The following is a 56,008-nucleotide window of genomic DNA, read 5'->3' on the forward strand; positions in this document are numbered from 1 at the left end:
ATATTTTGCTCCAATAATATCAAGAGCACATGTTTCGGAACAGAAAATTGGTTTACCATCAAGTTCGCCCATCACGAGAGGTCTAATCCCTGTTGGGTCGCGTGCGGCAATAAGCTTTGTACGAGTGAGTGCCAACATGGCATATCCACCTTCTACTTGCCGAATAGCATCAACAAAACGATCAGAGGACGATTCATAACGTGATCGCGCAATAAGATGGAGAAAAACTTCTGAATCTGATGTCGATTGACAAATAGCACCAGAAGTAATGAGTTCGCGGCGTAATGTCAGACCATTGGTGAGATTACCATTATGGGCAATAGCAATCCCTCCAGCTTTTAATTCCGCAAAAAGAGGTTGAACATTACGTAATGCTATTTCTCCAGTTGTAGAATAACGAGTATGTCCGATAGCAAGATTTCCTGGTAAACGTGCAAGTGTTGCGGGATTTGTATAGTGATCACCGACAAGACCGAGATACTTTTCTTGATGAAACATTTTATTATGGTAAGAGACAATACCAGCTGCCTCTTGCCCACGATGCTGAAGTGCATGAAGCCCGAGAGCTGTTAATGTTGCAGCATCTTCATGACCAAGAATACCAAAAACCCCACATTCTTCATGAAGGGTATCGCCATCCAATGCATAATCCTGACAGGAAACATCGCTTTTTTTCATCATATTCTTTCAGTTGTCATAGGAGGGATGATTATTTCATACTCCACATGTTATTGAGAATTTTTTACCCATGATAAATTATTTTCTATTTTGCTGAATTATTTTTTTCATGAGGGCGTTTATTCTGTATATTATCATCGTCTTTTTTAAAAAAATTTCCTGCTTTTTCAAGAACAGTGTCGAGGTTTTGAGGAAGGACATCCCAAATTTTTTGTCCCAATGAATCTAAGATGGGTTTTGTTGTCGCATTTTTTAACCAGTGAGCTTGGTTCTCGGGTTTAATGAGGGCATTAATAAGAAGCATACCAATAACCATGATCAATAAACCGCGAAATGCCCCAAAAACAAAACCGATAGTGCGGTCAAGGATACCAATGCGACTATCAATAATAAAATCGGAGATTTTCATGGTAATAATTGAAGTAATAATAAGAACAATAATAAAAATTGTAACCAATGTTGTGATCAATGCAATCATTTTGTTAGAAAGATATTGTTCAAAGAAGGGCAAGAAAGGTTTAAATAAAAACAGTGTAGTAATAGCTGCGATTGCCCAAGAAATTAACGATAACACCTCGCGTGAAAATCCTCGGAGCATAGCGAGAAAGGCGGACAACAGGATGACAACTAAGACAATTCCATCAAGGACTGTTATGATCATTTGTTTGTTCCTTATACATAAAGTTGTGTTCTTTTAAGTTAGTATAAAAATGCATTTCTAGTTATGCTATTTTTTTTCTTATAACAGGGATGTTTTATATTTTGTAGATTTTTTTCTTTCTTATCATATGTGTGGCGCAGATCATTTTTTACCTGCAGTAATAGCGGCAACCAGCACAGGAAGATCAGAGAATGTTTTTTGTTGAAATTTGAACGCTTTCATTGTTTCATTTGTTGTAATAGGTTGAACAGCTCCCTGAAAACCAAGTTTTTTTGCTTCATTGATACGTTGTGCAGAATGTGCAACCGCGCGGATAGCTCCTGAAAGACTGATTTCACCAAAATAGACATGATCAGTTGGAAGAGGAATATTTGCGAGCGAAGAGACCAAAGCCGCTGCAACAGCTAAATCAGCTGCTGGTTCGGATATGCGATATCCTCCTGCCACATTAAGATAGACATCATGTTGTCCAAAGCGAACACCACAATAAGCCTCTAAAACAGCAAGAATCATTGAAAGGCGATTGCCATCCCATCCTACAACAGCACGCCGTGGTGTTCCAAGTGAAGAGGGAGCCACAAGCGCTTGAATTTCTACGAGTATGGGACGCGTTCCCTCCATTCCTGCAAAAACAGCTGCACCTGGTGCTTTTTCATTTCGTTCACCTAAAAAAAGTTCGGATGGATTTATGACTTCCCGTAATCCTTTATCAGACATTTCAAAAACACCAATTTCATCGGTTGGTCCAAAGCGATTTTTGACAGTTCTAAGGATTCGATAATGATGTCCGCCTTCACCTTCAAAATAGAGAACAGCATCAACCATATGTTCTACAACACGGGGCCCTGCAATTTGTCCATCTTTTGTAACATGTCCAACAAGAACAACAGCTGCTCCTGTTTTTTTTGCAAAGCGGATCATTGCTTGAGCACCAATACGAACTTGTGTGACCGTACCAGGAGCTGAATCTGCAGCATCTGACCATAAAGTTTGAATGGAATCGATAATAACCATATCGAGGTTTTTATGTTCCCTTAAGGTTGCAAGAATATCTTCAACATTTGTTTCAGCAGCAAGTTTTACCTCTGTATTCGCAGCTCCAAGTCTTTGAGCACGAAGGCATATTTGTGCAAGTGCTTCTTCCCCTGAAACATAGATGACATTATGTCCCTTGCGTGATAAAGCAGCCGCTGTTTGTGTCAGCAATGTTGATTTTCCAATACCTGGGTCTCCACCAACAAGCAATGCCGATCCACGAACAAATCCCCCACCCGTAACACGATCAAGCTCATCGATGCCAGAATGGATACGAGGAGCATCTTGAAGATCTCCAGAAAGAGAAGTAAGGGCAACTATACGTCCCTTACGGATATTTTGCATTGGGCCGCTACCAATACCACTATTTTCATTTTCTTCGATAAGAGAATTCCATTCACCACAGGAATTACATTTCCCAGACCAGCGTGAATGAACAGTTCCACAATTTTGGCAAATAAATTGAAGACGGTTACGTGCCATGATGATTTAACCAATTTGTTCTGGAAGATAATTACTATCTGCCAGATCACTGAAGCGTGTGTAATCAGACTGAAAGGCAAGATGAACGGTCCCTGTTGGTCCATGGCGTTGTTTTGCAACAATAACGTCAGCTTTTCCAAAAGCTTTGTCCATTGTATTTTGCCATCTTTCATATTCAAGAGTGCCTATCTTTGGCTCTTCATTTTTGAGATAATATTCTTCACGGTAAACAAAAAGAACGATGTCAGCGTCTTGCTCAATAGAACCAGATTCACGCAAATCAGAGAGTTGTGGGCGTTTATCTGTTCGATTTTCAACTTGGCGCGAAAGCTGTGAAAGAGCAATGATGGGAATATTCAATTCTTTCGCCAATGCTTTTAATCCTGTGGTAATTTCTGTAATTTCCTGAACACGGTTTTCAGATGAACGTTTTGAATTGCTTGTCATTAACTGAATATAGTCAATAATCAAAACGTCTAAACCGTGTTGCCGCTTGAGACGGCGTGCGCGTGCTGCCAATTGTGTGATTGATATACCACCCGTTTGATCGATATAAAGCGGTGCTTTTTGTAAACGATTCATAGCACGGATAATTTTTGCAAATTGCTCTTCTGAAATATTCCCACGGCGGATATCAGAAGAAGAAACTTCGGTTTGTTCAGAAATAATACGGGTTGCCAGCTGTTCTGATGACATTTCCAGCGAGAAAAATCCAACAATGCCGCCTTCATTCTCTTGTGTTTTTCCATCACGATTGCAAGCATTGGCAATATTAAAAGCAATATTGGTTGCAAGTGAAGTTTTTCCCATTCCAGGGCGCCCGGCGAGGATAATAAGATCAGATTTTTGTAATCCTCCCATTTTTTCATCAAGTGTTTTAATGTGAGTCGCTATTCCTGATAAGTGTGAGGAACGCTTTTTAGCCGCACTTGCCATTTCAAGTGCTTTTTTGATAGCCTCATTGAAGTTCTCAAATCCCCCTCCATATTTTCCCTTTTCTGCTAATTCAAATAAATGTTGTTCAACGGTTTCAATTTGTCTAGAGGGTGTGAGTTCTACAGGAGCATCAAAGGCTGTATTGACAACTTGAGTTCCAATATTAATCAAGGAGCGTCGGAGAAAAAGATCATAGATGATCCGTCCATAATCTTGAGTATTAATGATTGTTACGGCTTCTTTTGTTAAACGAACAACGTAATTATATACAGTAATATCGGCAATTTTTTCTTCCGCTGGAATAAAAGGTTTTATGGTAACTGGATCGGCAATTTTTCCTTTTTCGATAAGATGAGATAAAACAGCGTAGATTTTTTGATGGAGTGGTTCAAAAAAATGTTCGGGCTTCAAAAAATCTGCAACACGATCATGAGCATCATTGTTGATAAGAAGTGCTCCAAGCAAGGCTTGTTCAGCTTCAATATTATGTGGGAGTTGTTGGAAAGAAGAGGGGTCTTCTTTTTGTGAAGAGCTAAAATTAATGACGCTGGTTTCTTCCATAACAGTTTTTCTCATCAAAATTTCACGTTTAGGCAATCAATCGAGCTCTTTATATGAAAAGAAGCAGGAGACAGAATCTTGATTTTAAGTTCAAATCTTCCTTTCAATTCTTTTTAGTTCTCTCCAATTTCTGATTCACCATTTGTGTATTACTGGAGCTTATTCCTTTACATTTTATTTTCATAATATAGAAATTTTAGAAAATATGTAAATTTTCTAGATTGCACTTTGGGTTCTCTCAAAAACACAATGCTGTGTTTCTGGTGTTTTGAGGTTATAGGATGCTAGGGTTTTAATGGTGCTATAAGTAAAATTGCTTTTCTTTATAATGACAATTATTTTAAATGAGAGAAGAGGTTACAACCAATATACCACTTTAGGGGAAGAGCATTTTTTTTAAAGCAGAGAGTTAGAAATTTTCTTTCTCTTTGAAGAAAAAAGCATAGGCGCATTTTTGCTTACTATATTTTCTGGTGTGTCATTTTCTATACAATACTGAGGGGTGTTGTTGCCATAAAAATTCAACTTCCACGATAATACAACAGAACATGTAGCCTTTTAGGATAAATGTTCTGTTATACATCAATGCTATTAAGCGATAGAAAAACAGAAAATGCAAGATAGGTAATAAAAATAACAACTAAGCTTCTTTATCAATGCCCACTACATCATTATCGCCCATTTCTTCTACTGATAGCTCTTCCTCTGTTTCTGCTACGGATTCTTTTTGGGTATCATAGATCGCTTCAGCAGAAGTTAGAGTTTCACCTTCTGCTTGGCGTTGTGCCTCATTGGCTGAACGTGCAACATTAATGACTAAAGAAATTTGAACTTCAGGGTGAAGACTAAGAGTGATGGTATGAAGGCCAATAGTTTTTATTGGATGATTCAGCTCAATCTGATTGCGTCCAATAGAAAAGCCCTCATTTGTTATAATTTCGGAAATATCGCGTGTTGATACAGATCCATAAAGTTGTCCTGTTTCACCCGCTGAACGAACGGCAACAAATGATTTGCCGTCAAGTTTTTCAGCGATTTTTTGTGCTTCACTTTTGCGTTCAAGATTACGCGCTTCAAGTTGTGCACGTTGCATTTCAAAATGTCTTTTATTAACTTCATTAGCGCGTAAAGCTTTGCCTTGAGGTAAGAGAAAGTTACGTGCATAACCGTCCTTAACAGAGACAACATCACCCATTTGACCAAGACGAGGAATGCGTTCAAGTAGAATAATATCCATAGTTTTTCCTTTCGAACAAATAAATCTAGTGAAGTTTTTTGCGTGATTGAAGGTTATATTGAATGGTTGCCCAAATTCCCATTAAGAGCATCATGAAAGAAATAGGTGGAGCAAAAACGACAGTTAAGATGGCAATATAAACAAGAGAGAGGATAATAATCCGGCCATTGATTCCTTGTGTAATATTATGGAGATATGCTAAACCACTGATTGAGATAATAACAGTATACGCAATGCTAAAGACACGTATGCTCAAATTAAGAGGAGCACTCAATTCAGCCATTGATACGAGGCAAACAACAATAAAAATAATAATTCCAGAAATTGGAAAACGGAGAGTCTTACTCCAATCATCTCGAGGTCTTTTCAACCACTTCATATGTTGAGCTGTAATTATTGAAAAATAAAGATTACCAATGAGAAAAAGTAAACTATAAATTGTGAGAGCAATAGCTGTTAAAGTTGCTGTATTTGCCATGACAAAGTCGCTAAAAGCGCGGATATCAGTTTCCTTGAGTGATGGCGATTGTTGCAGAGCTTGTACTATGTTTGCTGTAACTTTTTTTATAATAATGGGTGTGGATGAATGGGTTTGAATATAAACTCCGATAAAGGCTGCTATAAGAGCAATAAAGTTCGTTAAATGAAAAATAATCGATGATAATGGATACCATATCAGAGTGTTTTTCTTATGGTCTGGTCGTGCAAGTCCAAGGAGCCAAGAAGCATAGACAGCAGGAAGAAAAAATAATAGCATAAAGCTAAGAGCAATATAGGTATTCGTGGTTATGATAAGAACAATCGTCGCACTTATGAGAGCAACGATGCTGGCTAATGTCCCTTGACCGAACGCAACAATAAAAATTGGCAATGAAAGAAAACAACCAAGAAGAAGAGAAAAATAGGGTACGACATTTGCAACGCTGATAAGCGCCATCCCTATTACAACAGCAAAAAGCCCCGCCAAAATACCGGTCATTATCTTATAAACATGAAAATCGCTCATTTATCGCTGTCCTGCCGTTTGCAGTTAGGGGCATTACAATACCTCAACTTTTGGTATCTTTATACTCTTCGTATAATCCACAACCAGTTTTTATTAAATCATATAAGAAAAGCAACTGGGGTGTTCCCCCAGTTGCATAATATATTAACAGCCTACTTTATAACGTATGGGAGTAATCCTAGAAAACGAGCACGTTTAATAGCATTCGCTAACTCACGCTGTTTTCTCTGACTGACGGCTGTAATACGCGAAGGAACGATTTTTCCTCGCTCTGAAATATAACGTTGCAACAATTTGACATCTTTATAATCAATTTTTGGAGCATTCGCACCTAAAAACGGACATGTTTTACGACGACGATGAAAAGGACGACGTGCTGCAGTTTGATTCATATCGGTCATTATTCTACTCCTTCTATAACATCTTCACGTTGGCGACGCGGGGAGCGATACCGCTCTTCATCGTGACCAATGTGATCATTACGATCAATACGTGAAAATATAGGAGATTTTTCTTTTTCGTGTTTTTCTACGCGAATGGTCATATAACGCAAAATATCTTCATTAATACGCATTTGACGTTCAACTTCAGCAATTGCTGTTGCTGGTGCATCGATATTAACCAGCACATAATAAGCTTTACGATTTTTGCGAATACGATAAGCGAGAGGGCGAAGACCCCAATTTTCTGTACGCCCAACTTTCCCACCGTGCGCTTCAATGACCCCTTTATAGGTACTTAACAGTTCATCAATTTGCTGCGGTGCAATGTCTTGCCGAGCAAGGAATATATGTTCATAAAGAGCCATTGCTTTGCCTTTCTTCAATTAAACTTTACCGGTTTTAGCGCAAAGCCTCTGCGACTTGTCTTTTTTGGAAATCCAAAGAAGAAAGGACGCGCGTACAATTTGAGACATCCGAGAGCGGAGACACAGGAGGTCGGAAACATTGCGTTTCCTACTGATAACTCTTCAGTCCTCCGTTCAACCTCCAGCTAAAATGCCGGTAACAAACGTTTGACGTTTACAACTTATCTTTTAGAATAGCAAGCTTATGTGCATAAAAAAATCGATTTATTAAATCTTGAGATATTTTTTATACAGTTCACTCTTTTTACAAAAAGATGATGCTGTAAAGCTATGAACATGAAGGGAAGAAGAATGAATTGTTTAAACCAGATTGATGTTGCACTCTTTGAAATGCTTGCTGGCAATCATCAATCTTGGCCGGTTTTAATTTTGTTTAGTATTTTTTGTGCGAAGTTTTTAATTTACATTATTCCATTACATCTCTGTGTGTTGTGGTTTTGTGGTCAAGAGAAGGAACGACGCGTAGCACTAAGCATTGTTATGAGTATTTGTGTGTCTCTTTTTATAGGTTATCTCATTTCTCTTATTTATTTTCATCCACGTCCATTTGTTGCGGGATTGTCAATACCATTGATTAAACATAAAGCAACAGCCTCTTTTCCTAGTAATCATGCCTTGACTATTGCATCTTATACAGCAAGTCTTTGTTTTTATAGATATAAAGTCGCATCTCAGTTTGCAACGGTATTTTTATGTTTGATTTGTTGGGGACGTATCTTTGTTGGTGTACATTATCCTTTTGATGTTTTGGCTGGTATAATTTTAGGCAGCCTTATAAGCTGGGGCGTTATTCAGTTTATAGTGCCATATTTTCCTAAGTTTCTCTATCAAATTCCGCTATCGATTAAGAAAAGACATAAAAATCAATAAGCCACATGAAAGGCAAGGAATTTGATGTTTAGTGATGCTATGATATTTTTTGCTTGAGCTTATTTTGCGGTTGGCATTCTTTGTATAGAGAGACACCATTTTATCGTCTGTCCATCCAAAGATTGCTTTAAGCTGTGAGACTGTTAAATCTGAATTAGCAGCCATGTATTGCTGCTAATTTTGGCAAAATAGGTAGAAAAATATTTGTTTAGAATTTACTTTTCTGTTTTTAAGTGAATAATATTATCTTTGACGCCTTTTCACTAATACGAACGGCATCACCACAACGGCAAGCCCGTCTATAGGAGAAGATCAATCTAGACGCGTTCGTGTGTTCCTAAAGTCCATGTTTATAATATTTCTCAACATCTTCTTCTGTTTAAACAGCAAATTTATTTTTATTATTGTAAGTTATTTTTTTACTTCTGCTTTTGGATTGTTTTCTAAAAGACTTTATTCAATTACCAAATTAAAAAGACCATTAAGGGTTTTTAGAGAATTTTGAACTATTGCAGCTATCTCTTTGAGGCGTTCAATACCAGCTATAAACTGTTTCTTCTCGACGGTTTGGTATGAATATTCCCTATTGAAGTACACTTTCATAAGAGTGTGTTCTCTTTGTCTTTTCGTACTTTTAATTATGCTATATCAAGAAATGCTATTACACTGTTTGAGAAGCCATGCAAAAAAATTTTCAACAAGTTTCTCTCGCTTGGATTTGGGAGATATCAGTCCTTGTAATTGAGCAAGTGCGTTTTTGTAATTATAAACGAACTCTTGTGTTCAAGAGATTCCTCGTATTCTCATACGTTACCCATGACCAATACGCACATACCATAAAATTTTTACTATGGCGTGTAATTTTCCTATCCAAGCTAACAGTCATGAGCATAATCGTCATCATAAACCTTAATATAGCCAAAAACCTTAACAATGTGAAGGTTTCAACCAGAACAAAATTTATTTCTATTCTATCTTTATTGGAATTGATTTGGTAAAAAAGGCTGCGAGATTTTTTTATGCCATAAAAAAATGGTTATCACCAGCTTGCCCTTCAAATACTTCGCTTTTTAAATTCTCTTGAAAGGCGCAATCTCTTTTTTCTTTTTTAGCGCACGCGTTGATATTGGCTTGCGTACCGTTTTAAAAATCCTCTTTCAACCAAGGTGCGTCTTAAACGTGCAAAATCTACAGTAAAGAGGCTGCATATCTTTGAGATTTCAGTTTCGCTATAGATTTTTTCCATTTGAAATGCCTCACTCATTTTTGTAAGCATATCTTCAGTTTCTAGGGAACGGTCACCTAAATTTTCCATATTTCGTACGTTTTTATCTTCTAGTGCTTGCCATAATGTATCTACGATTTGAAATCCCTCTTTTGTGTTTTGAATAAGACCAAGATTCAAAAGGCGATTAATGGATTTATGAATGCTTTTAACATCTGAATCGACATGTTTGAGAATATCAGAAAGATTTTTAGCGCCAAGTATAATTGTTGCATAAACGGCGCGTAAGGTAGGAGAGGTCATTGCAGAAATCAAAGAATTGCGTATATTGCGTTTATGAAGTGCTTCTTTTCCCATGGGTAAAAGATCATTGCGAATAGGCAGTTCATTGATCTCTCTCAATTCTGATTGTAATGATTGTGAGCGCACAATTTGTTCAATACTAGTGCGTTTACGGATGATACCGAGACCACTTTGGCGATATTTGTGGTTTTCGGGCAGTGTTAAAGCTTCATAGGAGCGATCGAGTCGATAGAGGATTTCTTCCCATAGAGGGGTTCTTATGCGTCGAACACGTTGTTCGCCATTAAGGGTGACGGCTGTCGTCATTATTGGTTCGTGAAGACAGAGATAACCACCAGGAGTGATATGTTCCCAAAGTGTTATAATAAATCGCACATCATCTGCTGGAGTTCCAGCATCAATCCAAGCAAAATCTATTGGCCCCCAAGATTTGAGTGTATTTTCATCGAGGGAGAAAAAATTATTCATTAATAAATGTTACAGTGTTTTTTTCAATATTGGCATTGAGAAGTTTTTGCCATGCTTCTTCTGCTGATTGACCTTCTGCTGTAAAATCATCAATTGTGATAAGTCGTGGTTCATAAGTGTCTGGAATTCCTGAGGGGTCGAGCAGAGCTGTGCGCTCCTCCCAGTGAGAGGATTCGAGAAGTCTTTTATCTTGTTGCCATGATAATTTAGCTTTTTGAAGGGATTGAGCAATAAAGCATGTGCTATCGCCGGCACCGATTTCAATAACTGTGCGTGGTCTTGCCATTTGAATAAGTGTATAAATAAGTTCAGCACTCTTTTCTGTTCCCATTCCAGGTCTTATCAGTGGCATCTTTTTATCCTTATAAGAGAAGAAATCGCAACATTCCTGCTTTAACAAAAAGCTTTATTGAATTGTCTACAGGGTGTTGAATAGGTATCGGTGTTGCAGCTCTTTTTAAGAAATGCTTGGTTTTTTCATTAAGCCGAATTGTGCGCCCATTAAGCTGGTTGATGGCAAGGTAGCCGATGGGAGAGTGAGTGATAAAGCATGTTGGTTCTCGTAAAAGAGCTGTTGCATTATCCTCTGAAAGGGCTTTTTGATCTGTTTCAATGATTCCATGCCGCACCAATGATATCAAAAGAATTCCAGCAGAGAAAAGAGAACCATTAAGTTGTATTTTTTTCAATGATTGTATAACACATCCTTCACGAAGTGCTTCAGATGTTTGAAAATCAAATCCACCGAATGCTGCTCCTGTTGGAAAAACAGCAGTGATAGGTTGAATTTGGCGTTTTCCAATTAAGGCGGGTTTCTCCTTCTGTATCTGTACATCCTTTGCCCATTGAACACGTGCCAAAGGATTTAATTCACGTGGATAAACAGCTAAAGAATTTATGGCTATCGGCGGAGTAGGTTTTTGCAATTCAAGGGAATGGATGTACTCATGACAATCATGTTGCATATAGTCTGCAAGTTGCCATACATAACCGCCTGTTCCATTGTAAAAATTTAAACCTATCGGGTCTTGTTGCATAATGTTAAATCGACTTATTGGACTCTTTCGAGATTACAAGCTTTTGAAAAATTTGTTCCTATATATTTTAGGACATGAAATCAGATTGACTCATAAGAGGTTTATATTATTTCAAAATCAACAATTCTATCGAGTAGTTGTAGCACCTTTTAGCTTGTTGCATTGTTTACTTTAGAAAAAAACGAAGGTTTCTACGAACTATCATCAACTTCCCTTTTTTGTACAGTGCTATTTAACACAAAACCTAAAGTGCCTACGACCATTGTGGCGATGCCGATTGCAAGGAGAGTATTTTGGGTATCATGTACACGAATAAAGCCTGCTCCGATAAAACCAATACACACAGATGTTTGTAGAATGAAGACATAGGCTGGCATTTGATTGTTTCTATGTTCTTTCGCAATGGCTTTCATCATAAAGCTTGCCATGAGGGCGTTTTGTACGCCATTGGCTGCTCCAAGGATAAAAAATGAAACCATCATCAACCAAACAAAATCTGTTAAGGAAAAACAGAAAACTCCAAAGCCAATGATTGTTGCGGCCAAAGATGCTCCAGCGGCATTGCCAAAGCGATGAAAGAGGCTAGAGAAGCAGAGTGGACCAACCACTAATCCTAGACTTACCATGCTTGCGATCATTCCATATGTTTGCGCGCTTAAATGAAGATTGGTACGGATACGGACAATAGATAAAACGTTGAGAGCAGAGGTGAGTATGATGGTGATAATGAGTGGCGTAAGAGCATAGAGAACATTTTTTTTACGCAATAATCCTCTTACATCTAGTCCTTTTTTGGTTTGCTCGGATGTGTTGATCTTTTCTGAATGTATTTTTAATATTTCAACACAGAATGTGGTGATAAAGGTTGCACAAAGAACGATGACTGAAAGCACAAACAACCCTTTTTGTCCGTTTGATAAACTATATAACAGACCCCCTAAGAGGGGGCCTCCAATATAACCAAGGTTGCGAACTGTTTGGATGATACGATTGATGAAGTCTAACTGGTGATCATTCTTGACAAATTCAGGGACAGAAACGAGGATTGCAGACCAAAAGAGTGATCCAGCACATCCTAGTGCAAAAGAAATGGAAATGTATGCCCAAAATTGGTTTACGATTGCAGCTATGGCTATAAATATTGCTTGAAACAATAAAACAGCAGGCACTGTATAGGTGGAGCTGAGAAGATATAAGAGCCGTGGTGCAACTGGTCCAGCACAAATTGCACCGATAAGTCCGGCGAGCAAGAGCATTGAAAGAGAAGATGTGCTTTTTGCTAAGTGGAGAGCAAATGTAACTTGCGCTGTTTCATCGGTAAAGCTGCTTAAAGCTAAAACAAGAAAAAAGCAAATTTGGGCAAGAATAATGGATTTTTTCTTTATCAAAGCGTTCCCCAAGATGCTAAAGCTTTTACGGTTTTTAAGACTTCTTCCCACATGACAGGTGTGTATGATTTATCATTGAGTTTTGCTAAGTCGATTTTCTTTCCTGCTGAAAGTTGAGACAGGAAGCTCTCTAGATGAGCGCTATATTTAAAACTGGCACAATGCCCATTTGCGGCAATAAGCAGTTCTTTTGTTTCAGGTAAGAAAACCCATTGGAGGGTAGCAGAGGGGCGAAGCATAATTTCACTCTCAATTTCAGATACATCAACAAGAGGGCGGCCGACGCATAAACGCGAACTTGTGTCGCAAATTAATTGGGTAATAAGCATACGGCGTTTTAGGGAACTATTCGCAATTTCCGAGCTTAGAGTGGATAGCTGAAAAGTGTTCTCAGGGTTTAAACTTGCTCTACCCGATGTTCGAATATCATGTCGTGACCGCTCATCAATATGGAGGAGATGAGAAATATACTCTTTATATTTGTGCGCATCACTTGCTGTTTCCCAAAAGGCAATATTGACATTTACGGCAATATTTTTTCCAGTTTCGGCAACATGGAAAGCATCATGAGGAAAGTATGCAACACGATCAGTACGATTTTGTAGTGCGATCGCTGTTGATTTATACGCTTCATATTTGGGATATCTTAGCCCTTGGAGGTCATCTCGTGTACTGGGCCATGTGAACATTGTTTTCCCATCCCGTAGAGTGAAGCCGAAATTATGGGCATGATCCACGTGGACACCAACATGGGTAGAAGAATATCGACCGATGAAACAATCAATATCTACTCGTCCGCCTGGTCGAAAGCCCAAAGAGTGTGCTAACCGATCTGCAAATCTTTTTGCCACATCCCACATAATTGGGGTGGCCGCGTATAGCCCATAATACATGACTCCCCATTCTTTTCCCTCAGCACAGTGATCAACGCGGGTTATATATTCATCTATAGTTTGATCAGTGTCCAAAACAAGAAAGTTTGGAAGAGGATTTGGAGTGCGCACTCCATCAACAACCGTTACTACTTCAGATTGAGAGTTAAGCGCTAAAAGTTTATTTGGATTTTCTGCGTATTGCTTTAAAGCACACAAAACATCCCCTTCATGAAAAGGGATGTTTGTAATTGACAATTCAGCTGCTTGCTTAGCCCAAACTTCTTGAGAAAAGCCCTCAGAAAACAATTTAAACATGACGATAAAATATGCTAAGCTTTCTTACACTGAATACGCTAAATGCATACAGGTTTGCACCCATAATACATTATTGAACTTCATGTAACACATTCACATCGCAGTCTTCTTTGAAAACTTGAGAATCGATACGTTGAGCGTATTTAGTGCTGCTCAAAGGTGGCGCAACATCATCGGCAGCCAATTCAGAGATATTTTCTAATTCATGAAGTGAGATATTCATATTTCCCCCCTTAGATAGTTGATAAAAAATTGATGATAACCACAATAAGTTACCATCACGGCTAAAGTTAGCAGAGATTTTATTTTTTGCCAAATAGTATGTTCATTGAAAATATCGCTTGTTTTTATAGAGGCTAAATGTTTTTTGCAAACACAAGCTTTTGATCATCAAGATATTGATTTTATGAAAATAATAGCTCTTTCCATTTTTCGTATTTTGTTAAAAAAATGAGAATGACAAGATATTTTGTATTGATATTGTTTCATGAATGCTTTTACAGAGAATAGTGAATAAGGTGCTTGTTCTATGTTCATTATACGAGAAGGATGCCTATAAGGGTATTTACTGATTCAGTAAGAGAAGGCTTTTTACAATATTTTCTTTAATATGAGAATGCGTGTAGGCTATTCGCTTATGATGGAGATTCTTTTCAAATAGGAGAGAGTAAAAAAGCAATCAAGAGTAGTTTGTAATAAAAAGCTGTACATACCGTACAGCTTTTTTTTCGTTATGTTTTGCTATAAGTTTCAAAGCATGTGTATGTCTTTACGGCTTTTGTAACCATAATAACCACAAACACTTGAAAGCATGGCACCAATCAAGCTTCCTAAAAAGCCCCACCATCCCATGTGGGAGGCTGTTGTAGCAGCTTTGTCCGATGTGTGACGTGCTTCTTTCATCGTTTTGTTGAGCTTTTGCGAAAGTGTATGGGCTTGCGCTTCAAGGTCTTTAAGTGCTTGTTCGGTTTTTTCCTCTGCTGTTTGATAAAGATTAAGTGCATTGTCGGCTGTTTTTTGTGCATCCGCACGCGTCATGCCATTGTTCATTAGAGCTTTGACGATATCATTTTGATTGATGTCTTCTGTGATATCTTCGATACGATCAGAAAGATGATCATGGAGGTCCTTGAGAGTGGTGCGGTAGTGAGAAGGATCTTCCTTAAAATCCGTTATCGCAGAATTGATCTCTTTAAGAGCGGCTTGATAGGATTGCTTTAAACGATCAGGATTGAGAGCAGGGATATCGCTTTTCTTGAGAAGTGTGCGTAATTCACTGCGCAATTTATCAAAATCAACGCCATTGTCCTTTATTTCACGAAAAAAGTTTGCAAAATTGTCATTGTTTGCTTGTGAAAAGAAGGAAACAAGATTTGTTTTGAGATTTTCTCCAGTTTGTTGGAGTGCTGAAGTGCTTTCTCCAACAGCGTGTGCGCCTATTGTTGCTGTACTTGAAACCACGTGGACGGCTTGGAGGGTCATGATAAGGGTTAACAGAGCCCAAGTGAGAAAGCCATGAAGTGTGCCGGACGATTCAGCAAAGCGTCCAGCGACAAAGCCTCCTAAAGCAAGGCTGATGAGCATAACGATAAGAGAGCCAATCCCAAAGGAGAGAAAGGATCCTGCAAAAGGTGTCGAAGAGGTGAAGTCCATTTGGTTGAAACCTAACGCTGCAACCAGAAAAGATAAGCAGATTGAAGTGGCAAGGGCTGTGATCAGTCCAGCAAAGATTGCTGACCATGAAAGTGGGGGTTGGAAAAAAGGATAATCTGTTTCTAGAGATGTTTCTTCTAGAAAGTGGTTATCGAAGGGTGTATCCTCAGGAATGCGGGTTTCCATATTTTTATCTCCTCAAATGATGTTGGAGATAAAATGCCTCGTTAGCAATTATGTTCCAAAAGTGATTAGATATGCGCTAAAAAGGGCAGAAAACAAAGACTGATTATTACAAGGATGAGAATGAAATATTTTCTTAGGACACTTTTGTTTTGTGCCGGTTGATTGAGAAGGTATGTTTTATGAGTGATAAATACTCTCAAGGGAAATAAAGAAAAAGTAAAAATATGATAATAAAGATTTTTTATTTATGTTCATAAATAAAAAAGAGTGTTATATTAATTAGTATTCATTATTTAATTGCAAATTGTGTTTTTTTCTCATGAATTACAAATATACATTACCATTTATTATAATTATCGTATGCTTATCAACGGGAGGTCTAATTTCTACAGATATTTTTCTTCCAGCACTTGGAGAAATGCATCAATATTACCATGTTACGGAATCTAAGATTCAGAGTTCTGTGGCGATTTTTCTTTTTGCGTTGGCTCTTGGGCAGCTCATTTATGGTCCACTGAGTGATAATTTTGGGCGTAAAAAAACCCTTCTATTTGGTTTATTTTTATGGTTATTTACCACGCTCAGTGTAATTTATACTGTTAATATTCACGCTTTCCTTGGATTGCGTTTTTTGCAAGGGCTTGGGGCTTGTGCAGGAATTGTTTTAAGCCGTGCTATTATTAATGATTTAATGGATAAAAAAGCGGCCGGGAAACTTTATTTGATTGTTTTTCCCTTTATTGGCATTTCACCAGCACTTGCTCCTTTAGTGGGAGGGCTCTTATTACAAGTTTTTAATTGGCAAGCCACCTTTATTTTTTTAAGTCTTTTTATATTCTTGACTATTTTACCCTGTTGTTTTGTGCTTATAGAAACCTTGCCACCGCAAAAACGCCAACGTTTTTCTCCTGTAGGATTTGTAAAAGGGTGTTTAGGCGTTCTTAGAAATAAACAATTTATTTTTTATGCACTTATTCCGTGTTTTTCTTATGCAGCATATTTCGCTTATATTGTAGAATCGCCCTTTTTACTTACCACTCTAGGTTTGCCAGTAATATATATTGGTTATAGTTATATTAGTGTTTCTCTTCCATATATTATAGGAAATCTTGTCGCACGGTGGTTTTTTAAGCGGGAATCTATGGAAAGAGCCGTATGGCGAGGGTATATTATTTTTGTTGTGGGTGGTGTGTTATTTGCTCTACAAATGTATGTAAGCCCATGGCCGCTTGTAACAAGTTTTATGGCTATTGCTGTTCTTACTTTTGGGAATGGTTTTCTATTGCCTTTAGGGACAGCGTTGGCTATTTCCTCACATCCACAAGCTGCTGGAGCAGCTTCCGGTATGATGGGAGCATTACAATTAGGAAGTGCTGCGTTGAGTGCTGCGGTTATTGGGAGGATATCTGGACACAATCCGCAGATAATGGCAGCTTTATTAGCTGTGTGTTGCCTGTTGGGTTTTATGATTTATATCTTCAAAGCGCGTGATTTCATGTATTCAGAAAATGACTGAGAGGGATAAAAAAGAGCGCGTCATGTGTAAAAATTTTATTGTTATTTTCCTTGGATGGAGATTGCCATAGCTGAGAATCGATTCTCATTAAGCGCGTTGCATTGTACATATTTAAAATTTTTCGTCGCTTAATTAAATTTTGATACAATTGGTTATTCTGGACAGTTTTACAGGGAGGGGATTTTATGTGTGATAGAGTTTTGCCATGTCCACGTTTTAACCATTATCTTCAGTGGGGAAGTTTTAGCTCCAATCGATTTTCTGAGACAAGGGATGCAGGAGATAAATAATGAACCTTTGTGTTGTCATTCTGTCTCCTGTGATGCCAATTTGAGATAACGGCGTTTTTTGTTCTTCATTTACAAAGTTATGTTTAGCAAAAGGCTTCCAAGTTATTCTATGCGATACAATGTCCCTTTTTCCGAGTGACTCTTCTTTTTGTAATGACCCCGCCATAGAAATTTTGTCTTTTATTACAGAAAAACTGGAAAGACATTTTAAAGAACCTTCAGTTCTCGTAGATTTTTCTATGGCTGGGACATTTACTAGTATAACATTAATCCTCATTGGTTTGTTACTGGTGAAGGTGAAATGTTTAGTGACATGGCAAAAGCGAAAGCAGTAGGTTTTAAAGCACCTACTATCCCTACTGGGCTAATGAAAAAGCTTGGTCGTATAGCTTATACGATCTATCGCGACGCAAAAATACCCCCCCTGAAAATATAGCGGAATTAGCGGCAGAGCTTTATAAAAAGTTGCAAGAGCTTGTTCAAAACATCAATGACCCAGAAGAAGTCGAAGCGACTTTTCCTTTTCTAAAGTTGCATTTAAAGCGACAAATTGAAGCTGAAAAAGCACATCTAACAACCACACAAAATACGGACTAATGTCCCTCTAAAAGGAAAAATAAAATCAGATATTAGTCAATTCCATTTGTAAATATTTATAATATAACACGACAAAAAAATGAACCCAAAACCGCATTAGCAAAACGACTCACAGAAGTTAGAAAGCTTGTGGGCTTATCTCGTGATATATTTTCTTTTAAAATTGGTATTAGTATTCAAGGGCTTGGGAATTACGAACGTGGTGATAGAACTCCAGACGCAACCGTTTTATCATCATACAAAGAAAAATTTGGAGTAAACCTGAATTGGCTTTTGACTGGTGAAGATGCAATGTTTATAGACATGACGTTAACTCGGTCTTTCAATCTCTCTCCACCTACCATCCCTACTGGGCTAATGAAAAAGCTTGGTCGCATAGTTTATACAACCTATCGCGACGCAAAAATAAAACTCCCCCCTGAAGATATAGCGGAATTAGCGGCAGAGCTTTATAGAAAGTTGCAAGAGCTTGTTCAAAACATCAATGACCCAGAAGAAGTCGAAGCGACTTTTCCTCTTCTAAAGTTGCATTTAAAGCGACAAATTGAAGCTGAAAAAGTACATCTAACAACCACACAAAATACGGACTAATGTCTCTTTAAAAGGAAAATCAATATGAAAATCTTTTTACATTAGAAAAACAATATAATTATTTGATTTATAAAATTATATTTACTCTAAAAAGAGATAATCACCAATAGGTGAAAATCTTTTTTGCTTCATTTTTTTCAAAGGGTCTTCAAAGCCGGTTTTCTGGGCTTTCACAGACTTTTTAAAATTCTTCAAAGGATTTTCTTATTTTTAGTGCAAAATTCTAATTTTTAGCATTTTTCGTTCTTTTTGCCATTTTCAGGTGTCAAAATCTCTTTTGACAAAACACGCATTTTAAGGTAAAAAATATGCATAAAAACAATAAATTACCACGTATTCCTACCTAATCCCACCTCTTCCCACTTACTGCAAAACATACTGTCAAACTACAAGGGCGTGCTGCGGCGATTGAACACGTCTTATAGAACACCCAAAAGCCAATCTTATCACCAGAAAACACTTGGCCATATTGTTCAAGAGATCGCACAGCGTAATGGTTATACCGCAAAGGTTGACCCTTCTCTTGCGAAAATTGTTGTGCGTCATATTGATCAAACCACTGAAAGTGATATGGCTTTTGCCGCCCGCCTTGCAGAGGAATATGATGCGGTAGCAAAGCCTGTTGATGGTAAGCTAGTCCTTGCCAAACGGAGAGAAGGCAAAGCCATCACCGGCGAGACACTCCCCATAGTGATTCTTCATGAGAAACAGTGCACATGTTGGGATTTTAAATACAGTGCACGGGATGAAGCAGGTGCAGCCAATGGTTTAGAAACGGATGATGGTGAGGACCAAAAAGCTGCAGCGGATGCACGTGCACCAGAAGAGATAGAGGAGGATGAAAACACCATCCATATGGATGAAAATGATCTACCAGATCCATCTGAACCAGAGAGAGAAGAAAAAACAGAAAAAGAAGCAGAGAAGCAAGAACAAGAGAAAAAAGGCGGCGTTATCGCAACCTATTATGATCTGCGCAGTGGTGAAAAGAAAGAAGTCAAATCCGGTAATCCACCGTTTCATGAACTCAAATATACCTACCATAATCAATCAGAGGCTGTTGCAGCCATTGCCACTTATCGTAACAAATCGTCACGGGGTAAATCTTCTTTCTCCTGTGATATTGGTGGTGATCCCTTTGTACAAGCAGAGGCAAAACTTGTTCAAGAGCCCCCTTTCCGTCCTTATATACCAGCAGAATGGCGTATCAAAAGCGTCAAGCACAAGCTTGATAAAACGGGTGGTTACACCACAAAAATAGAGTGCGAACTTTTTGATGAAGGACAAGAAGATGCAGCTGGAAATGTTGCAAACACAACGCCAGATAAGGATGATACTCTTGATCCAAACGCTCCACAAAATGCATATGATGAAGGTGAAGGCGTCATACATATGGATGAGGGAGATACATAATAAGCTACCATGTTTTGCTATAAAACACTGTTGTTTAAAAAGACAATTAATACACTCAATACAACAGATTAAACGTGTGGAACTGGTCGTTCAAGAGGCTGTACAGCTAAGCGAAATCCCATGGTACGCAGTAAAGCATTCAAGCTGCGAAACTCTGGATTGCCTTTTTCTGAAAGTGTACGGTAAAGCTGTGTGGGATTCAAGTTGGCTGCTTTAGCTACAGCTTGAACACCACCATAAGCTTTAGCCATTTGGCGAAGTGTTACAAGCAATTCACCTTGATCACCATCTGCTAGGATTGCATCAAGGGTAGCTGCTGCTATCTCAGGGTCATCATAGAAAATTCCCGCCATTGCATCATCATGGTTACAGTCTTTCATTTTTGCACTCCTTTAATCTTCACGGTTTTGCCAATCACGCCAGAAAGCACATGCGCGAGTGATATCAGTATCTTGTGTTTTTTTGCTACCGCCGCATAATAGCAACAATACGGTCTTTCCAGACTGTGCATAGTAAACTCGGTAACCAGGACCAATATTAATACGCAGTTCATGAACACCATCACGAAGCGGCTAAAAATCGCCAAAGTTTCCTTGCTCTAAGCGATTAAGACGGCGAATAATAGCAGTTTTAGCCTGTACATCACGGAGCTTTCGCAGCCAATCAGTTATCAAGTTTTTGCCATCAGAAGTAAGGTAGTGACGTATTTCAAACATGATGTATATTCGTTTATAAACGAATATTTGTCAAGACAAAAATGTCTTCACTATTTTCATTTTACTATTCCCAAAAACACAGCCAAACAGCGTTCAATTTCTACCATTTTATCTGCATGAATAGAACCGAAAGCTGGGCTAACCTTTTCGCATCTTACCGTCATGATCTTATCAATCATCACTTGTGAAAGCTTTTGTAAACCATTTTTGGCATCTGGTTGAATAGTAATGCGAAGTAATGGCGCTGCAATAAGTGTACTTGTAATTGGTAAAACTGTTACGCTTGTATGTTCACTGAATTGATTGGCTTGAATTATTAATGCAGGTCTTGGTTTACCAAAATCACCCTGCATCGCTATTGTTACGAGAGATCCACGCTTCATTCTGTCCAGCCATCAACTTCCACTAAAGATTGATCCATAAATAATTGCATAGATGTATCTGTTTTATCCATTTTTGCTACCAAGCGACACTGCCGGCGGCACTCTTCTGCAAAGTTTGGTTGGCGTGTATCTGGTACCCAAATTTGCATCAAGCGCAATCCTGCTTTCCTTTGTGCGTTACGATGTTTTTGAACGCGTTCATTGACGTGCATTGTAGCCATAAGAAAACCTCCACTATGTTTCATGTAACGTATAACACGAAAAAAAGTTACATGAAACAAAAATTTAATAATCTTCGCGGAAATGCCCCCGTTACATCGTAAAATATCATCCTTTAGAAGAGGAAAGAGATCAACCTTTTAAATCCAGCTCTGCCTTGTGTAGAGCTTTTTTTATGGAGAAACCTATGAGAAAAATATCATCAGAAGGACTTGCACTTATTAAACAATGGGAGGGCTTGCGTCTACACGCCTATAAAGATGCCATTGGTATATGGACCATTGGTTATGGGCATACAAACGCTGCTGGAAAACCCTTTGTTCATAAGGGCATGACAATCACTGAAGAACAAGCCGAAGAGTTTCTTTGCCGTGATTTGCAACAATTTGAGAACACTGTTGAACAAGCCGTTCAAGTTTCCTTAACAGACGAACAATTCGCAGCACTCGTCTCCTTTTGTTATAATGTAGGAACAGCAGCCTTTTGCAATTCGACACTGTTAAAAAAACTCAATCAAGGTGAATATGAAGCAGTGCCCTCTGAATTACAGAAATGGACCAAAGCGGATGGAAAGCGCCTTCAAGGTCTCGTCCACCGGCGGACAGCAGAAGCAGGCTTATGGGCAAAAGGCGCTTATGTTTCCTCCAATTATCAACCAGTAGAAACCAAACAGCCAATGGGGATTTTCAAAGCAGAAGCCCTTGCCCCCATCATTGGTTCTTTCTCAGGACTTGGAGGTTTGTTAGCGGGCAATGGCCCTATCCAATGGGCATTGGCAACCATTATGGTTTTAGCCGCCTGTGCCGGTCTTTTCTGTGTCGCCAAACGCTTTCAGGAACACAAATTATGATCTTATGGATGAAAAAAAAATCTGATGCTAACAGGTGCGGCTTTAGCCGCTTTTTTTATGATTTTAGCAAAAGCTTTTGTTCTTGGCAAAAGAACTGAACAGCAAAAGCAAACAGAAAAGACTTTAAAGAGTGCGACAACACGGCTTGAGGTAGAAAATGAAATTAATCAAAAAAGTGATGCTGATGTGCGTACTGATCTCTCTCACTGGTTGCGCGACAAATAAAGTTGCTTCTTCTTGTGTAGGGTGGTTGCCGATATATTTGGAGCGCCAAGATCTCAACGCCATCAGTTCAAACTTAGCAAGAGAGATCTTAAAGCATAACAAGCAGGGTGAATATTTATGTGGGTGGAAACATGGCTAGAAAAAACACTAAAAAAAACACCGCGCTTACAGAAGCAGAAAAAGAAATGCTTCAAGAAATAATCATCACTTATCAAAATGTAAAAATGATGTCTCGTTTGATGAAGTGGATAGCCTTTTTTCTCTTTTTACTCATCCTTGATTTTGCTCGGATTATGGAGCAATAGACAATGTCTTTGCCCATTTAAAACAATGGTTTTCAAAGAATTAGAATATTTCAGCTTTCCATATCTTATTTTCGAAAAAGATCAGCGTGTGTTTCTGTACGAACAAGGTGTAATTTGCTTTTTTCAATTCTATAAATCAGCAGCCAATCTGGTTCGATATGACTATCACGCAACCCCGCCCACTTCCCTTTTAATGGGTGATCGCGATAACATTGTGGTAACGGCTTTTCTTCAATCAGCAGGCTTAATAATGCACGTAGTTTATTCATATTTTACCGCGTTTTTCTGCTTTGTGTACGTCTCGCTTGAATTGCACTGAACGAACAGGCGTTAGCATATCAGATGCCCAAGTCTTTAAAAAGTGCTTCTGCGTTTTCGAATGTTTTACCTTTTCCTTCGTCTAGTTCCTTTATGGCTTTGCATGTGGTGCTATTGGGAACTTTGACATCAAAGGGTAAGCAACCTTCTTCAGCTACACGCAAAAACGTCATGCGAATAAGATCTGATGCACTTAAACCCATACGCTCCAATGTGATCATTGCTTGTTTTTTCATATCACTAGAAATACGGGCGCGAACGACAGTATCGGCTTTCATTGTGGTTTCTCCTTCATTAATCTTGTATTCCAATGTAGCTACATTGTAGCATTAAGTCAACTTTTCAGAAGTAGGGATCCTTTGGATAGTTGATTTTTCTAAAAAAATATCCCGAAAAAAGGATCTTGATTTGCAATAACTAAGAAAAAATTCTGAATTTTTTTGCTAGAATCAGGGTGAATGTTCATTTGTTTCATAGGATTTTTTAGATGATTACACCCTTTGGTAAAAGTTTACGCAAACTTCGCATTGATCACTCTGAACGTCTTTTAGATATGGCAGAGAGATTAGACATCTCTGTCCCATTTTTATCTTCTGTAGAAATTGGCAAAAATCTGTACCGGTTGGCATGGAAGAAAAGATCATAGAGCTTTATGCTTTAGATCAAGAGGCAGCCGCCCGTTTAAGGAGAGAATCAGATGCTTGTCGCAGCAGTTTTACCATCAAGTCGTCTGATCCCTTGTGTCGTGAAACCGTTGGCATGTTTACGAGACTTTTAAAGGTTTTTTCACAACAGGATTTAGAATCCTTCAAAGGAATATTAGAAGCGATTAGAGAAGAGAAAAACCAAAAAAATGCTCGTGTTGCGGAGGAGTATTAGAAAACCCTATTCCCGCACCTTTATTCATGTATCCCGCACCTTAAAAAACGTATGGAAAATCAATCAGTTATTTATGGTTAAAGATTGAATGGCGGAGAGGAAGAGATTCGAACTCTCGAGAGCCTTTTGAGCCCTACTCCCTTAGCAGGGGAGCGCCTTCGACCACTCGGCCACCTCTCCAAAGCCGTGCATAAATGGTATCGACAGAAAGTTCAAGACATTTTCGATTTTTTTCAAAAATATCTAAGATTTTTTTATTGACCTAAGAAGATAAAAAGTTAGTAGAATAAAATTAATAGAATAAAAATTGTGCCTTTTTTACCACATTCCCCTGAATAGTATATGAATATCTTGAAAAAGGTGTTTTCATATTTGTATCTTTTTAAAAGATCAGTATAGCTAAAATATAGGTATTGCGTATTTTTTGCCTTTAACGAGTTGAGCAAATAATATTCCCTAACGAAGATTAAACTACCTTTCATCGGAGATCCATTATGAAGATTAAACCCCTCTTTTTAAGTTCTACAGCGGCTTTTTTAGCAATTTCTGGAGCACAAGCGGCTCCACAAGCGATTGCAGAACCAGAGCCTGTAGAATATATTCGTGTTTGCGATGCATATGGTAAGGGGTATTTCTATATCCCTGGAACAGAGACTTGCATGCGTTTGTCAGGAAATGTTCGCGCTGATTTTAAAGGCGGTGATAATATAGAGGCAATAACTGACTCTCAGTTATCTAATAAAAAGAATACCTATGGTGCATCCTCACGGTTAACTCTTGTTTTTCAATCCGCTTCGGAAACAGAGTTAGGAACACTTCGTTCCTATGCACGTATCTTCTCGAACTGGAGCAATGGCAAAGACAGTGCTGGTGCAAAGCTCTCAGCCGCTTATATTGAACTTGGTGGTTTTCGCGTAGGTCTTGATGATACAATTTTTAATAGTTGGACTGGTGGCTATGGGAACGTTTTTAACGATGATAGCATCGCACCAGCAGGCGTTACACGCACCAATTTCATTTCTTATACCTTCAGTGGTGATAGTGGATTTTCTGCTATTATCGGAGCTGAACTGGGTAATGCTGATGCTCCTTACATTGATGCTAAGCATCCCGGATATAATGTATACTATTATATAGATAACGATGATAAAATTGCTGTCGTTGCTACAGATAAATTTCCAAGTAAACAAATAAAAAAATACACTCCTAATATAGTTTTGGGTATGAAATTTATGCAAAAATGGGGTGGTTTTTCAACAGTTGCAGCGTACGATGCTTATTATAAAAAGTGGGCTGCTAAAGTGCGCATGGATTTTAATGTCAACGATCGGTTAAATCTATGGGTAATGGGTGGCTATAAGAACAATGTTGATTACTACACAGTAGATGAAAATGTACTGTCACGGCAAAACACAACAATCTATGCAAACTGGGGTGGAAAATGGGCTGCTTGGGCTGGTGCAACTTATAAACTTACTCCAAAAGCAAATTTGAACGCTCAGGTTTCCTATAGTGCTGTAAAAACCTTTGCAACTTCTGTAAATATTGCCTACACGCTGGTTCCAGGATTCGTAATTACACCTGAACTAACTTATGTTTCTTGGAATGATGATCGCACTCACAAAAGCGCAAATGGTGATACATATACACATGCTCTGAAAGGAAAAAGCGCTTTGCAGGGGATGATCCGTTTCCAGCGTTCATTTTAATTCTCTTGGATTATCTTTCTAAAAACTGGCAACATATGTTGCCAGTTTTTAATTTTTAAAGCTCCCCATAATACTCACAATACTCTCTCTAATAAAAACATTTTCCTTTATGAAAATATTCCTAGCAAGGAGAATAGATGAGTGATGATGCCCTCATAGATCTTGTATAATAATTCCAATACTGTAGATTTTGATTCAAAATAACTTTTTGTAAAATTTATCTAGATATCCTCAAAATTAATTAAAAACAAACGAGATATATGTTTAAATTGTCAAACAGTGAATCGTAGAAATATTCTTATTAAAAAGAACAGAAATAAATAGAGAAATTCTTTATAAGATGTATATATTTTTTTGTTTGGATATGTTAAAAATATTCGTTTAATAATAATAATGATCTCTTGTTTTTAAAACTCTAAAAATATTACGTCTATATCCTTCACACTGTATAATTCATACTTTTTTCTTCTTTTAAGTATTGTTAGATACTATTTGCATGCCATGAATACGAAACTATAATTTATGCTTTTAGCATAAAAAAATATGAGCTTCTGTTTAGCAGATTCCAATGTTGGCTAATAATTTTTGCATCAAAACGATTCATAAAAGGCTTATTACTCCTTTTAAAAACGTTCTTTATCCACACATCACTTTCACTTATGATATACAATTAGAGATCATCACATATGTTATATAACGCTTAATGATAAGGCGATAGTATGTAATACTCCAAAGATTCCTTTATGTTATGGCAATTTAACAAATAGGCTAATAAAAAGATATACCCCTAATATAGTTTTGAGTATGAAATTTATGCAAAAATGGGGTGGTTTTTCAACAGTTTCAGCGTACGATGCTTATTATAAAAAGTGGGCTGCCCAAGCAAATTAATAATGCATATTTTGGGTAAACTTCCTGCCGATATATTTTTCAACAAAACTTTAAAAAATTTAGCATTGCAAAGCATTGGAACATCACATTGTCTTGTATTCGAAAGATTCTCTCTATCGCCTCTCTTAACAACGGGTCTCTCCTCTTTCAAACAAAATACACCGAGATTTTTTCTTAAACTCAATAAAACAATTTTTAAAAATAATTTTAATTTTATTGTATGATAAAAATCCCCTATAATGCATACTTTTGAGATTAAACTGTATCAATATTTTTTGCAAAATGCGTTAATATAGAATTCTAACCTCAATAATAGCCTAAACAAAACTTGAAAGACAATACCTGCGTTTTCTATGCGTTCGTTAGAATAAAATATTTTCCTATTTGCTCGTTATTTAAAAATCGTTAGCTGTTATTTGATGACTAAAATCTACTAGCAAATACAAACGCTCTATAACATAAAAACGACACCGCCTTTAACCTAAACTATAATAATAACTAGGAGAGTCTTTCTATAATCCCTAATCCCTCAGAATTTTATTTTTAAGTTTCTGTTTGCAAATATCTTTTTAAAACTAACCAAGCTGCATATTCCTGTAAGACGACACCTAACAGTGGTCGCGTATAGGGAAACGTAATATGATCATCACTAAACCCGTCAATTCGTACAGTCATAGTCGCATGTCCAAGACTTTCTTTTTGGTTTTCTAATACTTCTAAAGAAGGCGATAAGCTAACCTTAACCTCAAGCTGTGGAAGATCTTTCGCATTTTTTTCCGTTGGTTGAAAATATTTTAAAAGCATCGGATCATTTGCTAGCCAATACACTTCCGTATGCATCGCTAATTGTTGGTAAGCAGTGGTAATTTCTGCACCAACCAAGTAAGGACGAAAATGATCTTCAAATTCTTCGATTAAATGCTGTGCTAAGGGTGTTGATGAATTACCAATCAATTGCACAAGAACATAAGGACTTTTCCATAAAAAATGCCTCTCAAACGGTTCATTGGCAAAATGACTATCAACCCAATGCGCAATGGTACTCTCATCAATTCCAATCAAAGTCCACGCATATTGAGCACGCGATACAGTAGAATACCTCTGCTCACCGTGTTCTAAATAATGTTCTAACAGCGAAAGAGCCTGTGTGGGTGGACCAGGCAAGACCACAAGAGAACTCCCACTACAGGAGAGATAAAAACCAGGCGCTGTCCCCGTAGGGTTATCAAGAACTTTTGCCGTCTCAGGAAACAATGCCTGACGGGCATTATTGGTATCCGGCGCAATCCCTAACCGTTGCAATTGATTTTTTATTGTTTGCCATACCACTTCATGATGGACTAAGGGCTTTTGCACAGCTTGTGCAATCGCATCACGGGTTTTATCATCAGACGTTGGTCCTAATCCTCCACTGATAATGATGAGGTTTTCTTGTCCAAGACAAGCAATCACTGTCTCACTGATTTGCTGTAATTGATCAGCACAAACAAAATGGCGTGTAACTTGGATGTTTCTCTTGTTCAGGCTTTGACTCAAATCCTGCAAATTTGTATTCAAATACTGTCCGGAAAGAAGTTCATCACCGACCGTAATAATCGCTGCTCGACAAATAGGGACAGGATTTACAAGAGAATTAACAACAGCTTCAGCCATTTGACGTGTGGTGGCTAAACCTCCTAAGTCATAGGTCACCGTTTTTCCAGCACGAATAACATGATCAACACTCTCCGACAATTGTTGCGCCGCCTCTTTAAAACCTAAATGATCCAAGAGTAAAGCTGTGGTATAGAGCATAGCAGAAGGATTTGCTTTATTCTGTCCAGCAATGCGCGGTGCACTGCCATGAACAGGTTCAAAATAAGCAATCTCACTTCCCACATTTGCACTAGGAGCCAATCCCAATCCACCCATTACTCCAGCACCAAGATCAGAGAGAATATCACCAAACATATTTTCAGCAACAATCACACCAAACTGTTCTGGTTTTGTTGCAATCCATAAAGCAACCGCATCAACATTGTGAATATCTGCTTCAATCTCCGGATAATTTTGAGCAACTTTCTCAAAAATTTCTTGAGCAAATTGACCACTTTCTCGCATAACATTTGGCTTATCAGCAAAAGTAACCCGTTTAAAACCATGTTTGCGTGCATAAGAAAAAGCATATTCAAAGATCCGCTCTAAACCAAAGCGTGTCTGCAACCGTACTGTCCATGCAGCATCTTCAAGGCCATATCTTTCTAGATTGGGATGTTTTAACCACGTTTCTGTTTCAGGAGATATACCGCGAAAATCAAGTCCCCCCGCATAGAGACCCTCGCTATTCTCTCTGATAACACAAAAATGAAAAGGCTTTCTTGGACCAATAATGTATCTTATAGGACGTATATTGGCAAACAAGTCTAACTTTTGGCGAAGTTGAATGACAGGTGAAACATAGGTCCGTTGCCTTTCTTTTAAATGTGGCGCAAGTTCCTTTAAAGCAGCTTCTTTCCCTTTACTGGTCACAGCACCAAGTAAAACAGCATCGCTTTCAGCAATTTTTTGCCAAGTCGCTTGAGGAACAGGATCCCCTTCTTGTTTCCAACATTCCCACCCAATATCTCCATAGGTTAATTCAATTGGTAATTTCAATTGCTCTAAAATCACCAGTGCACTATCACAAACTTCTGGTCCTATTCCATCACCAGGTAATACAAGAACTTTCTTTTTCATAATCCATCAATCCATTCAGAAAGAATTTTATTCGTCATAACAGGATTATCATCCCATAACCGCATACCTGCACCAGAGATAATCTTATACTCATGATTTATAGCATGGCTTCTCGTTTGGTTGCCTATAGTTGCAAGTTGCGACTTTTCACCTACTAAAGCTAAAAACTTGCCAGTATACTTGATAATTTCATCCCTAGCATCCATTTTTAAGAAGGTCCTTTGAGAGCCTTTGAAAAAATGAAAATCCTTTGAAAATGAGGTCATTTTTACAAAATATGATGCAAATGATACAAAATTTGTTGGTCTCTGCATGCATATCTTACAGATTTTAGATATCAAATAAGGGGATTGCTGGAAGAGATGTATCATCTTAAATTGTGATTCTGGGCAGAGCAAGGTAAGAATCATAAAAGCGGTTCTAAACACCTCTTAAAGCTTCTCTGAGAACCGCTTAAAAGCTCTGTGAAAAAAATGAATTGCTGCAAAACCCAGTGTCAAATTATGCAAAACCTAGTGGCAAGCTACAACAAGCTACAGTTTTGATAAAAATAATATGGCTCCCCGGGCCGGATTCGAACCAGCGACCAACCGGTTAACAGCCGGTTGCTCTACCGCTGAGCTACCGAGGAACAGTGCATCATTGCTCATCTGTAAAGGCTATAGCAAAGCAATACTGATTTGCAAAGGATAAAATTATTTTTTTTAAAAAAAATGTTATAAATTGCAGAAAAAGAGGAAAAAACAACAGAGAAAATTTCTACACCTTGACGGATGCATTGCCTTCCCTTATTGACATGAATGTGTTTATCGATGAGGCCTCGTGGCGGAATGGTTACGCAGAGGACTGCAAATCCTTGTATCCCGGTTCGATTCCGGGCGAGGCCTCCAGATGATATAAAACCAGATGATATAAAATAAGACGGACTTTAGAGGTAATATAGGCAAGTAAACTGCTTTCCTTCATGGCAAAACGCTTTTACATAAAATATGCAATTAGAATCAAATTGTTGACTGTCGTGTATTTTTTTGTAACACCCATAGTAGAGGATTTTATAGGTTCTCATTATTACCGTTTTGTTGTGTTCTTGTCGTGTGTAGGAGAAAAGGGGTGTTATGGTTGCAGATTTTGCAGAACTTCGTCGCAAAATGGTTGACAATCAAATTCGTACAGTCGATGTAACAGATTTATCAGTTCTTGAAGCATTTTTAATGGTACCACGTGAAGATTTTGTACCAGAAGAAATGAAAGCTTTAAGTTATCTTGATACTGATATTATCGTATCTTTAGCGCGAAATGAGTTCCCTCCACGCTATTCTATGGGACCTGCTTCGTTAGCTAAATTGCTTCAACTTGCAGCTGTAAAGTCATCGGATATTGTTTTAGATATTGGTGCAAATAGTGGTTATTGTGCAGCATTGCTTGCAAAACTTGCAGGATCTGTTGTGGCATTAGAAAGTGATGAAATTCTTTCAGAACGTGCTTCTAAGACTTTAAAACGAAATCAGTGTGACAACGTGATCGTGGTTTATGGGTCTTTGGAGCAGGGATATGCTGTTGGGGGGCCTTATGACCTGATTTTTATTGAAGGTTCTGTTGATTTTATTCCAGAGGATCTCTTTGAGCAAATGAAAGACGGTGGCCGTCTCGTTGCCGTTGAAGGACACGGTAATTCTGGTGTAGCGCGAATCTATGTAAAAGAAGATGGTGTGATTGCGGGGCGTCGTGCTTTTAACCTTGCTGTAAAAAGTCTTTCTAGTTTTTTAAAAACGCCTGATTTTGTATTTTAGCGTTTGTTTTGTTTGTAAAGATGAGTTTATGATTAATTTGGGGTTTGTTATTGTGTATAGTGTATTCAAAATGAACAAAAAAATTCAGGCATTCTTGTTGCTGGGGGTTAGTAGTTTTATATCAGGATCTGTTTGTGCTGAAACATTGATGGATGCTTTTGCTAAAGCTTATATGAATAATGCTAAGCTGAATAGTGAACGTGCCGCTGTGCGTATATCGAGTGATGATGTGGTTATTGCACGGTCTGGCTTATTGCCACAAATTGAAGGGGTTGGAAGTTATGGGCGAAGTAAATCCATGGCGGGTCCTTATACCACTTCTGGATCTATCGGAATAAGATTAAATCAAAGATTATTCGATGGTTTTATCACGCAAAATATGTTTTCTTCAGCTCAGGTTAAGCTGCGAGCACAGTATGAATATCTTCGTAATATTGAGCAAAATACGTTTCTTGATACTGTAACCGCTTATGCTAATGTATATCAAGCACGTCGTATCGCTGATCTTCGTAGAGAAAATTTGGCAGCCCTTGAAGAACAAGTTCGTTCGAATAAAGCAAAATTTGATGTGGGAGAGGGAGGGCGTGTTGATCTTTTTCAAGCGCAAGCTGCACGTTCTGTTGCTGTTTCAGAATTGAGCCTTGCACGTGCTGATGTAAAATCAGCAGAGGCAGTTTATCGGCAAGTTATTGGTTCTGATCCTGAAAAATTAAAACGTCCACCAGTAGCAAAAGATTTACCAGTTAATCTTGATGTCGCTTATCAACTGAGCGTTGCTCTGCATCCAGCAATTCTTTATGCAAAATATTTGGTTGATGCTGGACTTTATAATGTAAAAGCTAAAGAAGGAGTATTGCTTCCTAAAGTGGATTTTTCTGCAACAGCGTCTTATAATCGGATTTACAGTGGTGCTGGAGAGGATGGCGTTTCTAAATCAATAGGGGTATCCGTGAGTGTGCCAATTTTTGAAGGTGGGCGTACGTCTGCTCAGATTCGTCAATCTAAGGAACAGCTTGGGCAGGCTCATCTACAGCTTGATTTAGCTTATAGCCATACAAGGCAGCAACTTACCTCTGCGTGGTTTCTCTTAGAGGGAGCGCGCGCATCGTTAGTTGCTTATCGTGAGAGTGTTCGTGCCGCTGAAATTGCTCTTAAGGGGCGAGTTCAAGAAAATCGTGTGGGGCAGGCGACAACACTGGATGTTTTGAATTCTCGTACTCAGTTGATTAATGCTCAAATTGCACTTGCAACTGCAGAACGTAACGCTGTTGTTGCTAGCTATAGTGTTCAGTCTTCTATTGGTAAGTTGACGGCAGATTATCTAGGTTTGAAAAAAAATAAACCTCTTCGATAACACATAAAAGTCACTTTTGAATCTACGAAGGCTTTTCATTCTATAAAAGATCAATATATCAATAGTTGCGCCTATTAGAAAAGAGGGTGGTTCGATCTCGTTCTTTAAGTAGAAAAAATTGTGTGTAGCATCTTACTCGGAATAACCACATTTGAAAATATTAAGACGAGATATGTTGATCTTATGATTCTTTTGCTTACACTAAGAATATGATTCTGTTTGTCGTTGCATCTTTGAGAGGTTTTTAAGTATGGTACAGAGTTCAAGCGTGTTACGTGAACCAAGTATGGATGAGATTTTGACATCTATTCGTGAAATAATCGAAGAAAATGCCATTCAATCTGATCACTTTTTAAATGAAGGTGTTGCAATGAATGCTCCTGCAAATCATTTAGAAGGAGGATCGCAAGGTGTTTATGATACAACTTTATCGGTTGATGATGCAATGAAGGCTTTAGCTGATCGTATTGGGCTTTCTTCTGAGAACAAAGATTGTTCGTTAACACAAGAGCAAGAAAAGAGAGAGGCAGAAAATAATACGATTGGTGTAGATATGCAAAATGTGAAGCTTTCTTCTGAAGAACAGGACTCTATTCATAAAACAAAAGAATATCGTGATGAGGATTCTCTATCACAGATGAAAAATATGGCTTCTGGGCGTTTGGAATTATCTGAATATTGTATTTCTTCTGCCGAGAAGATTGCAAAGGATGTGCTCCGTCCAGCTATAGCAGAATGGTTACAGAGTCAGTTGCCTGTTTTGCTGGAGAATATTTTGCGTGAAGAGATTGTTAAAACAATTAAGAAATCATCTTAACGTGTTATTTTTTATTATTTTTATTTTTTCTCTTTATTTTTAAGTATTTTGTTTGCAATTTTGTAGACTTAATATCAATCAATGAGGTTTGCAGGTAGTATGATCAAATTTTAGATCAGGTACAGTGTTTTCCAGCGGCGTTATGAGTAGGTGAAATGTTAGAAAAAAACTATGATGCTGCTTCTATAGAGCAACGGGTTGCAAAGAGGTGGAAGGCTCGTGGTGCTTTTGAAGCAGGAGTAGGTTCAAAAAGTGATGCTGAACCCTTTTGTGTTATGCTTCCGCCTCCTAATGTTACCGGCTCACTTCATATGGGACATGCGCTGAATACAACAATTCAAGACATTATGGTTCGGTTTCAGCGGATGCGGGGCAAAAATGTCTTATGGCAGCCGGGTATGGATCATGCAGGAATTGCTACGCAGATGGTTGTAGAGCGTCAACTTGCAGAGTGTCAAGAGTCAACGCGTCAAGAAATGGGAAGGGAAAAATTTATTGAGCGTATTTGGGAATGGCGTCACAAAGCTGGTGGAGTTATCGCAAACCAGCTGCGTCGATTGGGTGTTTCATGTGATTGGTCACGTGAGCGATTTACAATGGATGAGGGGTTATCCCAGGCTGTTCGTGAAGTTTTTGTTACACTTTATAAGCAAGGGTTGATATATAAAGATAAGCGCCTGGTTAATTGGGATCCTAAATTATTAACAGCTATCTCCGATCTTGAAGTGGAGCAAAAAGAAGTTAAAGGTCATTTATGGCATTTTAGATATCCGCTTGAAGGTAAGGTTTTTGATCCGAATGATGCTACAACTTTTATCACAGTAGCGACAACGCGGCCAGAAACAATGCTTGGTGATACAGGCATTGCCGTTAATCCTGAAGATGATCGTTATAAAAGTCTTATAGGACAAAATGCTATCTTGCCGCTGGTTGGTCGTAGGTTATTAATTGTTGGTGATCCTTATGCAGATCCTGAAGCAGGAAGTGGTGCTGTAAAAATTACACCAGCACATGATTTTAATGATTTTGAAGTAGGGCAGCGCAACAATCTACGTTTGATTAATATTTTTACGAAAAAAGCTGAGATTCTTCTGCGTGAAAATGAAGCGTTTTTTGATGGTTTGGTTTTATCCGATGAATTAAAAATATTAGTGGAAAATTTAGATCAATCTGATCGTTTTTTTGCACGCAGTCAGATTGTTTCTCTGATGGAAGAGAGAGGTTATCTAGCCGCTGTTGATAATCATTCTCACACTGTTCCTCATGGAGATCGTAGTGGAGTGCCTATTGAACCATTCTTGACAGATCAATGGTATGTTCATGCGGCAGAATTAGCTAAGCCAGCGATAGAGGCTGTTCAGCAAGGAAAAACGCAATTTGTTCCCGATAGTTGGAAGAAAACCTATTTTAATTGGATGCAAAATATTCAACCTTGGTGTATTTCGCGCCAATTATGGTGGGGACATCAGATACCCGCTTGGTATGGCCCTGATGGAGCGGTTTTTGTTGAAAAAAGTGAAAAAGAAGCTTTGGCTTCAGCCTTCTCTCATTACGGTGAAGTGGTTGCATTAAAGCGTGATGAAGATGTTTTAGATACATGGTTTTCATCTGCTCTTTGGCCTTTTTCAACACTGGGGTGGCCAAACAAAACAATTGAATTGGCTACCTTTTATCCAACATCGTTATCAGTTACAGGATTTGATATTATCTTTTTTTGGGTTGCGCGTATGATGATGATGGGACTTCACTTTATGGGTGAGGTTCCTTTTCCAACGGTTTATGTGCATGCTTTGGTCCGAGATCAGAAGGGAGCAAAGATGTCAAAATCGAAGGGAAATATTATTGATCCATTAGAGCTTATTGACCAATATAGTGCAGATTCACTCCGTTTTACTTTGGCAATTATGGCGGCACAGGGGCGTGATGTAAAGCTTGATCCTTCCCGTATTGCTGGTTATCGTAATTTTGCTACGAAATTATGGAATGCTACACGATTTGCAAAGATAAACGGTGTTAAGCACGACCCGGCTTTTAAGCCAGAAAAGGCAAAACTTGCGCTTAATCGTTGGATTTTAACAGAGCTCTCTAAAACCATTTCAGCAGTTACTACTGGTATTGAAAATTATAAGTTTAATGAGTCTGCTAGCGCTCTTTATCGTTTCATTTGGAATACATTTTGTGATTGGTATTTGGAGCTTCTTAAGCCTCTATTTCAAGGTTCGAATGAAGAGGCTAAAAGTGAGGCTCAAGCCTGTACTGCATGGGTTTTAGATGAAGTTTATAAGATCTTGCATCCTTTTATGCCTCATATGACAGAGGAGCTATGGTCTCTTACAGAAACGCCAAACATGAAGCGTACAGATATGTTAGCGTTGGTGCAATGGCCAGAGGCGATATTTGTAGATGAAGAGGCCGCTGCTGATATTAATTGGCTTATTGATGTTGTTAGTGGAATTCGCTCTGTACGTTTTGAAATGAATATTCCCGCAAGCACATTAGCGCCTCTTGTTATTGTAGAAGGGGGAAAAGTAACGCAAGAGCGTGTGCAGCGCTATGATGCTCTTCTTAAAAAATTAGCGCGTATTGAAACCATTCGTTTCTCTGATGAAGTTCCAGCTGTATCAGCACAAATGATTTTGGAAGAAGCTGTTTTTTGTTTGCCATTGGGGCAGTTGATTGATTTAGAAGCTGAACGTGCTCGTTTGATGAAGGATATTAGTAAAATTGAAAAGGATATTGAAAAAATAGCGATTAAATTAAACAATCCTAAATTTATAGCAAATGCAAAACCAGAGATTGTTGAGATTGAACGCAACAGGATTGTGGAATTGCATGCTGCACAGAAAAAAGTCTCTGCTGCTTTAGAACGTTTGATGTAATTAAATCTTTTATTCTCATGAATGTTGTAATGAAACATCAAAAGATTTTTTCATTTTTATGTTGATTAAATAATGCGTTAGTACTGTTTTTTTTATTTATGTATCTTGAAAGCTTCTTATTAATCGCATGTTTAAACGTTTTTAAATATTATATTCATTTTTATCCTACTGTTAGCAGATCTGTTTCCATAGTGAGGGGTTTTTTTGTTGCATAATAATAATATTAAAGTAAAAGAATATATAATATTAAGCGATCTATTACAAAGTGTAGAATGATAATTTGTTTTTAAAAATCAATTTATTGTAGATGAAAAGAAAAGATTCTTTTGATTCAATATTTTTTGCAATTTTTATTTATCTTTTTGTTAGAATTTTGATATGCGGAATATTTTTTTATTAAAAAGGTTTTGAGTCTATACAAAGAAGTTTTAGAAGATGTGATCATTCAAACCAAAAGAACAGGAAAGTTTTAGAGTCTAGACAGATTTGAGGCAGCGGGAAGCTGTGCTTATTATTCTACAGAGTTCCGTTCTTTTGCTTATGAAATAGGTGAAATAACGTGTAAAATTCTATTCGTGATTCGTTTTATTTTTTGAAACGTGGTGTTTCTGCTTATAAAAATGGGTAAGTAAATCAGGCGCTTTCAGTGTTAAATTATGTAGAAGATATGGAAGATATTGGAGCATTCTAGAAACTTAGCTATACCTATGCAGAGGGTGATGATGTCCCTGAGGATGATTTATAGGGCACACAGTTTTTTGCATCTATTGGTTAAAAAAGGTATGCATTTTGCTTCAGTAGATGAAAGTTTTGTTGATGATACATTGGTTAAACTTGCAGATTATATGAAAAAAGCCTTCCTCAATCACCTGTAAAACCTCATCCTTCTTATGCTGATCGTCTTTATATGCAGGCTGCGATGAATTATAGAAATCTATCGTTCAGTATCATTTAGGAAAAATGTTTTTAGAGGGATAAAGGAAGCGAGAAAAGCCTTGTACAGGTAGCACAGTGCTCTCAGAATTTCAGCAAGAAAGAAAAACCTCTTGTTAAGCAATGCTTGGAAATATGTTGCTTAAGGCGAGAAAAGTCATTTGCGACATAGCAATCTTAACTATAACCTATGAAAAGCCGAAGTAAAAGGTTGAGCTTAGATTCCTCTCTTACGCAAAGAGCATACTTTTGCCATTTGTGATGAATGTGAAAAACCTGCAGCAATATTGCTAGTTGGTGATATTTTAAAAACGGCAATTCTTGAATATTTTAATATAATATTTTTAGCGTATTTTCTATTAGATGTTGATTTTTTACGTCTAAGCTTACAACAGAGAAAGCATTGTGGTCCTAATAGAATGATTAATGGCTAAGAATCTTAGATAAAAAATCTTGTGCTCGTGGTGTTCTCGCTTGCGGATCAGAAAAGAATTCTTTAGATGAGCAGTCTTCAAGAATTTCTCCTTGATCCATGAAAATAATACGTTCAGAGACTTTTTGTGCGAATCCCATTTCATGTGTTACACACATCATTGTCATACCTTCTTCTGCTAAGCTGATCATGACATCGAGCACTTCACCTACCATTTCAGGATCTAGAGCAGAAGTTGGTTCATCAAAAAGCATAATGAGCGGATCCATCGTTAAAGCACGAGCGATAGCAACACGCTGTTGCTGACCTCCGGAAAGTTGACCTGGATACTTATTTTTATGATCGATAAGTCCCACGCGTTCAAGATATAACAAACCATGCTCGAGTGCTTCTTTTTTGCTGCGCTTTAAAACTTTGATTTGTGCAATTGTTAAATTTTCTACAACAGATAAATGCGGAAAAAGTTCGAAGTGCTGAAATACCATTCCCACCTGACTGCGTAATTTAGGTAAATTCGTTTTTTTTGAATGAACTGGTATCCCATTAATCCAAATTTCTCCTTTTTGGAACGGGACGAGAGCGTTAATGGTTTTAATGAGTGTTGATTTTCCTGAACCTGATGGTCCACACACCACAACAACCTCTCCTTTGTTGATAGTTGTTGTGCAATTTTTAAGAACATTAATTTCGCCATACCAGTTGGAAACATTTTTTATTTCGATCATATGCGTAGTCATTTCTTTTCCTATTAGCGAATAATGGATATTTTTTTCTGGAGATATAAGACAATCTGAGACAATGTAAAACAGATAACAAAATAAAAAAGTGCTGCCAAGATATAAGCTTCTTGCTTTACACCAAAATTGTTAGCAACAATATCAAAGCCGTTTAAAAGACTATTACCACTGATTGCATAAACAAGCGTTGTATCCTGAAAAAGGATAATGACTTGGGTTAAAAAAACTGGCAACATATCTCTAAAGGCTTGAGGAAGAATTACAATGTACATATTTTGCCAATATGTCATTCCAAGAGCTTGTCCAGCGTGTTTTTGTCCTTGTGAAATAGAATTTATACCGGCACGCATAATTTCGGCAAAATAAGCGGCTTCAAATGCGGTGAAGGTAATGAGTGCTGATTTGTTGGCACCGATTGACGTTCCGGTTAGAAAAGGTAAAAGCACAAAAAACCACAAGATAACCATAACAAGAGGTATTGAACGCATGGCTGTTATGTAAATTATTGCAAGCCAAGAGAGCAGTTTCACAGAGGAAAGCCGCATCATTGCTAAGAATGTGCCGAAAATAAGTCCTAATACCGTTGCAAAAAGAGTGAGAAAAACACTAAAAAGCAGGCCTGACAGAATGTAAGAATAGAATATATCAAAAGTAAAAAATGAAAAATCAAAGTCTGAAAAATTGAAAGAAGAAAAAAATCCAAACTTGGAGGTTATGAAATTCATCATATTTAGTGTTCCTCTGTTTGAAAATTAGGAATTTTGAGCATCTGCTCAATTATTGTCATAATGATAAAGACGAATAAGGCTATAAAAATATAAAGAATCGTAACGATGAGATAGTTTTCATAAACATGACTTACTTCTTCAATCGTTTGATATTGAAATTGCATCAGCTCATTTATTGAAACGGCGAATGCTATAGACGAGTTTTTTACAATCCCCATTGCTTCTGAAGTAAGAGGAGGCATTATTGTGCGTATAGCACGCGGTAGGATGATATAACGATAAACTTGATAAGTTGTAAATCCCATCGCCATGGCTGCGTAGCGCTGTCCAGAAGGGATTGCCTCAATACCTGACCGAACCTGTTCCGCGACACGAGCGGATGTAAAGAATCCTAAGGCACATGTTATGAGCAGAATAGGTGAAAAATTCATTGCTGGTGGATAAATCTTAGGAACAACAAAATACCATAAAAACACTTGTACAAGCAAAGGAATGTTACGCATGACTTCTACCCAGATAGTTCCAAGGGTACGCAATAAACAATAGATTATGGAAGTGTTTGGTAGAGTGCGCATTGTTCCTATAATGATACCCAAAAATACAGCTAAGATTAGCGAAGAGACTGATAATATAACTGTATTTTTAAAGCCATCAAGCAGTGTATCTAAATAGGTATGGCTTACACCAGGAGTTCCAAGGCATCCCGTCACGAGCGTTTGGGTAAGATCATCTGTACAAAGGAAAGAAAAGTCCATTAATTGATATTTCCTAAATTTAGTCATCTGTAAAAGAATAATAAATTAGCTTACTTCCATATGCTGAATTTATTAAAAAATAAACTAAAACATAACCACACTCGATTTTCAAAAGAGTGTGGTTGTTTTTTTTCTAAATTCTACAAATTATTTTCACCATACTCCTCGCGAGGCTTATTATTTGGATGTTCCCAAGCATGTTTGGTTGCTTTAGATAAAGGCAGGTTGATAATAGTATTTGCAGGCGGAATTGGTTGCATAAACCATTTATTGTAAAGTTTTTCAAGTGATTCGTCTTTAATTTGGCGCACGATACTATCATTGATTGTTTTTTCAAAGTTTTTGTCATTCAATCGAAGCATACAAGCGATGGGTTCGACGGAAAGGACCGGATCAAGAATTACATAATCAGATGGATTTTTTGATTTGGCAATATGGCCAGCAAGAATTGAAGCATCCATAACAAATGCGTCTGCACGACCAGATTCTAATAATAGGAAACTATCCCCATGGTCTTTACCTTTTACAACATTAAAGTGAATATTTTTCGCACGTTTATTTTTACGGATAAGTTGAACAGATGTTGTTCCTGTGGTGGTTGCTACTGTTTTTCCATTTAAATCAGCAAGAGATTTAATATGAGAGTTTTTCTTTACAGCAATTCGAACTTCTTCAACATAGGTCGTGTAAGCAAATGCCGCTTCTTTACTGCGCACAATGTCATTTGTTGTGGAACCACATTCAAAATCATAGGTTCTGTTTTTTAAAAGAGGGATTCTATTTTGTGATGTGATAGGGAGATAATGAATTTTAATTGGCTTACCAACTTTTTTTGAAATATCATCAATAATACGTTCTGCCATTTCTGTGTGAAAACCGACATATTTATTATTGCCAAGGGCATAGGCTAGACCTGATGATTCACGGACACCGAGTGTTATTTCTCCCGTTTTCTTGATTTTTTCAAGTGTATCATTCCCAGCATGTGCGATACTGGTGAGCCCAATGGCAGTGGCAATAATAAATAGTAACAGTGATTTTTTCATTATGTCCTCCGTTTATTTACAATTTTTATTCTTGTTTATTGTTTAAGATATATTTCTATGCATGGTCTAGCACAATTATATTTTAGGTGGGATATTTTTTTATCTCAGGAATTAGGTAGTGTACTTTGTTAATTGAAATTAAAATGCGCCCAAACAGGAATATGGTCTGAAGGTTTTTGATATCCTCTTACTTCTTTTTGGCTATAAGCACAGATAAGTTGATCGACCGCTTCTGGTGATAAGAGAAAGTGATCAATGCGAATCCCATTATTTTTAAGCCATGCACCAGCTTGAAAATCCCAGAAGCTAAATGAGGGGGTTTCTGTGACATTACGAATAGCGTCATAAAAACCTAAATGAACAATGCGTTGGAACGCTTGTCTTGTTTGTGGGAGAAATAAGGCATCTTGATTCCATTGCTGAGGATTTTTGGCATCTAATAAGGTAGGAATGACATTATAATCACCAGCGAGAATGAGAGGTTCTTCATAGGCAAGCAAAGATTTGGCATGTGCGTATAATCTTTCCATCCATTGCATCTTATAAGGATATTTTTCGCTTTTGACAGGGTTTCCATTCGGTAGATAGAGAGAAGCAACGCGGATAACGCTTTTATTTATTGAAAAAATGGCTTCAATGTATCGTGTTTGTTCATCATTCTCATTGCCTGGTAACCGGCGAATAACTTCATCAGGTGTTTTTTTAGAGAGTATCGCCACGCCATTAAAACTTTTTTGTCCGTGTGTCTCTATGTGATAACCTAAATCTTCAATTGCGTCGCGTGGAAAATTTTCATCGGTACTTTTAATTTCTTGTAAACAAACTATATCAGGCTGACTTTGTTGTAGCCATTGATACAGTGTCTCATGTCGTGCTTTTATTCCAGCAATATTCCACGTTACTATTTTCATGTCGCTCATTGTTTATATTCTATTTTAATATTCAATTTGTTGAATTACAAAATTAAAGTGTTTTATGGATATCCACAATATGCTGTGCAGAGAGATGTTCTTATGGGAATTGAATTTATCAAGAGTTTCTGTAAAAGCCAAATTTAAAGTATCATTTATTTTCATTTTAAAAATTTTTTTAATGTTTAGTTCTTGACGAATGTATATGTTCTCGCTATTAGAGAATAATATAAATGACGTGAGAATGACTAATAGTTTTTGGTGTTTGTTCAGGAATTCATTCAAACGTGTTTTATTTTAAGATTAAAAGCAAATGCTGGTGCAAAAGGCTATTGCCTTCTCTGCTTGTAATCGGGTAAGCTGTTTATAACAGGTATGCCCGATTTTGTGTGTGAGTTTAGTTGTTTGCTCCGATTTTATCGGATATCAGATAAATGAATAAAAGACCCAAGTGGGTGAGACAAATTTAGGTCGAAAAGAGGAAGGTTGCATGCCTACCGTAAATCAGTTGATTCGCAAGCCGCGTATAGCGCCAGTTAAGCGCAATAAGGTTCCTGCTCTTCAATCGAATCCGCAGAAGCGTGGGGTTTGTACTCGTGTCTATACAACGACGCCGAAGAAACCAAATTCTGCACTTCGTAAAGTTGCTAAAGTTCGTTTGACAAATGGATTTGAAGTGATTGGTTATATTCCTGGAGAAGGGCATAATCTTCAAGAACACTCTGTTGTAATGATTCGAGGTGGTCGTGTGAAGGATCTGCCAGGGGTTCGTTATCACATTATTCGTGGTTTGCTTGATACGCAGGGTGTCAAGAATCGTAAACAGCGTCGTTCAAAATATGGCGCAAAGCGTCCAAAATAAAACATCTAAAGTAATATTGAGAGACAAAGCCAATGTCCCGTCGCCATAGAGCAGAAAAGCGTGAAATTAATCCGGATCCTAAATTTGGTGATTTGGTTGTTACGAAATTTATGAATGCCATTATGTTTGATGGTAAAAAGTCAGTTGCTGAGCGTATTGTCTATGGTGCGCTTGATGTTGTAGAGAAGAAGGCGAAGACAGATCCTGTGGCTCTGTTTCATCAGGCGTTGGAGAATGTTGCTCCTCATATTGAGGTTCGTTCGCGGCGTGTTGGGGGTGCTACTTATCAAGTTCCTATAGATGTTCGTCCTGATCGTCGCCGAGCTCTTGCTATTCGTTGGTTGATTTCAGCGGCTCGTGGGCGTAATGAGGCGACAATGATTGATCGTCTTTCTGGTGAGTTGATGGATGCGGCTAATAACCGTGGTTCTGCGGTAAAGAAGCGTGAAGATGTTCATCGTATGGCTGAGGCTAATCGTGCGTTCGCTCACTATCGTTGGTAGGCGTGTTTTAAATTAAGGCAAATACAATGGCTCGTGAATATAAAATTGAAGACTATCGTAATTTTGGTATTATGGCGCATATTGATGCTGGTAAGACCACAATGACTGAGCGTATTTTGTTTTACACGGGTAAGAGTCATAAAATTGGTGAAACCCATGATGGTGCTTCTACAATGGACTGGATGGAGCAGGAGCAGGAACGTGGTATTACCATTACATCTGCTGCGACAACGACCTTTTGGGAAGGGCGTGATGGTAGAAAGCGGCGCTTTAATATCATTGATACGCCAGGGCACGTTGATTTTACAATTGAGGTTGAGCGTTCTTTGCGTGTTCTTGATGGCGCGATAGCATTGCTGGATGCAAACGCTGGTGTCGAGCCTCAAACAGAAACTGTTTGGAGGCAAGCTGAGAAGTATCGTGTACCGCGTATGGTTTTTGTTAATAAAATGGATAAGATAGGTGCTGATTTCTATCGTAGTGTAGAAATGGTTGGTTCGCGGTTGGGGGCTAGGGCGCTTGTTTTGCAGTTGCCAATTGGTGCTGAAAATGATTTTGAAGGTGTTGTTGATCTTGTTGAGATGAAGGCGTTGAAGTGGGATGGTTCCATTGGTGCTTCAGCGGTTGTCAGTGAAATTCCATCTGATTTAAGAGAGAAAGCGGAAGAATATCGTGAAAAATTAATTGAGATGGCAGTTGAAGTTGATGAAGCTGCGACGGAAGCTTATTTGGAAGGTGATATGCCAACCAATGAAGAGCTTGTTGCTCTTATTCGTAGGGGAACGATAGAGGTTCAGTTTCATCCGGTTTTATGTGGTACAGCCTTTAAGAATAAGGGGGTTCAGCCGCTTTTAGATGCTGTTGTTTCTTTTCTTCCTTCTCCTGTTGATGTTCCGGCGATTAGTGGTATTGATGTGAAGACTGAGTCTGAAATAACACGTGAATCTTCGGATGATGCTCCTCTTTCTATGCTTGCTTTTAAAATTATGAATGATCCATTTGTTGGTTCGTTGACTTTTTGTCGTATTTATTCCGGTAAAGTTCAAAAAGGTGTTTCTCTTGAAAATACCGTAAAAAGAAAGAAGGAGCGCTTGGGACGCATGCTTCAAATGCATTCAAATTCTCGTGAGGATATTGAAGAGGCGTTTGCTGGTGATATTGTTGCTCTTGCTGGGCTTAAAGAGACAACAACGGGTGATACGCTTTGCGATCCTTTAAAGCCTATTATTTTAGAGCGGATGGATTTTCCTGAGCCTGTTATTGAGATCGCGATTGAGCCAAAAACGAAGGCAGATCAGGAAAAAATGGGTATAGCGCTCAATCGTTTGGCGGCTGAAGATCCTTCATTTCGTGTAAAATCTGATGAGGAATCAGGGCAGACTATTATAGCTGGAATGGGCGAGCTTCATCTTGATATTATTGTTGATCGTATGCGGCGTGAGTTTAAGGTTGAAGCAAATATTGGACAGCCTCAAGTTGCTTATCGTGAATCGATTACTAAAATGGCAGAAATTGATTATACGCATAAGAAGCAATCTGGTGGTGCTGGGCAGTTTGCTCGTGTAAAAATTGTTTTTGAGCCTCATGAAGGGGATGATTTTATTTTTGAATCAAAGATTGTTGGTGGAGCAGTTCCTAAGGAATATATTCCAGGTGTTCAAAAAGGGATTGAGAGTGTTATGGGGTCGGGGCCTCTTGCAGGATTTCCTATGCTTGGTGTCAAGGCGACTTTGATTGATGGTGGTTATCACGATGTTGATTCTTCCGTTTTGGCTTTTGAGATTGCTGCTCGTGCTGCTTTTCGTGATGGAGCAAAGAAAGCTGGTGCGCAGCTTCTTGAACCCATTATGAAGGTAGAGGTTGTAACTCCGGAAGATTATGTTGGCGATGTTATTGGCGATCTAAATTCTCGTCGTGGACAGATTTCAGGAACTGAGGCGCGTGGTATTGCCACAGTTGTGAATGCAATGGTTCCTTTGGCAAATATGTTTGGTTATGTGAATACTCTTCGTTCGATGAGTCAGGGGCGTGCGCAGTATACGATGCAGTTTGATCATTACGAGCCTGTTCCTTCGGCTGTTGCTTTGGAGATTCAAAAGAAATACGTGTAATTTTATTACATTATTAATTTTTAACTTAGTCCTTGATTTGGACGGAAAATGGAGAGCTCAAATGGCAAAGAGCAAATTTGAACGTACGAAGCCGCATGTTAATATTGGTACGATTGGTCACGTTGACCATGGGAAGACCTCGTTGACAGCAGCAATTACGAAATATTTTGGTGAATTTAAAGCATATGACCAAATTGATGCGGCACCAGAGGAACGTGCCCGTGGAATTACCATTTCTACAGCGCATGTTGAGTATGAAACAGAGAAGAGGCACTATGCACACGTTGATTGCCCTGGTCACGCAGATTATGTGAAAAACATGATCACAGGAGCAGCACAGATGGATGGAGCGATTTTGGTTGTTTCTGCTGCTGATGGTCCAATGCCTCAAACACGTGAGCATATTCTTCTCGCACGCCAAGTTGGTGTTCCAGCGATTGTGGTTTTTCTAAATAAAGTTGATCAGGTTGATGATGCTGAGCTTTTGGAGCTTGTTGAGCTTGAAGTGCGTGAGCTGTTATCAAAATATGATTTTCCAGGAGATGAAATACCCATTGTGAAAGGTTCTGCATTGGCTGCTCTTGAAGATAAAGATAAAAGCATTGGTGAAGATGCGGTTCGTCTTTTGATGAGTGAAGTTGATAATTATATCCCTACACCGGAACGTCCTGTTGATCAGCCATTTTTGATGCCGATTGAGGATGTTTTTTCGATTTCGGGTCGTGGTACGGTTGTTACTGGTCGTGTTGAACGTGGTGTTATCAAGGTTGGGGAAGAAATTGAAATAATAGGGATTCGTCCTACATCTAAGACGACGGTTACAGGTGTTGAAATGTTCCGTAAGCTTTTAGATCAAGGGCAAGCAGGTGATAATATTGGTGCACTGCTTCGTGGTGTTGATCGAGAAGGAATTGAGCGTGGTCAGGTTTTGGCGAAACCTGGTTCAGTTACACCACATACGCGTTTTAAGGCAGAGGCTTATATTTTAACGAAAGATGAAGGAGGCCGTCATACTCCGTTTTTTACGAATTATCGTCCGCAATTTTACTTCCGTACGACGGATGTGACAGGAATAGTGACGCTTCCAGAAGGAACAGAGATGGTTATGCCTGGCGATAATGTAGCGATGGATGTTTCTTTGATTGTTCCCATTGCGATGGAAGAGAAGCTTCGTTTTGCTATTCGTGAAGGCGGTCGTACTGTTGGCGCCGGTATCGTTTCTAAGATCATTGAATAAGAGTGGTTGTTAAAAAAACGCCTTGTTCTTAAAAAAGGCGTTTTACATGACAGGGAAATAAAAGAGCATGAACAGTCAAAATATCCGCATTCGCTTGAAAGCATTTGATCATAGGATTCTTGATACATCAACACGTGAAATTGTGTCGACTGCCAAGCGTACTGGTGCGAATGTCCGTGGTCCTATTCCGCTTCCAACGCGGATTGAGAAGTTTACAGTGAATCGTGGACCACACATTGATAAGAAGAGTCGTGAGCAGTTTGAAATGCGCACACATAAACGTCTTCTTGATATTGTTGATCCAACACCGCAAACAGTGGATGCGCTTATGAAGCTCGACCTATCTGCTGGTGTGGATGTAGAGATTAAGCTCTGAGGTTTGAGGACAGAAGGAACAGACCCGATGCGTTCAGGTGTAATAGCACAGAAGCTGGGCATGACCCGTATTTATAATGAAGCTGGTGAGCATGTGCCGGTAACAGTACTTCGTTTGGAGAATTGTCAAGTTATTGCTCAGCGTACAGTTGAAAAGAATGGCTATACTGCTGTTCAACTAGGTGTAGGCTTTGCTAAAGTTAAAAATACTTCGCAAGCTCTTCGTGGGCATTTTGCTAGGGCTTCTGTTGAGCCGAAAGCAAAAATAGCGGAGTTTCGTGTCAGTCCCGATAATCTTCTTGATGTCGGTACTGAGATTACCGTGGAACATTTTGTTCCAGGTCAGCGCGTTGATGTGACAGGTACGAGTATTGGTAAAGGTTTTGCTGGTGTTATGAAGCGGCATAATTTCGGTGGACATCGTGCATCACATGGTAATTCAATTACACATCGTGCGCATGGATCGACAGGACAGTGTCAAGATCCGGGTAAGGTGTTTAAAGGTAAAAAAATGGCTGGTCATATGGGGCATGTTCGTGTAACGACGCAGAATATTGAGGTGGTCTCTACAGATATTGAGCGTGGTTTAATTTTGGTCCGTGGCGCTGTTTCTGGGTCTAAAGGTGCTTGGATTTTGGTTCGTGATGCTATAAAAAAACGTCTTCCTGATAATGTGCCTAAACCCGCTGGTATTCGCCGTGTTGAGAAAGAAAAAACGGAAATGGTTGCTCCAGTGATGGAAACCTCTGGAATTGAGGGAGCCGAGTAATGGATCTTGTAATTAAAACCCTTGATGGTAATGAAGCTGGTAAATTAGAAGTTTCTGAGGGTATTTTTGGTCTTGTTCCACGTGAGGATATTTTGCAACGTGTCGTTCGTTGGCAGCTTGCTCGTCGTCAACAGGGGACACATCAATCACAGGGACGATCTGATGTGTCGCGAACAGGGGCAAAGATGTTTAAGCAAAAAGGAACGGGACGTGCTCGACATTCATCTGCCCGTGCGCCGCAGTTTCGAGGTGGTGGTAAGGCGCATGGTCCTGTGTTTCGTAGCCATGCGTGTGATCTTCCTAAGAAGATTCGTGCGCTCGGAGTGCGTCTTGCTTTGTCGGCAAAATTTAAGACGAATGATTTAATTGTTGTTGATGATTTGCGTATTAAGGACGCTAAAACGAGAGTGCTTGTTTCTCGGTTTTCTGAACTTGGGTTTGATAATGCTCTTTTAGTGGGTGGTAAAGAAATTGATGTTCATTTTTCACGTGCTGCGTCTAATATTCCTAATATTGATATTTTGCCAATTCAGGGGATTAATGTTTATGATATTTTGCGTCGCAGCAAGCTTGTTTTATCAAGAGCAGCTGTAGAGGCTCTTGAGGAGCGTTTTAAATGACAGACCTTCGCCATTATGATATAATTGTTAGTCCAGTTATTACTGAAAAGTCGACTATGATTTCCGAGTATAATCAAGTTGCTTTTAATGTTGCACCAAAAGCGACAAAGCCTGAAATTAAAGCGGCTGTTGAAGCGCTTTTTAGCGTTAAAGTTAAGGCAGTTAACACGATAGTTCGTAAAGGCAAGGTAAAGCGTTTCAAAGGCATTGTTGGTCGGCAGAATGATGTCAAAAAAGCGATCGTAACGCTGGCTAGAGGTCAGTCTATCGACGTTTCAACAGGACTTTAAAGCGGTTCGGAGATAAGAATAATGGCACTTAAGCACTTTAATCCAACGACACCTGGACAGCGTCAACTTGTTATTGTCGATCGCTCTTCTCTTTATAAAGGTAAGCCTGAAAAGACGTTAACAGAAGGCCTGTTGTCAAAAGGTGGGCGTAATAATCGTGGTCGTGTTACTGCTCGTTTTCAGGGTGGTAGACATAAACGCAGCTATCGGTTTGTTGATTTCAAGCGCCTCAAACGTGATGTTGCTGCAAAAGTTGAGCGTTTGGAGTACGATCCAAATCGAACTGCTTTTATTGCATTAATACGTTATGAAGACGGTCAGTTAAGTTATATACTTGCACCACAGCGTCTTGGTGTCGGCGATTTTATTATAGCCGGTTCTAATGTCGATGTAAAACCAGGCAATGCGATGCCTCTTGGGAATATGCCGGTTGGTACGATTATTCATAATGTTGAAATGAAGCCGGGAAAAGGTGGTCAAATTGCCCGTTCAGCTGGCACTTATGCGCAGTTGGTTGGACGTGATCAAGGAATGGCTATTCTTCGTCTTAATTCTGGAGAACAGCGTTTGGTATCTGGTCGTTGCTTTGCAACGGTTGGTGCAGTTTCAAATCCTGATCATGGAAATATTAATGATGGTAAGGCAGGACGGTCGCGTTGGCGTGGTAAGCGTCCACATGTTCGTGGTGTTGCTATGAATCCAGTTGATCATCCACATGGTGGTGGTGAAGGTCGTACATCAGGGGGACGTCATCCAGTGTCTCCTTGGGGTAAACCTACAAAAGGTAAGCGTACGCGCTCTAATAAAGCCACTGATAAGTTTATTATGCGCACGCGTCATCAGCGCAAGAAATGAGAAAGGTAGTCTGAAGTGGTTCGTTCGGTTTGGAAAGGTCCGTTTGTTGACGGCTATCTTCTTGGAAAAGCAGAAAAGGTCCGTGCGAGTGGACGCAATGAAGTTATTAAAATATGGAGTCGTCGCTCTACTATTTTACCACAATTTGTTGGTTTAACTTTTGGTGTTTACAATGGTAATAAGCATATTCCTGTTTCTGTTTCTGAAGAGATGGTAGGGCATAAGTTTGGTGAGTTTTCTCCCACTAGGACTTATTATGGGCATGGTGCAGATAAGAAAGCGAAGAGGAAATAGGGATGGGAAAAGCTAAAGTTCCGCGCCAGCTTAAGGATAACGAAGCAAAAGCGATCAATCGGACAATTCGTGTTAGTCAGCAGAAGCTTAATTTGGTTGCTGCGATGATTCGTGGTAAAAGAGTTAATGTCGCGCTCGCTGATTTGACGTTTTCACGTAAACGTATTGCTGAAACTGTGAAAAAAACTCTTGAATCAGCGGTTGCAAATGCAGAAAATAACCATGATCTTGATATTGATTCGCTCATTGTTGCGGAAGCTTATGTTGGTAAGTCGATAGTGATGAAACGTTTTCATGTTCGTGGTCGTGGACGTGCTAGTCGAATTGAACGTCCATTTTCACATCTTACTATTATTGTTCGTGAAGTTACCGAAAAAGTGGAGGCCGCATAATGGGTCAGAAGATCAATCCAATAGGACTTCGTCTTGGAATTAATCGGACTTGGGATTCCCGTTGGTATGCTGATAGTGGTGAATATGGGCGTCTTCTTCATGAAGATTTGGCGATCCGTTCGTATGTGCTTGAAGAGTTGAAGCAGGCAGCTATTTCTAAGGTTGTTATTGAACGCCCCCATAAAAAATGTCGTGTAACGATTCATTCAGCGCGTCCCGGTTTGATTATTGGTAAAAAAGGTGCTGATATCGAGAAGCTTCGTCGTAAGCTTTCGGAAATGACAAATGCTGAGACTTCATTGAATATCGTGGAAATTCGTAAACCGGAAACTGATGCTACGATTATTGCGCAATCAATTGCCCAGCAGTTAGAACGTCGTGTTGCTTTTCGACGTGCGATGAAACGTGCTGTTCAATCAGCTATGCGTCTTGGAGCAGAAGGAATTCGTATCAATTGTTCTGGTCGTCTTGGTGGTGCTGAAATTGCTCGTATGGAATGGTATCGTGAAGGCCGTGTTCCACTTCATACCTTGCGTTCTGATGTTGATTACGGTACAGCAGAAGCTAAGACCGCTTATGGTATTTGTGGTGTTAAAGTTTGGGTCTTTAAAGGTGAGATCCTTGAACATGACCCGATGGCTTCAGAACGTCGTGCTACGGAAGCTGATCATTCTGGTTCTTCATCGAATCGTCGTCGCGAAAATGCTTAGTTTTTGTGATTAAACTAAAATTTGGAGTAGAGAGCAATGTTGCAGCCAAAGCGCACAAAGTTCCGTAAACAATTTAAGGGCCGCATTCACGGCGTTTCAAAAGGTGGTACGGATTTGAATTTCGGTGCTTACGGACTGAAGGCTGTGGAGCCTGAGAGGATTACTGCCCGCCAAATTGAAGCGGCGCGTCGTGCCATTACACGTTATATGAAGCGTTCTGGTCGTGTATGGATTCGTATTTTCCCAGATCTTCCAGTGACATCTAAACCGACTGAAGTTCGTATGGGTAAAGGTAAGGGAAGCGTTGATTATTGGGCTACTCGTGTCGCACCTGGACGTATCATGTTTGAACTTGATGGGGTTCCTGAGGATGTGGCGCGTGAAGCATTAAGATTGGGTGCTGCAAAGTTACCTATTAAAACGCGTTTCATACAGCGTATTGCTGAATAAAGAGGTAAGCGATGAGAGCCACAGAATTACGGGCGCAAACGCTCGACCAAATGAAAGATGAGTTGGTTAAGTTGAAGAAAGAGCAGTTTAATTTGCGCTTTCAAAAAGCAACGGGTCAATTGGAAAAGACTGCACGTGTTAGGCAGGTTCGTCGTGATATCGCGCGTGTTAAAACTTTTCTTCGTCAGAAGATAAACGAAAGTAAGGTTTGAGGAAATAAGAGATGCCTAAACGCATTTTACAGGGTGTTGTCGTAAGCGACAAGAACGATAAAACTGTCGTTGTTAAAGTGGAGCGGCGCTATTCTCATCCGCTTCTTAAAAAGACTGTTAGAAAGTCTAAGAAATATAAGGCACATGATGAGGATAACCAATTTAAAATTGGAGATCAGATTTTTATTCAGGAATCTAAACCGATTTCGAAAGATAAATGTTGGATTGTTCTTAAAAGCAGTGTAGCGTAGTTAATGGGGTTTATTGTTATAAAAGTTAGCGGTAGATTTCTTTCTATTTATAGTTTTTTTGGATAATAGATTTATGGTTATTTGGCAGATAAATCCGGGTGTGTTAGAGGCATAACCGGATATCAGTGTTAAGAGAAGGTGGCCAGTCATGATTCAGATGCAAACAAACCTCGACGTTGCCGATAATTCGGGTGCGCGTCGTGTCATGTGCATCAAAGTGTTAGGCGGTTCAAAGCGTAAATATGCTTCGGTCGGTGACATTATTGTTGTTTCGGTCAAGGATGCTATTCCTCGTGGTCGAGTTAAAAAAGGTGATGTGATGAAAGCGGTAGTGGTTCGTACTGCTAAAGATATTCGTCGCGTAGACGGTAGTGTTATTCGCTTTGATAGTAATGCTGCTGTTTTGGTTGATAATAAGAAAGAGCCGATTGGTACACGTATCTTTGGACCTGTTCCTCGCGAACTTCGTGGTAGGAATCATATGAAGATCATTTCCCTCGCTCCTGAAGTGTTGTAAGGGGTGGTTGTTATGCAAAAGATTCGAAAAGGTGATAAAGTCGTTGTTTTATCCGGTAAGGATAAAGGATGTAGTGGTGAAGTAATTAAGGTGTATCCAAAGGAAAGTAAGGCTCTTGTTCGTGGCATTAATATGATTAAACGTCATCAACGCCAAACACAAAAACAAGAAGCTGGGATTGTTTCTAAAGAAGCGCCGATTCATCTATCTAATTTAGCGATTGCTGATCCTAAAAATGGTAGGCCTACGCGTGTAGGTTTTCGTGTGAATGCAGATGGTAATAAGGTCCGTTTTGCCAAGCGTTCGGGAGAGTTGATTAATGGCTGAAGAAAAACAAACGCCACGCATGAAAACGCATTATTTTGAAGTGGTTCGTAAAGCGTTGCAAGAAAAGTTTAATTATAAGAATGCGATGCAAATTCCGCGGGTTGATAAAATTGTGGTTAATATGGGAATTGGTGAAGCGACTGCCGATTCTAAGAAGCCGTCTATTGCTGCTGAAGATTTGGGGTTGATAACAGGTCAGAAGGCTGTTGTTACCCGCGCACGTAATTCCATTGCGACCTTTAAGGTTCGTGAAGGGATGCCGCTTGGGGCTAAAGTTACATTGCGTAAAGATCGTATGTTTGAATTTTTGGATCGTCTTGTTACGATTGCGCTTCCGCGGGTTCGTGATTTTCGTGGTTTGAACCCAAAAAGCTTTGATGGTCGTGGTAATTTTGCTATGGGTATTAAAGAACACATTGTGTTTCCAGAGATTAATTATGATAAAGTTGATCAAATTTGGGGCATGGATATTATCGTTTGTACGACAGCAAAAACGGATGATGAGGCGCGTGAATTGTTGCGTGCTTTTAATTTTCCTTTTCGTTCGTAACGGCAAATGTAGCGAGGTAAGATTATGGCCAAAGTAAGTGCCGTTGAAAAAAATAAGCATCGTGAAGCAATGGTAAAACGTTATGCAGCACGTCGTGCACGTTTGAAAGCGATTGTTATGGATCAGAAGATTTCTCTTGAAGAGCGCTTTAAGGCTTCTGTGCAATTGGCAGGATTACCACGTAATTCTGCAAAGGTTCGAGTTCGTAATCGTTGTGAGGTTTCGGGACGTCCACGGGCTTATTATCGTAAACTAAAAATGTCGCGGATTGCGTTACGTGAACTTGGCTCTATAGGCCATATTCCGGGCATTGTTAAATCTAGTTGGTAAGAGGAGATTACTCAATGTCTATGTCAGATCCTCTTGGTGATATGTTAACGCGTATTCGTAATGCGCTTGGTCGTAAAAAAAACAAAGTGATTACACCTGCTTCTAAGCTTCGTGTGCGTGTTCTTGATGTTCTTCAGTCTGAAGGTTATATTCGTGGCTATAAGCAAGTCGATTTAGGTGGTGGAAAATCTGAAATTGAAATCGAGTTGAAATATTTTGAAGGGTTGGCTGCTATTCGTGAGGTTTCACGTGTTTCAAAGCCTGGTCGTCGTGTTTATGTTTCTGCTAAGTCCCTTCCTCAAGTGGCAAATGGTCTTGGTATTTCAATTTTATCCACTCCTAAAGGTGTTATGGCGGATCATGAAGCGCGTGAACAAAATGTTGGTGGAGAGCTCCTTTGTCGTGTTTTCTAAGTAATGTTGAGAAAACAGAAAAAAGTAGGTTAGAATAATGTCTCGTATTGGAAAAAAACCCATTTCAATTCCTTCTGGGGTTACTGCAACTGTTGAAGGGCAACTGGTTAAGGCAAAAGGTCCGAAAGGTGAGCTCAGTTATGTTGTTAATGATGAAGTTTTAGTGAAATGTGAGGAAAATTTTGTAATGGTTTCACCGCGAGATCAGTCAAAAGATGCACGCTCTAAATGGGGAATGTCGCGCTCGATGATTGAGAATATTTTTTGTGGTGTGAAAGATGGTTTTGAAAAGAGACTGGAGATCAACGGAGTTGGTTATCGTGCCGCTTTACAGGGGAGGGATGTTCAGCTGTCGTTAGGTTTTTCGCATGATGTTATTTATAAAGTACCATCAGGCATTACTGTGACGGTTCCGAAGCCTACGGAAATTGTTATTTCTGGAATTGATAAGCAGCAGGTTGGGCAAGTTGCAGCGGAGATTCGCGAATATCGTAGACCTGAGCCTTACAAAGGTAAAGGTGTGAAACATGCTGATGAGCGTATCTTTCGTAAAGAAGGTAAAAAGAAATAGGAATTTTGTATTATGGTTTCTTCTAAGGGCATTATCCAGCGTCGTGCACGACGTGTTCGTCGTAGAATAAAAATGGTTTCTAGTGGTCGTCCACGCCTTAGTGTTTATCGTTCGAATCAGAACATTTATGCTCAAATTATTGATGATTCGCGTGGGCATACCCTCGTTGCGGCATCCACTCTTGAGGGTGAATTAAAAAAGTCATTAAAAAATGGTAGTGATAAAGAGGCAGCTTTTGCTGTTGGTAAATTAATTGCTGAGCGTGCAAAAGAAGCCGGTGTTAATGAAGTGATTTTTGATCGTGGGGCATATGTTTATCATGGTAGAGTAAAGGCTTTGGCTGAAGCTGCTCGTGAGTGTGGTTTGAACTTCTAAAGTCTTTTATTTAGAAGCTTAAGTAAGAAGATTTTAAGGTGTTTCGTGTGAGTTCTTCTGCTATTAAAGGAGAATTTTGTTAGAGTGCTTCCGGAAAAGAAAAAGGAATGAGGAATGGCACAGAAAGAGCGTGATGAGCGTGAGAATGAATTTGTCGATAGACTTGTTCATATCAATCGTGTTGCTAAAGTTGTAAAGGGTGGTCGCCGTTTTGGTTTTGCTGCTCTTGTTGTTGTTGGAGATCAAAAAGGTCGTGTAGGTTTTGGCCATGGTAAAGCGCGTGAAGTGCCAGAGGCAGTTCGTAAGGCTACAGAAGCGGCAAGGCGTGGAATGATTTATGTCCCTCTACGGTCTGGACGGACATTACATCATGATCTTGAGGGGCGTCATGGAGCAGGTCGTGTTTTATTACGTTCAGCTTCTGCTGGTACTGGTATTATTGCTGGTGGGCCAATACGCGCTATTTTTGAAACTCTTGGTATGCAGGATGTTGTTGCAAAATCACTCGGTTCGTCGAATCCATATAACATGGTGCGTGCGACGTTTGATGCGTTGAAGAATCAAATGCATCCTAGAGACATTGCTGCCCAACGTGGTATCAAATATTCGACTTTACAAGCGCGGCGTCGTCATTTAGTTGACGGGGAAGGTTAGTTTCTGAGATTATCAGAAAAGGAATTAGGAAATGGTTCAGAAAAAATCTCAGAGTGGTAAAACTGTGACGATAGAACAAATTGGAAGCCCAATTCGGAATCCACAGATTCAGCGTGCAACCTTGAAGGGGCTCGGATTAAATAAAATGCATCGGCGGCGTGTTTTAGAAGATACCCTTTGTGTGCGGGGGATGATTGCTAAGGTTAGCCATCTTGTTCGTGTTATAGATGAAGGTTAAAGGTTGCGGGAGTATAAGATATGAGACTCAATGAGCTGCGTGATCGCGAAGGTGCAACAAGAAATCGTAAACGTGTTGGGCGTGGTGTTGGTTCTGGTACCGGCAAAACGGGTGGGCGTGGTGTAAAAGGACAAAAATCACGTTCTGGTGTTTCGCTTAATGGTTTTGAAGGTGGGCAAATGCCCATTTATCGTCGTTTACCAAAGCGTGGATTTAGAAACTTCTTTGCTAAAACGTATAATGAAGTTTCTCTAGGACGTATTCAGTTGGCAATTGATACAGGTAAGTTGGATATTGAAAAGCCTATTGATATTGTT

At 39.0% G+C, this 56,008-nt stretch carries 61 protein-coding genes, 3 tRNA genes and 9 pseudogenes (2 of these 73 running past the window's edge); 43 read left to right on the forward strand and 30 right to left on the reverse strand.

What is annotated here, in order from left to right; genetic code table 11:
• The 8 genes from purF to rpsF all read right to left on the reverse strand — a co-directional run.
• Positions 1-681 carry the beginning of an amidophosphoribosyltransferase gene (gene purF / locus NMK50_RS02595; RefSeq protein ID WP_374112193.1) on the reverse strand. The gene continues 813 nt to the left of window position 1, outside the view, so 681 of the gene's 1,494 nt are visible here — the first part of the coding sequence; it begins with the start codon at positions 679-681; the stop codon falls past the left edge of the window.
• An 82-nt stretch (positions 682-763) separates the two neighbouring features.
• Positions 764-1,339, reverse strand: a complete 576-nt coding sequence (locus NMK50_RS02600) for a CvpA family protein (protein WP_254770768.1) — start codon at positions 1,337-1,339, stop codon at positions 764-766.
• Between the two features lie 141 nt (positions 1,340-1,480).
• A complete protein-coding gene (gene radA / locus NMK50_RS02605; protein WP_254770769.1) occupies positions 1,481-2,857 on the reverse strand; it encodes a DNA repair protein RadA in 1,377 nt (458 codons plus the stop codon).
• Between the two features lie 6 nt (positions 2,858-2,863).
• Positions 2,864-4,354, reverse strand: a complete 1,491-nt coding sequence (locus NMK50_RS02610; RefSeq protein WP_254771164.1) for a replicative DNA helicase — start codon at positions 4,352-4,354, stop codon at positions 2,864-2,866.
• A 640-nt stretch (positions 4,355-4,994) separates the two neighbouring features.
• A complete protein-coding gene (rplI, locus tag NMK50_RS02615) occupies positions 4,995-5,591 on the reverse strand; it encodes a 50S ribosomal protein L9 (RefSeq protein WP_254770770.1) in 597 nt (198 codons plus the stop codon).
• Positions 5,592-5,616: 25 nt separating this feature from the next.
• A complete protein-coding gene (locus NMK50_RS02620) occupies positions 5,617-6,597 on the reverse strand; it encodes a hypothetical protein (protein ID WP_254770771.1) in 981 nt (326 codons plus the stop codon).
• Between the two features lie 152 nt (positions 6,598-6,749).
• Positions 6,750-6,998, reverse strand: coding sequence for a 30S ribosomal protein S18 (gene rpsR, locus NMK50_RS02625; RefSeq protein WP_254770772.1), 249 nt, complete (start codon positions 6,996-6,998; stop codon positions 6,750-6,752).
• Positions 6,998-7,405 (reverse strand): 30S ribosomal protein S6, encoded by a 408-nt coding sequence (gene rpsF / locus NMK50_RS02630; protein ID WP_254770773.1) that lies wholly within the window; start codon positions 7,403-7,405, stop codon positions 6,998-7,000. Before rpsF ends, rpsR begins: the two co-directional genes overlap by 1 nt.
• 351 nt (positions 7,406-7,756) lie before the next feature.
• Between rpsF and NMK50_RS02635 the strand changes: the two genes are divergently transcribed.
• Entirely contained in the window at positions 7,757-8,335 is a 579-nt protein-coding gene (locus NMK50_RS02635) for an undecaprenyl-diphosphatase (protein ID WP_254770774.1), read from the forward strand.
• Between the two features lie 1,108 nt (positions 8,336-9,443).
• Here the strand turns inward: NMK50_RS02635 and NMK50_RS02645 are convergent.
• The 7 genes from NMK50_RS02645 to NMK50_RS02675 form a co-directional block, all read right to left on the reverse strand.
• On the reverse strand, positions 9,444-10,331 hold the full coding sequence (locus tag NMK50_RS02645; RefSeq protein WP_254770775.1) for a DUF2087 domain-containing protein: 888 nt from the start codon (positions 10,329-10,331) through the stop codon (positions 9,444-9,446).
• The gene (locus NMK50_RS02650) at positions 10,324-10,683 is read right to left on the reverse strand and encodes a hypothetical protein (protein WP_254770776.1); all 360 of its coding nucleotides are present in this window, start codon (positions 10,681-10,683) and stop codon (positions 10,324-10,326) included. The genes NMK50_RS02645 and NMK50_RS02650 overlap by 8 nt, the downstream gene beginning before the upstream one ends.
• Before the next feature lie 10 nt (positions 10,684-10,693).
• Positions 10,694-11,368: a hypothetical protein gene (locus NMK50_RS02655; protein WP_254770777.1), complete on the reverse strand. Its 675-nt coding sequence runs from the start codon at positions 11,366-11,368 to the stop codon at positions 10,694-10,696.
• Positions 11,369-11,559: 191 nt separating this feature from the next.
• Entirely contained in the window at positions 11,560-12,756 is a 1,197-nt protein-coding gene (locus tag NMK50_RS02660; protein ID WP_254770778.1) for an MFS transporter, read from the reverse strand.
• Positions 12,753-13,946, reverse strand: a complete 1,194-nt coding sequence (locus NMK50_RS02665; RefSeq protein WP_254770779.1) for a hypothetical protein — start codon at positions 13,944-13,946, stop codon at positions 12,753-12,755. The genes NMK50_RS02660 and NMK50_RS02665 overlap by 4 nt, the downstream gene beginning before the upstream one ends.
• A gap of 70 nt (positions 13,947-14,016) precedes the next feature.
• Positions 14,017-14,262 carry a hypothetical protein gene (locus tag NMK50_RS02670; protein ID WP_254770780.1) on the reverse strand — a complete coding sequence of 82 codons (246 nt, stop codon included), beginning with the start codon at positions 14,260-14,262 and terminating at the stop codon, positions 14,017-14,019.
• A 434-nt stretch (positions 14,263-14,696) separates the two neighbouring features.
• Positions 14,697-15,785 carry a DUF3792 domain-containing protein gene (locus tag NMK50_RS02675; RefSeq protein WP_254770781.1) on the reverse strand — a complete coding sequence of 363 codons (1,089 nt, stop codon included), beginning with the start codon at positions 15,783-15,785 and terminating at the stop codon, positions 14,697-14,699.
• A 319-nt stretch (positions 15,786-16,104) separates the two neighbouring features.
• Here NMK50_RS02675 and NMK50_RS02680 point away from each other — a divergent pair, with 319 nt between their 5' ends.
• The 5 genes and pseudogenes from NMK50_RS02680 to NMK50_RS02700 all read left to right on the forward strand — a co-directional run.
• A complete protein-coding gene (locus tag NMK50_RS02680; protein ID WP_254770782.1) occupies positions 16,105-17,301 on the forward strand; it encodes a multidrug effflux MFS transporter in 1,197 nt (398 codons plus the stop codon).
• Positions 17,302-17,590: 289 nt separating this feature from the next.
• Positions 17,591-17,854 (forward strand): annotated as a pseudogene (locus NMK50_RS02685) (alpha/beta hydrolase); the annotation flags it as partial.
• A 2-nt stretch (positions 17,855-17,856) separates the two neighbouring features.
• Positions 17,857-18,188: pseudogene (locus NMK50_RS02690) on the forward strand (helix-turn-helix domain-containing protein); the annotation flags it as partial.
• 63 nt (positions 18,189-18,251) lie between these two features.
• Positions 18,252-18,779 carry a helix-turn-helix domain-containing protein gene (locus NMK50_RS02695; RefSeq protein ID WP_254771165.1) on the forward strand — a complete coding sequence of 176 codons (528 nt, stop codon included), beginning with the start codon at positions 18,252-18,254 and terminating at the stop codon, positions 18,777-18,779.
• A 408-nt stretch (positions 18,780-19,187) separates the two neighbouring features.
• A pseudogene (locus tag NMK50_RS02700) lies at positions 19,188-20,192 on the forward strand (contractile injection system protein, VgrG/Pvc8 family); the annotation flags it as partial.
• Between the two features lie 68 nt (positions 20,193-20,260).
• Here the strand turns inward: NMK50_RS02700 and NMK50_RS02705 are convergent.
• The 4 genes and pseudogenes from NMK50_RS02705 to NMK50_RS02720 form a co-directional block, all read right to left on the reverse strand.
• Positions 20,261-20,572: a helix-turn-helix domain-containing transcriptional regulator gene (locus tag NMK50_RS02705; protein ID WP_254770783.1), complete on the reverse strand. Its 312-nt coding sequence runs from the start codon at positions 20,570-20,572 to the stop codon at positions 20,261-20,263.
• 12 nt (positions 20,573-20,584) lie between these two features.
• Positions 20,585-20,908 (reverse strand): annotated as a pseudogene (locus tag NMK50_RS02710) (type II toxin-antitoxin system RelE/ParE family toxin).
• A 56-nt stretch (positions 20,909-20,964) separates the two neighbouring features.
• Positions 20,965-21,291, reverse strand: coding sequence for a type II toxin-antitoxin system PemK/MazF family toxin (locus NMK50_RS02715; RefSeq protein WP_254770784.1), 327 nt, complete (start codon positions 21,289-21,291; stop codon positions 20,965-20,967).
• Positions 21,288-21,512 (reverse strand): antitoxin MazE family protein, encoded by a 225-nt coding sequence (locus NMK50_RS02720; protein WP_254770785.1) that lies wholly within the window; start codon positions 21,510-21,512, stop codon positions 21,288-21,290. Before NMK50_RS02720 ends, NMK50_RS02715 begins: the two co-directional genes overlap by 4 nt.
• Positions 21,513-21,697: 185 nt before the next feature.
• On the opposite strand from NMK50_RS02720, the gene bgtA reads away from it, so the two are divergent.
• The 4 genes and pseudogenes from bgtA (at position 21,698) to NMK50_RS02740 (ending at position 22,934) form a co-directional block, all read left to right on the forward strand.
• Entirely contained in the window at positions 21,698-22,360 is a 663-nt protein-coding gene (bgtA, locus tag NMK50_RS02725) for a gene transfer agent endolysin BgtA (RefSeq protein ID WP_254770786.1), read from the forward strand.
• Positions 22,357-22,585: pseudogene (locus NMK50_RS02730) on the forward strand (hypothetical protein). Before bgtA ends, NMK50_RS02730 begins: the two are co-directional and overlap by 4 nt.
• Positions 22,518-22,724: a hypothetical protein gene (locus NMK50_RS02735; RefSeq protein ID WP_254770787.1), complete on the forward strand. Its 207-nt coding sequence runs from the start codon at positions 22,518-22,520 to the stop codon at positions 22,722-22,724. Before NMK50_RS02730 ends, NMK50_RS02735 begins: the two are co-directional and overlap by 68 nt.
• Positions 22,717-22,934: pseudogene (locus NMK50_RS02740) on the forward strand (hypothetical protein). The gene NMK50_RS02735 and the pseudogene NMK50_RS02740 overlap by 8 nt, the downstream one beginning before the upstream one ends.
• A 21-nt stretch (positions 22,935-22,955) precedes the next feature.
• Here the strand turns inward: NMK50_RS02740 and NMK50_RS02745 are convergent.
• Both NMK50_RS02745 and NMK50_RS02750 read right to left on the reverse strand, forming a co-directional pair.
• On the reverse strand, positions 22,956-23,159 hold the full coding sequence (locus tag NMK50_RS02745) for a type II toxin-antitoxin system YafQ family toxin (protein ID WP_374112194.1): 204 nt from the start codon (positions 23,157-23,159) through the stop codon (positions 22,956-22,958).
• A gap of 69 nt (positions 23,160-23,228) precedes the next feature.
• Positions 23,229-23,486 (reverse strand): type II toxin-antitoxin system RelB/DinJ family antitoxin, encoded by a 258-nt coding sequence (locus NMK50_RS02750; protein ID WP_254770788.1) that lies wholly within the window; start codon positions 23,484-23,486, stop codon positions 23,229-23,231.
• A gap of 209 nt (positions 23,487-23,695) precedes the next feature.
• Here NMK50_RS02750 and NMK50_RS02755 point away from each other — a divergent pair.
• A pseudogene (locus NMK50_RS02755) lies at positions 23,696-24,087 on the forward strand (XRE family transcriptional regulator).
• A gap of 89 nt (positions 24,088-24,176) precedes the next feature.
• On the opposite strand, the gene NMK50_RS02760 reads toward NMK50_RS02755, so the two are convergent.
• A tRNA-Ser gene (locus NMK50_RS02760) sits at positions 24,177-24,267 on the reverse strand.
• Between the two features lie 314 nt (positions 24,268-24,581).
• Between NMK50_RS02760 and NMK50_RS02765 the strand changes: the two genes are divergently transcribed.
• Positions 24,582-25,796, forward strand: coding sequence for a porin (locus tag NMK50_RS02765; protein WP_254770789.1), 1,215 nt, complete (start codon positions 24,582-24,584; stop codon positions 25,794-25,796).
• Positions 25,797-26,486: 690 nt separating this feature from the next.
• Positions 26,487-26,678 (forward strand): annotated as a pseudogene (locus tag NMK50_RS02770) (porin); the annotation flags it as partial.
• A 552-nt stretch (positions 26,679-27,230) separates the two neighbouring features.
• Here the strand turns inward: NMK50_RS02770 and NMK50_RS02775 are convergent.
• The 3 genes and pseudogenes from NMK50_RS02775 to NMK50_RS02785 all read right to left on the reverse strand — a co-directional run bounded on the left by NMK50_RS02775 (position 27,231) and on the right by NMK50_RS02785 (position 30,033).
• A complete protein-coding gene (locus NMK50_RS02775; protein ID WP_254770790.1) occupies positions 27,231-29,402 on the reverse strand; it encodes an isocitrate/isopropylmalate dehydrogenase family protein in 2,172 nt (723 codons plus the stop codon).
• Positions 29,399-29,614: pseudogene (locus tag NMK50_RS02780) on the reverse strand (alpha/beta hydrolase); the annotation flags it as partial. The gene NMK50_RS02775 and the pseudogene NMK50_RS02780, both read right to left, overlap by 4 nt.
• A gap of 344 nt (positions 29,615-29,958) precedes the next feature.
• A tRNA-Asn gene (locus NMK50_RS02785) sits at positions 29,959-30,033 on the reverse strand.
• Positions 30,034-30,218: 185 nt separating this feature from the next.
• Here NMK50_RS02785 and NMK50_RS02790 point away from each other — a divergent pair.
• The 5 genes from NMK50_RS02790 (at position 30,219) to NMK50_RS02810 (ending at position 36,242) form a co-directional block, all read left to right on the forward strand.
• Positions 30,219-30,292 (forward strand) — tRNA-Cys (locus NMK50_RS02790).
• Between the two features lie 225 nt (positions 30,293-30,517).
• Complete coding sequence (locus NMK50_RS02795; RefSeq protein ID WP_254770791.1) at positions 30,518-31,192, forward strand: protein-L-isoaspartate O-methyltransferase family protein; 675 nt, start codon at positions 30,518-30,520, stop codon at positions 31,190-31,192.
• A 28-nt stretch (positions 31,193-31,220) separates the two neighbouring features.
• Positions 31,221-32,546, forward strand: a complete 1,326-nt coding sequence (locus NMK50_RS02800) for a TolC family outer membrane protein (protein WP_254770792.1) — start codon at positions 31,221-31,223, stop codon at positions 32,544-32,546.
• Positions 32,547-32,796: 250 nt separating this feature from the next.
• Positions 32,797-33,363 (forward strand): DUF2497 domain-containing protein, encoded by a 567-nt coding sequence (locus NMK50_RS02805; RefSeq protein WP_254770793.1) that lies wholly within the window; start codon positions 32,797-32,799, stop codon positions 33,361-33,363.
• 155 nt (positions 33,364-33,518) lie between these two features.
• On the forward strand, positions 33,519-36,242 hold the full coding sequence (locus NMK50_RS02810) for a valine--tRNA ligase (protein ID WP_254770794.1): 2,724 nt from the start codon (positions 33,519-33,521) through the stop codon (positions 36,240-36,242).
• A gap of 1,356 nt (positions 36,243-37,598) precedes the next feature.
• Here NMK50_RS02810 and NMK50_RS02815 read toward each other — a convergent pair.
• From NMK50_RS02815 to xth, 5 genes are all read right to left on the reverse strand, one after another.
• Positions 37,599-38,345, reverse strand: coding sequence for an amino acid ABC transporter ATP-binding protein (locus NMK50_RS02815; RefSeq protein ID WP_256481486.1), 747 nt, complete (start codon positions 38,343-38,345; stop codon positions 37,599-37,601).
• An 11-nt stretch (positions 38,346-38,356) separates the two neighbouring features.
• Positions 38,357-39,073 carry an amino acid ABC transporter permease gene (locus NMK50_RS02820; protein WP_254770795.1) on the reverse strand — a complete coding sequence of 239 codons (717 nt, stop codon included), beginning with the start codon at positions 39,071-39,073 and terminating at the stop codon, positions 38,357-38,359.
• Between the two features lie 2 nt (positions 39,074-39,075).
• A complete protein-coding gene (locus NMK50_RS02825) occupies positions 39,076-39,828 on the reverse strand; it encodes an amino acid ABC transporter permease (protein WP_254770796.1) in 753 nt (250 codons plus the stop codon).
• A gap of 140 nt (positions 39,829-39,968) precedes the next feature.
• Complete coding sequence (locus NMK50_RS02830) at positions 39,969-40,874, reverse strand: transporter substrate-binding domain-containing protein (protein ID WP_254770797.1); 906 nt, start codon at positions 40,872-40,874, stop codon at positions 39,969-39,971.
• Between the two features lie 128 nt (positions 40,875-41,002).
• Positions 41,003-41,785 (reverse strand): exodeoxyribonuclease III, encoded by a 783-nt coding sequence (gene xth / locus NMK50_RS02835; protein WP_254771167.1) that lies wholly within the window; start codon positions 41,783-41,785, stop codon positions 41,003-41,005.
• Positions 41,786-42,275: 490 nt separating this feature from the next.
• Here xth and rpsL point away from each other — a divergent pair, with 490 nt between their 5' ends.
• From rpsL to rplO, 25 genes are all read left to right on the forward strand, one after another.
• Entirely contained in the window at positions 42,276-42,647 is a 372-nt protein-coding gene (gene rpsL, locus NMK50_RS02840; protein ID WP_254770798.1) for a 30S ribosomal protein S12, read from the forward strand.
• Between the two features lie 32 nt (positions 42,648-42,679).
• Entirely contained in the window at positions 42,680-43,150 is a 471-nt protein-coding gene (gene rpsG, locus NMK50_RS02845) for a 30S ribosomal protein S7 (RefSeq protein WP_254770799.1), read from the forward strand.
• Positions 43,151-43,176: 26 nt separating this feature from the next.
• A complete protein-coding gene (gene fusA / locus NMK50_RS02850; protein WP_254770800.1) occupies positions 43,177-45,261 on the forward strand; it encodes an elongation factor G in 2,085 nt (694 codons plus the stop codon).
• Between the two features lie 61 nt (positions 45,262-45,322).
• Positions 45,323-46,498: an elongation factor Tu gene (gene tuf / locus NMK50_RS02855; protein ID WP_144756285.1), complete on the forward strand. Its 1,176-nt coding sequence runs from the start codon at positions 45,323-45,325 to the stop codon at positions 46,496-46,498.
• 67 nt (positions 46,499-46,565) lie between these two features.
• Positions 46,566-46,874 carry a 30S ribosomal protein S10 gene (rpsJ, locus tag NMK50_RS02860; protein ID WP_005773267.1) on the forward strand — a complete coding sequence of 103 codons (309 nt, stop codon included), beginning with the start codon at positions 46,566-46,568 and terminating at the stop codon, positions 46,872-46,874.
• 27 nt (positions 46,875-46,901) lie between these two features.
• Complete coding sequence (rplC, locus tag NMK50_RS02865) at positions 46,902-47,642, forward strand: 50S ribosomal protein L3 (RefSeq protein ID WP_254770801.1); 741 nt, start codon at positions 46,902-46,904, stop codon at positions 47,640-47,642.
• Positions 47,642-48,262 carry a 50S ribosomal protein L4 gene (rplD, locus tag NMK50_RS02870; RefSeq protein ID WP_254770802.1) on the forward strand — a complete coding sequence of 207 codons (621 nt, stop codon included), beginning with the start codon at positions 47,642-47,644 and terminating at the stop codon, positions 48,260-48,262. The genes rplC and rplD overlap by 1 nt, the downstream gene beginning before the upstream one ends.
• Positions 48,259-48,552 (forward strand): 50S ribosomal protein L23, encoded by a 294-nt coding sequence (locus NMK50_RS02875; protein ID WP_254770803.1) that lies wholly within the window; start codon positions 48,259-48,261, stop codon positions 48,550-48,552. Before rplD ends, NMK50_RS02875 begins: the two co-directional genes overlap by 4 nt.
• Positions 48,553-48,573: 21 nt before the next feature.
• Positions 48,574-49,407 carry a 50S ribosomal protein L2 gene (gene rplB / locus NMK50_RS02880; RefSeq protein WP_254770804.1) on the forward strand — a complete coding sequence of 278 codons (834 nt, stop codon included), beginning with the start codon at positions 48,574-48,576 and terminating at the stop codon, positions 49,405-49,407.
• 15 nt (positions 49,408-49,422) lie between these two features.
• Positions 49,423-49,701 (forward strand): 30S ribosomal protein S19, encoded by a 279-nt coding sequence (rpsS, locus tag NMK50_RS02885; protein ID WP_007552546.1) that lies wholly within the window; start codon positions 49,423-49,425, stop codon positions 49,699-49,701.
• Between the two features lie 2 nt (positions 49,702-49,703).
• On the forward strand, positions 49,704-50,093 hold the full coding sequence (gene rplV, locus NMK50_RS02890) for a 50S ribosomal protein L22 (protein ID WP_254770805.1): 390 nt from the start codon (positions 49,704-49,706) through the stop codon (positions 50,091-50,093).
• Positions 50,093-50,803: a 30S ribosomal protein S3 gene (gene rpsC, locus NMK50_RS02895; RefSeq protein ID WP_254770806.1), complete on the forward strand. Its 711-nt coding sequence runs from the start codon at positions 50,093-50,095 to the stop codon at positions 50,801-50,803. Before rplV ends, rpsC begins: the two co-directional genes overlap by 1 nt.
• 36 nt (positions 50,804-50,839) lie before the next feature.
• Positions 50,840-51,253: a 50S ribosomal protein L16 gene (gene rplP, locus NMK50_RS02900; protein WP_004859191.1), complete on the forward strand. Its 414-nt coding sequence runs from the start codon at positions 50,840-50,842 to the stop codon at positions 51,251-51,253.
• A gap of 11 nt (positions 51,254-51,264) precedes the next feature.
• Complete coding sequence (gene rpmC, locus NMK50_RS02905; RefSeq protein WP_241438650.1) at positions 51,265-51,465, forward strand: 50S ribosomal protein L29; 201 nt, start codon at positions 51,265-51,267, stop codon at positions 51,463-51,465.
• Between the two features lie 11 nt (positions 51,466-51,476).
• Positions 51,477-51,716 (forward strand): 30S ribosomal protein S17, encoded by a 240-nt coding sequence (rpsQ, locus tag NMK50_RS02910; RefSeq protein WP_254770807.1) that lies wholly within the window; start codon positions 51,477-51,479, stop codon positions 51,714-51,716.
• 148 nt (positions 51,717-51,864) lie between these two features.
• A complete protein-coding gene (gene rplN / locus NMK50_RS02915) occupies positions 51,865-52,233 on the forward strand; it encodes a 50S ribosomal protein L14 (RefSeq protein ID WP_241438654.1) in 369 nt (122 codons plus the stop codon).
• A gap of 12 nt (positions 52,234-52,245) precedes the next feature.
• Positions 52,246-52,560 carry a 50S ribosomal protein L24 gene (rplX, locus tag NMK50_RS02920; RefSeq protein WP_254770808.1) on the forward strand — a complete coding sequence of 105 codons (315 nt, stop codon included), beginning with the start codon at positions 52,246-52,248 and terminating at the stop codon, positions 52,558-52,560.
• A complete protein-coding gene (gene rplE / locus NMK50_RS02925; protein WP_254770809.1) occupies positions 52,553-53,110 on the forward strand; it encodes a 50S ribosomal protein L5 in 558 nt (185 codons plus the stop codon). The genes rplX and rplE overlap by 8 nt, the downstream gene beginning before the upstream one ends.
• Positions 53,111-53,134: 24 nt before the next feature.
• Positions 53,135-53,440, forward strand: a complete 306-nt coding sequence (gene rpsN / locus NMK50_RS02930) for a 30S ribosomal protein S14 (protein WP_254770810.1) — start codon at positions 53,135-53,137, stop codon at positions 53,438-53,440.
• Positions 53,441-53,454: 14 nt separating this feature from the next.
• Positions 53,455-53,853, forward strand: coding sequence for a 30S ribosomal protein S8 (gene rpsH / locus NMK50_RS02935; protein ID WP_254770811.1), 399 nt, complete (start codon positions 53,455-53,457; stop codon positions 53,851-53,853).
• Between the two features lie 37 nt (positions 53,854-53,890).
• A complete protein-coding gene (rplF, locus tag NMK50_RS02940) occupies positions 53,891-54,424 on the forward strand; it encodes a 50S ribosomal protein L6 (RefSeq protein WP_254770812.1) in 534 nt (177 codons plus the stop codon).
• A 12-nt stretch (positions 54,425-54,436) separates the two neighbouring features.
• The gene (gene rplR / locus NMK50_RS02945) at positions 54,437-54,799 is read left to right on the forward strand and encodes a 50S ribosomal protein L18 (protein WP_256481488.1); all 363 of its coding nucleotides are present in this window, start codon (positions 54,437-54,439) and stop codon (positions 54,797-54,799) included.
• A 114-nt stretch (positions 54,800-54,913) separates the two neighbouring features.
• Entirely contained in the window at positions 54,914-55,453 is a 540-nt protein-coding gene (rpsE, locus tag NMK50_RS02950) for a 30S ribosomal protein S5 (protein ID WP_254770813.1), read from the forward strand.
• 31 nt (positions 55,454-55,484) lie between these two features.
• On the forward strand, positions 55,485-55,691 hold the full coding sequence (rpmD, locus tag NMK50_RS02955) for a 50S ribosomal protein L30 (protein ID WP_254770814.1): 207 nt from the start codon (positions 55,485-55,487) through the stop codon (positions 55,689-55,691).
• 20 nt (positions 55,692-55,711) lie between these two features.
• On the forward strand, positions 55,712-56,008 hold the 5' portion of the coding sequence (gene rplO, locus NMK50_RS02960) for a 50S ribosomal protein L15 (protein ID WP_254770815.1). Its footprint extends 183 nt past the window's final position; the window shows 297 of its 480 coding nt (coding positions 1-297); it begins with the start codon at positions 55,712-55,714; its stop codon lies beyond the right edge, outside the window.

This window comes from Bartonella harrusi (assembly GCF_024297065.1).
In the GTDB taxonomy this organism is placed as follows: Bacteria; Pseudomonadota; Alphaproteobacteria; order Rhizobiales; family Rhizobiaceae; genus Bartonella; species Bartonella harrusi.

Excerpts from the sequence above, each read along its gene's own strand:
- NMK50_RS02805 (WP_254770793.1), top strand. The coding sequence starts at position 32,797 with ATGGTACAGAGTTCAAGCGTGTTACGTGAACCAAGTATGGATGAGATT.
- rpsQ (WP_254770807.1), top strand. The coding sequence starts at position 51,477 with ATGCCTAAACGCATTTTACAGGGTGTTGTCGTAAGCGACAAGAACGAT.
- rplI (WP_254770770.1), bottom strand. The coding sequence starts at position 5,591 with ATGGATATTATTCTACTTGAACGCATTCCTCGTCTTGGTCAAATGGGT.
- NMK50_RS02810 (WP_254770794.1), top strand. The coding sequence starts at position 33,519 with ATGTTAGAAAAAAACTATGATGCTGCTTCTATAGAGCAACGGGTTGCA.
- rpsE (WP_254770813.1), top strand. The coding sequence starts at position 54,914 with ATGGCACAGAAAGAGCGTGATGAGCGTGAGAATGAATTTGTCGATAGA.
- radA (WP_254770769.1), bottom strand. The coding sequence starts at position 2,857 with ATGGCACGTAACCGTCTTCAATTTATTTGCCAAAATTGTGGAACTGTT.
- NMK50_RS02800 (WP_254770792.1), top strand. The coding sequence starts at position 31,221 with ATGATTAATTTGGGGTTTGTTATTGTGTATAGTGTATTCAAAATGAAC.
- NMK50_RS02645 (WP_254770775.1), bottom strand. The coding sequence starts at position 10,331 with ATGAATAATTTTTTCTCCCTCGATGAAAATACACTCAAATCTTGGGGG.
- NMK50_RS02750 (WP_254770788.1), bottom strand. The coding sequence starts at position 23,486 with ATGAAAGCCGATACTGTCGTTCGCGCCCGTATTTCTAGTGATATGAAA.
- NMK50_RS02825 (WP_254770796.1), bottom strand. The coding sequence starts at position 39,828 with ATGGACTTTTCTTTCCTTTGTACAGATGATCTTACCCAAACGCTCGTG.
- NMK50_RS02680 (WP_254770782.1), top strand. The coding sequence starts at position 16,105 with ATGAATTACAAATATACATTACCATTTATTATAATTATCGTATGCTTA.
- NMK50_RS02830 (WP_254770797.1), bottom strand. The coding sequence starts at position 40,874 with ATGAAAAAATCACTGTTACTATTTATTATTGCCACTGCCATTGGGCTC.
- NMK50_RS02610 (WP_254771164.1), bottom strand. The coding sequence starts at position 4,354 with ATGGAAGAAACCAGCGTCATTAATTTTAGCTCTTCACAAAAAGAAGAC.
- NMK50_RS02815 (WP_256481486.1), bottom strand. The coding sequence starts at position 38,345 with ATGACTACGCATATGATCGAAATAAAAAATGTTTCCAACTGGTATGGC.
- rplC (WP_254770801.1), top strand. The coding sequence starts at position 46,902 with ATGCGTTCAGGTGTAATAGCACAGAAGCTGGGCATGACCCGTATTTAT.
- tuf (WP_144756285.1), top strand. The coding sequence starts at position 45,323 with ATGGCAAAGAGCAAATTTGAACGTACGAAGCCGCATGTTAATATTGGT.
- rpmD (WP_254770814.1), top strand. The coding sequence starts at position 55,485 with ATGGTTCAGAAAAAATCTCAGAGTGGTAAAACTGTGACGATAGAACAA.
- NMK50_RS02795 (WP_254770791.1), top strand. The coding sequence starts at position 30,518 with ATGGTTGCAGATTTTGCAGAACTTCGTCGCAAAATGGTTGACAATCAA.
- NMK50_RS02650 (WP_254770776.1), bottom strand. The coding sequence starts at position 10,683 with ATGCCACTGATAAGACCTGGAATGGGAACAGAAAAGAGTGCTGAACTT.
- rpsL (WP_254770798.1), top strand. The coding sequence starts at position 42,276 with ATGCCTACCGTAAATCAGTTGATTCGCAAGCCGCGTATAGCGCCAGTT.
- NMK50_RS02875 (WP_254770803.1), top strand. The coding sequence starts at position 48,259 with ATGACAGACCTTCGCCATTATGATATAATTGTTAGTCCAGTTATTACT.
- rpsR (WP_254770772.1), bottom strand. The coding sequence starts at position 6,998 with ATGACCGATATGAATCAAACTGCAGCACGTCGTCCTTTTCATCGTCGT.
- NMK50_RS02600 (WP_254770768.1), bottom strand. The coding sequence starts at position 1,339 with ATGATCATAACAGTCCTTGATGGAATTGTCTTAGTTGTCATCCTGTTG.
- xth (WP_254771167.1), bottom strand. The coding sequence starts at position 41,785 with ATGAAAATAGTAACGTGGAATATTGCTGGAATAAAAGCACGACATGAG.
- NMK50_RS02765 (WP_254770789.1), top strand. The coding sequence starts at position 24,582 with ATGAAGATTAAACCCCTCTTTTTAAGTTCTACAGCGGCTTTTTTAGCA.
- rplN (WP_241438654.1), top strand. The coding sequence starts at position 51,865 with ATGATTCAGATGCAAACAAACCTCGACGTTGCCGATAATTCGGGTGCG.
- rpsH (WP_254770811.1), top strand. The coding sequence starts at position 53,455 with ATGTCTATGTCAGATCCTCTTGGTGATATGTTAACGCGTATTCGTAAT.
- rpsF (WP_254770773.1), bottom strand. The coding sequence starts at position 7,405 with ATGGCTCTTTATGAACATATATTCCTTGCTCGGCAAGACATTGCACCG.
- NMK50_RS02620 (WP_254770771.1), bottom strand. The coding sequence starts at position 6,597 with ATGAGCGATTTTCATGTTTATAAGATAATGACCGGTATTTTGGCGGGG.
- rplF (WP_254770812.1), top strand. The coding sequence starts at position 53,891 with ATGTCTCGTATTGGAAAAAAACCCATTTCAATTCCTTCTGGGGTTACT.
- NMK50_RS02655 (WP_254770777.1), bottom strand. The coding sequence starts at position 11,368 with ATGCAACAAGACCCGATAGGTTTAAATTTTTACAATGGAACAGGCGGT.
- NMK50_RS02675 (WP_254770781.1), bottom strand. The coding sequence starts at position 15,785 with ATGGAAACCCGCATTCCTGAGGATACACCCTTCGATAACCACTTTCTA.
- bgtA (WP_254770786.1), top strand. The coding sequence starts at position 21,698 with ATGAGAAAAATATCATCAGAAGGACTTGCACTTATTAAACAATGGGAG.
- NMK50_RS02745 (WP_374112194.1), bottom strand. The coding sequence starts at position 23,159 with ATGAATAAACTACGTGCATTATTAAGCCTGCTGATTGAAGAAAAGCCG.
- rplB (WP_254770804.1), top strand. The coding sequence starts at position 48,574 with ATGGCACTTAAGCACTTTAATCCAACGACACCTGGACAGCGTCAACTT.
- rplR (WP_256481488.1), top strand. The coding sequence starts at position 54,437 with ATGGTTTCTTCTAAGGGCATTATCCAGCGTCGTGCACGACGTGTTCGT.
- rplD (WP_254770802.1), top strand. The coding sequence starts at position 47,642 with ATGGATCTTGTAATTAAAACCCTTGATGGTAATGAAGCTGGTAAATTA.
- NMK50_RS02735 (WP_254770787.1), top strand. The coding sequence starts at position 22,518 with ATGAAATTAATCAAAAAAGTGATGCTGATGTGCGTACTGATCTCTCTC.
- NMK50_RS02665 (WP_254770779.1), bottom strand. The coding sequence starts at position 13,946 with ATGTTTAAATTGTTTTCTGAGGGCTTTTCTCAAGAAGTTTGGGCTAAG.
- rpsN (WP_254770810.1), top strand. The coding sequence starts at position 53,135 with ATGGCCAAAGTAAGTGCCGTTGAAAAAAATAAGCATCGTGAAGCAATG.
- fusA (WP_254770800.1), top strand. The coding sequence starts at position 43,177 with ATGGCTCGTGAATATAAAATTGAAGACTATCGTAATTTTGGTATTATG.
- rplV (WP_254770805.1), top strand. The coding sequence starts at position 49,704 with ATGGGAAAAGCTAAAGTTCCGCGCCAGCTTAAGGATAACGAAGCAAAA.
- rpsJ (WP_005773267.1), top strand. The coding sequence starts at position 46,566 with ATGAACAGTCAAAATATCCGCATTCGCTTGAAAGCATTTGATCATAGG.
- NMK50_RS02820 (WP_254770795.1), bottom strand. The coding sequence starts at position 39,073 with ATGATGAATTTCATAACCTCCAAGTTTGGATTTTTTTCTTCTTTCAAT.
- NMK50_RS02775 (WP_254770790.1), bottom strand. The coding sequence starts at position 29,402 with ATGAAAAAGAAAGTTCTTGTATTACCTGGTGATGGAATAGGACCAGAA.
- NMK50_RS02715 (WP_254770784.1), bottom strand. The coding sequence starts at position 21,291 with ATGAAGCGTGGATCTCTCGTAACAATAGCGATGCAGGGTGATTTTGGT.
- rpsG (WP_254770799.1), top strand. The coding sequence starts at position 42,680 with ATGTCCCGTCGCCATAGAGCAGAAAAGCGTGAAATTAATCCGGATCCT.
- NMK50_RS02705 (WP_254770783.1), bottom strand. The coding sequence starts at position 20,572 with ATGAAAGACTGTAACCATGATGATGCAATGGCGGGAATTTTCTATGAT.
- NMK50_RS02720 (WP_254770785.1), bottom strand. The coding sequence starts at position 21,512 with ATGGCTACAATGCACGTCAATGAACGCGTTCAAAAACATCGTAACGCA.
- NMK50_RS02635 (WP_254770774.1), top strand. The coding sequence starts at position 7,757 with ATGAATTGTTTAAACCAGATTGATGTTGCACTCTTTGAAATGCTTGCT.
- rplX (WP_254770808.1), top strand. The coding sequence starts at position 52,246 with ATGCAAAAGATTCGAAAAGGTGATAAAGTCGTTGTTTTATCCGGTAAG.
- rplP (WP_004859191.1), top strand. The coding sequence starts at position 50,840 with ATGTTGCAGCCAAAGCGCACAAAGTTCCGTAAACAATTTAAGGGCCGC.
- rplE (WP_254770809.1), top strand. The coding sequence starts at position 52,553 with ATGGCTGAAGAAAAACAAACGCCACGCATGAAAACGCATTATTTTGAA.
- rpmC (WP_241438650.1), top strand. The coding sequence starts at position 51,265 with ATGAGAGCCACAGAATTACGGGCGCAAACGCTCGACCAAATGAAAGAT.
- rpsC (WP_254770806.1), top strand. The coding sequence starts at position 50,093 with ATGGGTCAGAAGATCAATCCAATAGGACTTCGTCTTGGAATTAATCGG.